The organism is Variovorax sp. Sphag1AA, assembly GCF_014192575.1.
Classification (GTDB): domain Bacteria; phylum Pseudomonadota; class Gammaproteobacteria; order Burkholderiales; family Burkholderiaceae_C; genus Variovorax.
This window is the reverse complement of sequence record NZ_JACHYC010000011.1, coordinates 1-57,671: the sequence shown is the minus strand read 5'-3', so window position 1 is coordinate 57,671 and position 57,671 is coordinate 1. Positions and strand designations below refer to the sequence as shown.

At 63.4% G+C, this 57,671-nt stretch carries 43 protein-coding genes and 2 pseudogenes (1 of these 45 running past the window's edge); 29 read left to right on the top strand and 16 right to left on the bottom strand.

Features of this window, described 5'->3' with window-relative positions; all coding sequences use genetic code 11:
- Positions 1 to 1,209 carry the 3' portion of an acetolactate synthase large subunit gene (locus FHW64_RS31800; RefSeq protein ID WP_184533051.1) on the top strand. Its footprint begins 366 nt before the window's first position, so only the last 1,209 of its 1,575 coding nucleotides appear in the window; its start codon lies off the left edge, out of view; the stop codon is at positions 1,207 to 1,209.
- Between the two features lie 63 nt (positions 1,210 to 1,272).
- Here the strand turns inward: FHW64_RS31800 and FHW64_RS31795 are convergent, their stop codons facing one another.
- Positions 1,273 to 2,214 (bottom strand): LysR substrate-binding domain-containing protein, encoded by a 942-nt coding sequence (locus FHW64_RS31795; RefSeq protein ID WP_221210573.1) that lies wholly within the window; start codon positions 2,212 to 2,214, stop codon positions 1,273 to 1,275.
- A 262-nt stretch (positions 2,215 to 2,476) separates the two neighbouring features.
- On the opposite strand from FHW64_RS31795, the gene FHW64_RS31790 reads away from it, so the two are divergent.
- The 4 genes from FHW64_RS31790 to FHW64_RS31775 all read left to right on the top strand — a co-directional run bounded on the left by FHW64_RS31790 (position 2,477) and on the right by FHW64_RS31775 (position 7,807).
- Positions 2,477 to 3,460, top strand: a complete 984-nt coding sequence (locus FHW64_RS31790; RefSeq protein WP_184533048.1) for a tripartite tricarboxylate transporter substrate binding protein — start codon at positions 2,477 to 2,479, stop codon at positions 3,458 to 3,460.
- Between the two features lie 12 nt (positions 3,461 to 3,472).
- Entirely contained in the window at positions 3,473 to 4,705 is a 1,233-nt protein-coding gene (locus FHW64_RS31785) for a CaiB/BaiF CoA-transferase family protein (RefSeq protein WP_184533046.1), read from the top strand.
- A 671-nt stretch (positions 4,706 to 5,376) separates the two neighbouring features.
- The gene (locus FHW64_RS31780; RefSeq protein WP_184533044.1) at positions 5,377 to 5,715 is read left to right on the top strand and encodes a hypothetical protein; all 339 of its coding nucleotides are present in this window, start codon (positions 5,377 to 5,379) and stop codon (positions 5,713 to 5,715) included.
- 1,528 nt (positions 5,716 to 7,243) lie between these two features.
- Positions 7,244 to 7,807 carry a fasciclin domain-containing protein gene (locus FHW64_RS31775; protein WP_184533043.1) on the top strand — a complete coding sequence of 188 codons (564 nt, stop codon included), beginning with the start codon at positions 7,244 to 7,246 and terminating at the stop codon, positions 7,805 to 7,807.
- Between the two features lie 319 nt (positions 7,808 to 8,126).
- Here the strand turns inward: FHW64_RS31775 and FHW64_RS31770 are convergent, their stop codons facing one another.
- Positions 8,127 to 9,353, bottom strand: coding sequence for a multidrug effflux MFS transporter (locus FHW64_RS31770; RefSeq protein ID WP_184533040.1), 1,227 nt, complete (start codon positions 9,351 to 9,353; stop codon positions 8,127 to 8,129).
- Between the two features lie 72 nt (positions 9,354 to 9,425).
- Here FHW64_RS31770 and FHW64_RS31765 point away from each other — a divergent pair, with 72 nt between their 5' ends.
- Entirely contained in the window at positions 9,426 to 10,379 is a 954-nt protein-coding gene (locus tag FHW64_RS31765; protein WP_184533038.1) for an AraC family transcriptional regulator, read from the top strand.
- A 57-nt stretch (positions 10,380 to 10,436) separates the two neighbouring features.
- Positions 10,437 to 10,559: a hypothetical protein gene (locus FHW64_RS34615; protein ID WP_260306516.1), complete on the top strand. Its 123-nt coding sequence runs from the start codon at positions 10,437 to 10,439 to the stop codon at positions 10,557 to 10,559.
- Positions 10,560 to 10,866: 307 nt separating this feature from the next.
- Here the strand turns inward: FHW64_RS34615 and FHW64_RS31760 are convergent, their stop codons facing one another.
- Positions 10,867 to 11,787 carry a LysR family transcriptional regulator gene (locus FHW64_RS31760; RefSeq protein ID WP_184533036.1) on the bottom strand — a complete coding sequence of 307 codons (921 nt, stop codon included), beginning with the start codon at positions 11,785 to 11,787 and terminating at the stop codon, positions 10,867 to 10,869.
- Between the two features lie 107 nt (positions 11,788 to 11,894).
- Here FHW64_RS31760 and FHW64_RS31755 point away from each other — a divergent pair, with 107 nt between their 5' ends.
- The 10 genes and pseudogenes from FHW64_RS31755 to FHW64_RS31710 all read left to right on the top strand — a co-directional run.
- A complete protein-coding gene (locus FHW64_RS31755; RefSeq protein ID WP_184533034.1) occupies positions 11,895 to 13,316 on the top strand; it encodes an amidohydrolase family protein in 1,422 nt (473 codons plus the stop codon).
- Positions 13,317 to 13,395: 79 nt separating this feature from the next.
- Positions 13,396 to 14,895: an ABC transporter substrate-binding protein gene (locus FHW64_RS31750; protein ID WP_184533026.1), complete on the top strand. Its 1,500-nt coding sequence runs from the start codon at positions 13,396 to 13,398 to the stop codon at positions 14,893 to 14,895.
- A gap of 43 nt (positions 14,896 to 14,938) precedes the next feature.
- Positions 14,939 to 16,300 (top strand): amidohydrolase family protein, encoded by a 1,362-nt coding sequence (locus FHW64_RS31745; RefSeq protein ID WP_184533024.1) that lies wholly within the window; start codon positions 14,939 to 14,941, stop codon positions 16,298 to 16,300.
- Positions 16,300 to 17,244 carry an ABC transporter permease gene (locus FHW64_RS31740; RefSeq protein WP_184533016.1) on the top strand — a complete coding sequence of 315 codons (945 nt, stop codon included), beginning with the start codon at positions 16,300 to 16,302 and terminating at the stop codon, positions 17,242 to 17,244. Before FHW64_RS31745 ends, FHW64_RS31740 begins: the two co-directional genes overlap by 1 nt.
- A 16-nt stretch (positions 17,245 to 17,260) precedes the next feature.
- Positions 17,261 to 19,201 carry a dipeptide/oligopeptide/nickel ABC transporter permease/ATP-binding protein gene (locus tag FHW64_RS31735; RefSeq protein ID WP_184533014.1) on the top strand — a complete coding sequence of 647 codons (1,941 nt, stop codon included), beginning with the start codon at positions 17,261 to 17,263 and terminating at the stop codon, positions 19,199 to 19,201.
- On the top strand, positions 19,198 to 20,229 hold the full coding sequence (locus tag FHW64_RS31730; RefSeq protein ID WP_184533012.1) for an ABC transporter ATP-binding protein: 1,032 nt from the start codon (positions 19,198 to 19,200) through the stop codon (positions 20,227 to 20,229). Before FHW64_RS31735 ends, FHW64_RS31730 begins: the two co-directional genes overlap by 4 nt.
- Positions 20,226 to 21,560 (top strand): amidohydrolase family protein, encoded by a 1,335-nt coding sequence (locus FHW64_RS31725; protein WP_184533010.1) that lies wholly within the window; start codon positions 20,226 to 20,228, stop codon positions 21,558 to 21,560. The genes FHW64_RS31730 and FHW64_RS31725 overlap by 4 nt, the downstream gene beginning before the upstream one ends.
- Positions 21,561 to 21,579: 19 nt before the next feature.
- Positions 21,580 to 23,001: an amidohydrolase family protein gene (locus tag FHW64_RS31720; RefSeq protein WP_184533003.1), complete on the top strand. Its 1,422-nt coding sequence runs from the start codon at positions 21,580 to 21,582 to the stop codon at positions 22,999 to 23,001.
- Complete coding sequence (locus tag FHW64_RS31715) at positions 22,998 to 23,990, top strand: tripartite tricarboxylate transporter substrate binding protein (RefSeq protein ID WP_184532995.1); 993 nt, start codon at positions 22,998 to 23,000, stop codon at positions 23,988 to 23,990. The genes FHW64_RS31720 and FHW64_RS31715 overlap by 4 nt, the downstream gene beginning before the upstream one ends.
- A 460-nt stretch (positions 23,991 to 24,450) precedes the next feature.
- Positions 24,451 to 24,819: pseudogene (locus FHW64_RS31710) on the top strand (IS30 family transposase); the annotation flags it as partial.
- 636 nt (positions 24,820 to 25,455) lie between these two features.
- Here FHW64_RS31710 and FHW64_RS31705 read toward each other — a convergent pair.
- The 3 genes from FHW64_RS31705 to FHW64_RS31695 form a co-directional block, all read right to left on the bottom strand.
- Positions 25,456 to 26,757, bottom strand: a complete 1,302-nt coding sequence (locus FHW64_RS31705) for a hypothetical protein (protein WP_184532993.1) — start codon at positions 26,755 to 26,757, stop codon at positions 25,456 to 25,458.
- A gap of 141 nt (positions 26,758 to 26,898) precedes the next feature.
- A complete protein-coding gene (locus FHW64_RS31700) occupies positions 26,899 to 27,831 on the bottom strand; it encodes a hypothetical protein (protein ID WP_184532991.1) in 933 nt (310 codons plus the stop codon).
- Positions 27,831 to 28,691, bottom strand: a complete 861-nt coding sequence (locus FHW64_RS31695; RefSeq protein WP_184532989.1) for a hypothetical protein — start codon at positions 28,689 to 28,691, stop codon at positions 27,831 to 27,833. The genes FHW64_RS31700 and FHW64_RS31695 overlap by 1 nt, the downstream gene beginning before the upstream one ends.
- A 1,054-nt stretch (positions 28,692 to 29,745) precedes the next feature.
- Between FHW64_RS31695 and FHW64_RS31690 the strand changes: the two are divergent.
- Both FHW64_RS31690 and FHW64_RS31685 read left to right on the top strand, forming a co-directional pair.
- Positions 29,746 to 30,620, top strand: a pseudogene (locus FHW64_RS31690) (tyrosine-type recombinase/integrase).
- Between the two features lie 10 nt (positions 30,621 to 30,630).
- Complete coding sequence (locus FHW64_RS31685) at positions 30,631 to 31,815, top strand: IS91 family transposase (protein WP_184532987.1); 1,185 nt, start codon at positions 30,631 to 30,633, stop codon at positions 31,813 to 31,815.
- A 635-nt stretch (positions 31,816 to 32,450) separates the two neighbouring features.
- Here FHW64_RS31685 and FHW64_RS31680 read toward each other — a convergent pair.
- From FHW64_RS31680 to FHW64_RS31665, 4 genes are all read right to left on the bottom strand, one after another.
- Positions 32,451 to 33,302 (bottom strand): trypsin-like serine protease, encoded by an 852-nt coding sequence (locus FHW64_RS31680; RefSeq protein WP_184532985.1) that lies wholly within the window; start codon positions 33,300 to 33,302, stop codon positions 32,451 to 32,453.
- A 206-nt stretch (positions 33,303 to 33,508) separates the two neighbouring features.
- A complete protein-coding gene (locus tag FHW64_RS31675) occupies positions 33,509 to 33,925 on the bottom strand; it encodes a hypothetical protein (RefSeq protein ID WP_184532983.1) in 417 nt (138 codons plus the stop codon).
- Between the two features lie 1,784 nt (positions 33,926 to 35,709).
- Complete coding sequence (locus FHW64_RS31670) at positions 35,710 to 39,549, bottom strand: M48 family metallopeptidase (RefSeq protein ID WP_184532981.1); 3,840 nt, start codon at positions 39,547 to 39,549, stop codon at positions 35,710 to 35,712.
- Positions 39,550 to 40,064: 515 nt separating this feature from the next.
- Complete coding sequence (locus FHW64_RS31665; protein ID WP_311733423.1) at positions 40,065 to 40,622, bottom strand: chemotaxis protein CheB; 558 nt, start codon at positions 40,620 to 40,622, stop codon at positions 40,065 to 40,067.
- A 312-nt stretch (positions 40,623 to 40,934) separates the two neighbouring features.
- Between FHW64_RS31665 and FHW64_RS31660 the strand changes: the two genes are divergently transcribed.
- From FHW64_RS31660 to FHW64_RS31650, 3 genes are all read left to right on the top strand, one after another.
- Positions 40,935 to 41,207, top strand: coding sequence for a hypothetical protein (locus FHW64_RS31660; protein ID WP_184532972.1), 273 nt, complete (start codon positions 40,935 to 40,937; stop codon positions 41,205 to 41,207).
- Between the two features lie 96 nt (positions 41,208 to 41,303).
- A complete protein-coding gene (locus tag FHW64_RS31655; protein ID WP_184532970.1) occupies positions 41,304 to 41,810 on the top strand; it encodes a universal stress protein in 507 nt (168 codons plus the stop codon).
- A 43-nt stretch (positions 41,811 to 41,853) separates the two neighbouring features.
- A complete protein-coding gene (locus FHW64_RS31650; protein ID WP_184532968.1) occupies positions 41,854 to 43,365 on the top strand; it encodes a thymidine phosphorylase family protein in 1,512 nt (503 codons plus the stop codon).
- 79 nt (positions 43,366 to 43,444) lie between these two features.
- Here FHW64_RS31650 and FHW64_RS31645 read toward each other — a convergent pair whose 3' ends face one another.
- Positions 43,445 to 44,095: a BON domain-containing protein gene (locus FHW64_RS31645; protein ID WP_184532966.1), complete on the bottom strand. Its 651-nt coding sequence runs from the start codon at positions 44,093 to 44,095 to the stop codon at positions 43,445 to 43,447.
- Between the two features lie 297 nt (positions 44,096 to 44,392).
- Here FHW64_RS31645 and FHW64_RS31640 point away from each other — a divergent pair, with 297 nt between their 5' ends.
- Positions 44,393 to 45,043: a BON domain-containing protein gene (locus FHW64_RS31640; protein ID WP_184532964.1), complete on the top strand. Its 651-nt coding sequence runs from the start codon at positions 44,393 to 44,395 to the stop codon at positions 45,041 to 45,043.
- Positions 45,044 to 45,062: 19 nt separating this feature from the next.
- Positions 45,063 to 46,475: a phenylacetate--CoA ligase family protein gene (locus tag FHW64_RS31635; protein WP_184532962.1), complete on the top strand. Its 1,413-nt coding sequence runs from the start codon at positions 45,063 to 45,065 to the stop codon at positions 46,473 to 46,475.
- Between the two features lie 122 nt (positions 46,476 to 46,597).
- Here FHW64_RS31635 and phbB read toward each other — a convergent pair whose 3' ends face one another.
- Entirely contained in the window at positions 46,598 to 47,317 is a 720-nt protein-coding gene (gene phbB, locus FHW64_RS31630; protein WP_184532960.1) for an acetoacetyl-CoA reductase, read from the bottom strand.
- Positions 47,318 to 47,629: 312 nt separating this feature from the next.
- Here phbB and FHW64_RS31625 point away from each other — a divergent pair, with 312 nt between their 5' ends.
- The 3 genes from FHW64_RS31625 (at position 47,630) to FHW64_RS31615 (ending at position 53,627) form a co-directional block, all read left to right on the top strand.
- Positions 47,630 to 50,116: a cation-translocating P-type ATPase gene (locus tag FHW64_RS31625; protein WP_184532958.1), complete on the top strand. Its 2,487-nt coding sequence runs from the start codon at positions 47,630 to 47,632 to the stop codon at positions 50,114 to 50,116.
- Positions 50,117 to 50,152: 36 nt separating this feature from the next.
- Positions 50,153 to 51,778 (top strand): chaperonin GroEL, encoded by a 1,626-nt coding sequence (gene groL / locus FHW64_RS31620; protein ID WP_184532956.1) that lies wholly within the window; start codon positions 50,153 to 50,155, stop codon positions 51,776 to 51,778.
- A gap of 103 nt (positions 51,779 to 51,881) precedes the next feature.
- Positions 51,882 to 53,627, top strand: a complete 1,746-nt coding sequence (locus FHW64_RS31615) for an alpha/beta fold hydrolase (protein ID WP_184532954.1) — start codon at positions 51,882 to 51,884, stop codon at positions 53,625 to 53,627.
- A 7-nt stretch (positions 53,628 to 53,634) separates the two neighbouring features.
- Here the strand turns inward: FHW64_RS31615 and FHW64_RS31610 are convergent, their stop codons facing one another.
- The 3 genes from FHW64_RS31610 to FHW64_RS31600 form a co-directional block, all read right to left on the bottom strand.
- Complete coding sequence (locus tag FHW64_RS31610) at positions 53,635 to 53,925, bottom strand: hypothetical protein (RefSeq protein ID WP_184532952.1); 291 nt, start codon at positions 53,923 to 53,925, stop codon at positions 53,635 to 53,637.
- Positions 53,926 to 53,949: 24 nt separating this feature from the next.
- On the bottom strand, positions 53,950 to 54,228 hold the full coding sequence (locus FHW64_RS31605; protein WP_184532950.1) for a hypothetical protein: 279 nt from the start codon (positions 54,226 to 54,228) through the stop codon (positions 53,950 to 53,952).
- 521 nt (positions 54,229 to 54,749) lie between these two features.
- The gene (locus FHW64_RS31600) at positions 54,750 to 55,322 is read right to left on the bottom strand and encodes a hypothetical protein (protein ID WP_184532947.1); all 573 of its coding nucleotides are present in this window, start codon (positions 55,320 to 55,322) and stop codon (positions 54,750 to 54,752) included.
- A gap of 476 nt (positions 55,323 to 55,798) precedes the next feature.
- On the opposite strand from FHW64_RS31600, the gene FHW64_RS31595 reads away from it, so the two are divergent.
- Complete coding sequence (locus FHW64_RS31595; RefSeq protein ID WP_184532945.1) at positions 55,799 to 56,242, top strand: cytochrome c; 444 nt, start codon at positions 55,799 to 55,801, stop codon at positions 56,240 to 56,242.
- 101 nt (positions 56,243 to 56,343) lie between these two features.
- The gene (locus FHW64_RS31590; RefSeq protein ID WP_184532943.1) at positions 56,344 to 56,520 is read left to right on the top strand and encodes a DUF3563 family protein; all 177 of its coding nucleotides are present in this window, start codon (positions 56,344 to 56,346) and stop codon (positions 56,518 to 56,520) included.
- Between the two features lie 52 nt (positions 56,521 to 56,572).
- Here the strand turns inward: FHW64_RS31590 and FHW64_RS31585 are convergent, their stop codons facing one another.
- Positions 56,573 to 57,529: an SMP-30/gluconolactonase/LRE family protein gene (locus tag FHW64_RS31585; protein ID WP_184532941.1), complete on the bottom strand. Its 957-nt coding sequence runs from the start codon at positions 57,527 to 57,529 to the stop codon at positions 56,573 to 56,575.
- Positions 57,530 to 57,671 lie beyond the last annotated feature (142 nt).

Here is a 57,671-nt window from a genome sequence, read left to right as displayed (position 1 = left end):
GCGGGCTACGCGGCCAAGGCCGTCTTCCATATGCAGCCTGGCGATGACCTCGCCGCGATCAGCCGCAATGCGGCGGCACTCGCCGTGACCGCGCCATGCGGGCCCGTCATCATTGTTGCCAATGCGGATGTGATGTGGTCGCTGCCCGGCGGCAAGCCCCGGGGTCTTGCGCAACCGGCGCATCGGAATGTCGACACGCCGGACCTTCCGCCGCAGCAGGCACTCGACTTCCTCCGTGGTGAGCGGTCGGCAGTTCTGCTTGGGGGAGACGCGCTCTGCGCCGAGGGCATTTCGCTCGCGGATTCACTCGCCCAGGCAACCGGAAGTGCGCTCCTTGTCGAAACCTTCAATGGACGGCACGAACGCGGAGAGGGTATTCCTCACGTTGATCGCCTGCCGTACTTCCGCGAAGCCGCGCTGGACAAGCTCGCGTCTGTCGATCGGCTTCTGCTCGTCGGCAGCCGGGCTCCAGTGGCGTTTTTCGGAAGCGTGGAGGGATCCAGTGTGTTGACGAGGCCGGATGCTCAGCTGCTCGCGACAGCGGAGACGCAGTCACCTCTGGCCATGCTGCGCCGCATGGTGGCGCTCCTGTCCAAGATCCCCGCTCCGCGGCTTGAAGAGCGAAAGGAGCTTGAAGCACCCGTGGGGCCGCTGACGCCGAAGGCCATATGGGCGGTGGTCAATCGCCTGATGCCCGAAGGTGCGATCGTCTCCGACGAGTCTGGCGTGACCTCCGTCGGCGCCGACGAGGCGATGCGCGGCGCAAGACGCCATGCCTGGCTCAACCTCACCGGGGGATCGATCGGGCAGGGCCTTCCCGCGGGCAGCGGCGCGGCCGTAGGTGCGCCTGATGCGCAGGTGCTGGTGTTCCATGGCGACGGCGGCGCGATGTACACCGTGCAGGCGCTCTGGACGCAGGCACGCGAGCGCTCGAAGGTGGTGAACGTCATCTTCCGCAATGACCGCTATGCGATCCTCGATTACGAGGTCAAGCGGCACGGATTGGGCGTGCTCGGCGAGAAGGGTGCATCCATGTTCTCGCTCGCTGATCCCTCTCTGGATTGGGTCTCGATGGCCCAGGCGATGGGAGTCAAGGCATCGAGCGTGGCCACGGCCGAGGAGTTCGCGGCCGCTTTCGAAGAAGCGCTGGCCACCGAAGGCCCCGTGCTCATAGAAGCCCGCGTCGGTTCCGGCAAGCGCAGCCGTTAGAACCTCCTGCCCCGGCGATGTCCGGGGCGACCCTGCGCAGCTTCGCAGGGCTCCCCCGCGCCCCTACAGCGCGTGCGATTGCGCGCAGAGATGATCCACCAGCAGCCGGGCGGTGACTGGCAGCGATGAGAAGTCGCGCGCCACTAGGTAGAGGGTGCGGGTCGCCCATTCGTCGCTGAGCGGCACTGCCGCGATGTCGCCGGTCGACTGCAGAAGCTCGTAGGCGCGATGCGGCATCACGCCGACGCCGAGACCGTTGTGGATCATGCGGCACATGGCGTCGAGGCCGGTCACCTGGATGCGCAGCTTGATGGTCATGCCCGCATCGGCTGCTGCGCGGCGCATCGCCAGGTACAGCGCGCTGTTGCTGTGCAATCCGACGTGGTCGTACTCGAGCGTGTCTGCGAATCGCACCGCGGGCAGCACGGCCAGCGGGTGCTTCTTCGGCACGACGAGCACGAGCCTGTCCGCGTGATACGCGCGGCTTTGCAGGCTGCCCATGTTCACCTGGGGGTTGCAGATGCCGATGTCTGCGTGCCCGTCCTGCACCGCATTGATGATGCTCGTGCTGACGTGCTCCTCCAGAGCTACCTTCACGCCAGGATGCGCTCGCAGGAAGCCTGCGATGTCCTCGGGAAGAAACTGGACGATGGCAGAAATGTTCGCGTGAACCCGCACATGCCCGCGCACGCCCAGCGTGTATTCGCTCAACTCCCCGCACATCTTGTCGAGATTGAAGAGCAGCGTGCGTGCGTGGTGGAGCATCGTCTGGCCCGCAGGCGTGGGCTCGACGCCACGTGCATGCCGGTACAGCAACGGCGTCTGAAGAAGCGATTCAAGATCGGAAAGCCGCTTGCTCACTGCCGACGCGGCAATGAACTCATGCTCTGCCGCACGGAGGATGGACCCCGTCTCGCACACCGAGACGAACAACTGCAGAGTGGTCAGGTCCAGCCGCCTCGGCAGATTGCGTTCGTCGGCGGCGATGGCTGTGGCTTTGTTCATTGCGATCGCGATTATTCGGGCGCTTCATGCGGGCAGTCATAGCTCTTGGAGATGGGTCTCTTTCCTCATCGGCAATAGGAATTCGCCACGCGAATCACTAGAGTCGCGAGCAGGGCTGATGCGTGGCAGGCAAAGGTGTCGATCGGGGCGGCGATCCCCGGCGAACCCGCTGACGAATACCCGAAGACGGGTATGTCGTCCAAGCCCGCGCAGCAAGAGACTGGTTCCCAGCAAGCACATCGCTTGCGCACTAGGAGACAAGGTGAACCGTCGTTCGATTTCGATTTCCGCTGCCCTGGCGGCGCTCATGCTCGGTCTCGCGAGCCCGAGCTGGGCTGCCTATCCGGATCGGCCCGTCAGGCTGATCGTTCCGTTCGCTCCCGGCGGGGGCACCGACATCGTCGGCCGGCAGGTGGCCGAGCGGCTGACCACGATGCTCAAGCAGCCCTTCGTGGTGGAGAACAAGCCGGGCGCGGGCGCCATGCTCGGTGCCGACTACGTTGCACAGGCTGCCCCGGATGGCTACACCCTGCTGATGGGCACCTCCGCGGAGCTCACCATCGGCCCGCGCCTCACGCCTTCGATTGCCCGCTACGACCCGGTGAAGGACTTCGCGCCTGTCGCGTTGATCGGCGTCTCACCCAATGTGCTGGTGGCTGCTTCCGGTTTCGCGCCGAAGACCATTCCCGAGATTATTTCCTACGGAAAAGCCAATCCGGATCGGCTTTCCTATGGCAGCGGCGGTACCGGAACGGGTCCGCATCTCGCAGGTGAATTGCTCAAGAGCATGGGCAAGTTGCCAATGACGCACATCCCCTACAAGGGGAGCGGTCCTGCGTTGACGGACGTACTGGCAGGGCAGACGCAACTCATGATGTCCACGGTCGCTCCGGCGCTTCCATTCATCAAGAGCGGCAAGCTTCACGCGATCGCCGTCACCTCCGGCAAGCGCTCTCCGTTGTTGCCGAACGTTCCGACCGTGGCTGAGCAGGGACTGGCCGGCTATGAAGCGGTGACCTGGTATGCCGTGGTCGCGCCTGCGGGTGTGCCTGCGGAAGTGCAGGAGCGATTGCGCAACGCGATCGCCCAGATCCTCCAGAGCAAGGAGTTCATCGACAAGCTAGCGGCTCTTGGCGTCGAGACACCGGAAGCGTCCGCGAGCGCCGGAAGTTTGAAGGAACGCATCCGGCGAGAGTTGGACCAGTGGGGCACCGTCATCCGCGACGCCGGCATTCGAGCTGAATAGGGGGACCAGGAAATGCAACAAACGAACGGATGGTCCGGATCGAGCAGGAACGACGGAGGCAACAAGCTGCTGGAAGGCATACGCATCGTCGACTGCTCGACGGTATTCGCGGGCCCTGCCGCTGCTGCGTACCTTTCGGATTTCGGCGCGCAGGTACTGAAAGTCGAGCACCCCGATGGGGACCAGGCAAGGCTGTTCGAACCGGTCCACAAGGACATCTCGCTCTGGTCGAAGCTGGTGAACCGGAACAAGGATAACGTCACGCTCGACCTGCATCACAGCGAAGGCCAGGAGATCTTCCGGAAGCTCGTCACCGAGGCGGACGTGGTTGTCGAGAACTTCCGGCCGGGCACCTTGAAGCGGTGGAACGTGGACTACCCGTCGCTGCTCAAGGTGAACCCGAAGCTCATCATGCTTCACGTGACGGCATTCGGCCAGACTGGTCCGTATTCGAGCCGCCCGGGGTACGGGACGCTCGCCGAGGCCATGAGCGGCATGGCGCACCTGATCGGCTATCCGGACAGACCGCCACTACTGCCGCCCTTGGCGCTCGGCGACAACATCGGAGCGATCGCCGGCGCGTTCGCCGTCGTGACGGCGCTGTTCCATCGGGAACGCACGGGGCAGGGCCAGGAGATAGATCTCGCACTCGTAGAGCCCCTGCTCGCTGTGCTCGGCATTCAGTCGCTGGTGCGAAGCGTGACCGGCGAGTCGATGCAGAGGCAGGGAAACCGTGTCAATCATCTGGCGCCGCGTGGCGCGTGGCAGACGCAGGATGGGCGATGGATCTCCGTCACGGTGGGCAACGACAGCACCTTCAGGAGCCTTGCAACTGCGATGGCCATGCCGGAGTTGCTGGCGGATGCAAGGTTCCTCACCAATCGTGATCGCCTGGCGAATGTCGAAGCCATCGAGGATGTCCTTGCCCGCTGGTTCGCACGCACGCGCTACGAAGATGCCATCGAAAGGCTCGAGGAGCACAAGGTCGCGCATGCTCCGCTCTATGACGCAGAGCAACTGCTGGAGGATCGACAGCTTCTCAGCCGGGAAGCGTTCGTTCGAGTGGACGATGATGAACTTGGTGAAGCAATGCTGCCGAATGTGCTCGCGCGCTTCTCGGCGGCGAAGGGCCAGGTTCGATTTGCGGGTCGCCCGAAGGGCTCGGACAACGAGCGCATCTACCGAGATGTTCTGGGCATGTCGGAAAGCGACCTGAAGCAACTGGGCGAAAGCGGTGTGATCTAGAACGTTCTTCAAGAATCGGGAAGCAACGATCGTGGATCTCATCTCCTCGCCTCCTCGAGGTGACATCGGCACAGGTGTATAACGGTCACCCGTGTCGATCGAGCCGAAGGACGTCTTGCTTTGCATCCCGCAGGCCTGCTAGCGTCTGATGCGAAAGAACCAGCGAGGTGGACCAGCGCGGCGCAGGACTTTGAGAGACCAAAGGCGGGCTGCCATACTGGAGCTGCCGGCTTGTGAGAAATCCGAGGCGAGGGGGGACGCTATCGAGAGATTCGCATCGGACGGACGCGGGCCACGCGCAGCTCTGACGAGCGCCTCGGGGCTGGACCGAGTCGAACGTCCACCTGCCAAACAAAGTTCAGCTGCGCCGAACCCGAAGCGGCAAGTATCACAAGATTGATCACCTTGTGTCTCCAGAACCCTCGCAATGCGGCGCTATAGAAATCCGCCTACATGTGGCCCCTCGAAGGTGTGGCAGGGATGATCGAGAAGGGATTCCTGATTGCCATTTGTTCTCCACGATAGGAGTTGCGTCGCATGCGACAAACACCCGAGGTCGTGAAGATCGAGCTCGGCCAACGCCGATGGTGGCAAGCAAACGCAACAAGTGCTGTTGAGCTCAAAGGATTCGCTCAAAATCGCCTTCCCATCCGCTGACCGGGAGACAGCCAATGATGAACCTCACCGAGCCTGCGGCTCCGCATCGACAGTTCTTTGCGCCGCAGCGACCTCGAAGTAGCGCGCGACAGGATCTGCTGCGGCGCCAGGTGGGGAAGCTCCTGGAGCGCCTGCAACGAATTGGCGTGAAGTGCGCGATCGCAGGTTCCTTCGCGCGTGAAGCGAAGCCGTTAGTCGCTGGGTCCGATGTGGAGGTACTGATCCTTGATGACGCAGGGCTGCGGGACTTCCGAATCTGGGAGATCGCCTGGGATGAAGTCTCGGAAGCCGACGTGAACCTGGTGTTCGCGCGCGACGTGACGCAGGGGGGCTTGCTGCGGCCAAAGGCCTGACCGCAGCGTTCGCTATCGCCTGCGGTTGCCGCGTTCGTGACAATACTGCGGAACGTGTTTGCGGAAACAGACAAGGAGGGGGCAGATGCTCACGTACGGCCAGTGCGGAGTGGCAAGTCGCGTAGGCAATGGGAGGCAGGATATCGAACGGCCGCTTCGCGATGCCTAGATGCCGCGTGGGCACGGTGCTGCCGTTCGCGCTAGTCCCCAAATTCTTGCTCGACTGAACTTCCGCAAACTGTCGATCATCGGCCGGTGAATCACTTCTCGGTGGCCGACTGCTTTCGCTGCGAGCCCGGCAGGGCGGTCCCACTTCGGTGCCCTGAGCCGACTTCCAAATTTATCTAGAACGGCCATTCCTTCAAATGGGAGCGTGCCACCTTCGTTGCCCGCTGGTAGCGCGCTAGGCGAAACCGCTCTATCCGCCCGCCCAACCGGGCGGACTAATCAACTGGTGATGCCACGCTCCTGCGGGAGGGAGGTAATCCCAGCACGAGTCTCGCAACTCACCATTCGCCAAGCCATGGGCATCGATTCGTCGTTCATGACGCCTCTGAGGAAGCGCTCCGCGTCGGCGCCCCCTTGTTCGGAGGTAGGTTCGGGCAAGCCGGACAGCTTCAAGTCAAATGGCACTTCCTCTATGACGCTAGGCTGGATTAACGCGGCGTCGAAGGCACCTTGCCGGATGGGCTCGAGCGCGCGCAGAAGCGCCGGCTGGCCTTCGTCATTGGGAGGAAGGTCCAGCTACGGCGTATCGGCAAACACCGATGCCAGACCAGGGCTGCTTCAACCTCCAAAATGTGAGCTGACGCCTTTTTCAGACGGCTCTGACATGCAATGCGAGCCGACAGGCGAAGGATCGCGTCATGCACACGGCCCTTATTCTGTCGCTCAGTGTTATCCCGATTGCCCTCGTCTGCGGCGGCATCGCTCTCGGAGCCTATATCGCCAGCCTTCATTCCGATCGCGCGGATTCGCAACGCGAACATGCCAGAGAGCTTGGTGTGCCCCAGTCGCGCGTGCAACGAGTCGAAAGGCCGCCCCGTCGAGCAACCTAGGCAGCGAGGCAGGTGCCGGCAATCCGGCCGCTCGCGATCGTCGAGGAAAGTGTGCTGAGCATTCAGATTCGATCTCGTTCCATTGCCGACCGTACGACCGCTTGCCGGATATCCGGTCACTCTTACGGACGCCACGGCTTGGTTGCAACTGGGCGCCAGGCCCGCCATTTACGCTAGCGTCAGGGTGCGGACCGAAGCGACGGTCGGTCGCGCCGCAGAATTTGCGGGGTAGCAGACGTTCGCAAACGTGAAGCGACGCCGCAGTTCGTGCCGAAGGCAAAGCCGCCCCAGGTGCTCAAGGGGTCGCTGGTCGAGAAGGCCCTCTAGCCTCGCGCGCGCGGGTACGCAGCGCGCGGCAGATTGGATTCATGCCCTTGCGGGCCATTGGACATTGGCATCCATTGCTCGAGGACCCTCGTAGTAGGAACACCTGCCACGCATCGGCAGGCATCTCTCGCAAGGAGTCATCCATGTCTTCGATCAACGCAACCCGTCTGCTGACTGCCATCGCCGCGTCGCTCACCTTCGCCTGCGCCGCTTCCGTTTCCCACGCTCAGGTCATGGTGGGCGGCGCGCCTATGCTTGCCAGCAAGGACATCATCGACAACGCTGTCAACTCCAAGGACCACACCACACTGGTCGCCGCCGTCAAAGCCGCGGGGCTGGTCGATACGCTGAAGGGCCCCGGCCCGTTCACCGTGTTCGCGCCGACCAATGCGGCATTCTCTGCACTGCCGGCAGGCACGGTCGATACGCTGCTCAAGACGGAGAACAAGCCCATGCTGACGACGATCCTCACCTACCACGTCGTGCCGGGCAAGTGGGACGCCGCGGCGCTGGGCAACATGATCATGGACGGCAAGGGCGAAGCGACGCTCAAGACCGTGGCTGGCGGCACGCTGAAGGCGACGGCCTCCGGCGGCAAGATCATGCTGATCGACGAGAAAGGCGGGATGGCAAATGTGACCATCGCCGATGTGTATCAGTCGAACGGAGTCATTCACGTCGTCGACAAGGTACTGATGCCGAAGTAGCGTCGCGTTGATGACGGCGATCGGACTGCGGTGTCTGCTTACGGCTCTGGCCCGCGAAGAGGGCCATCAGCGGCGTGGTCATCACTGTCGTGTCAACGTCATGACCAGGAGCATCGTCCGGCCTGAGCGGGCCGGTGTCCAAGCCAATCCTCATGGCGATGAGTCCCCGCAGGCACACACCGGACCTCGCGCTTTCTCCGAAGCGGTCGTTCGCGGCGACTTTAAGGCCGCCTGAGGCGACGCACCTGTGTGGCTTGCGCGCCTCGCGATCAATGAGTGATATTCCTCCCGCGACTCGTGCGATGGCGGGGCGCCGCGGCTAAGCCTCCAATTTGCGTAAAGCAGTAGCCGCCAGTACTGCCACGCCTACAGCACATGCCGCTATGCCCGCGATCATCGGCAAGGGCGAGCCGTCTGCAAAGGGCGCTACCAGGGACATCAGTACTGCCCCCCCGGCGAAGTTCAGCGTCCCGATCAATGCCGACGCGGAGCCAGCGCGCGAGGCGTGCTGATCCATCGCCAGGACGAACGCGGAGGGCACGATCAAACCGTTGAGACCGAAGCCGCCCATGAGCAGCAGCACCAGCAGCCACAGCTGATCCAAGCCCGCGACTTGCGCGGCGAGCAGTGACAACAGGACGGCCATCTGAAGCGCGGCCGCCCATCGCAGAGTGCGGCGCAGCCCCAGCTTGGCCGACAGAGGGCCATTGAGTTGTGAAACGAAGACCAAGGACACAGCGTTGAGCGAAAAGAGCAGTGCATAGCGCTGCGGCCCCACTCCATAGTGGCTCGCGAAAACGAAGGCCGAATTGGCGACGTAGATGAAGAAGCTTCCCACCGCCAGAGACGCTACGAGAGCAATACCGACGAAGTGTCTGTCGGCCAGCAAGGTGCGATAGCCAGCGAACGCGCCGCGCATGCCTGCTGGATTGCGAGCGGCCGGCGAACGAGTCTCTTGCAGCAGTCGCGAGACCATGAAAATGGCCAGGAGCGCCAGCGCGCCCACCGCCACGAAGACGCTCCGCCATCCCGCCGCAGCGGCGACGGCACTGCCGGCCAAAGGCGCCAGGATCGGTGACACGCTGTAGACCGTCAACAGCAGCGCCATCAGGCGTGCCGCCTCTGGCCCCGAATGCAGGTCACGTACAACTGCGCGTGGGATCACCATTGCGGCACAGGCCCCCAGGCCCTGTACGAAGCGCAAGGCAATCAATACGCCGATCGTCGGTGCCAGTGCGCACCCGAAGCTGGCTACCGAGAAGACTGCGAGACCGACGCATAGAGGCGCCTTGCGCCCGAAACGATCCGACAAGGGGCCCACTATGAGTTGCCCTGCACCCAGAGCGAGAAAGAAGCTCATGAGACTTGCTTGCGCTGCGTGTGGGGTTGCCTGAAGGGTCTTCGCAAGTGTTGGGAGGGCCGGCAAGTACATGTCGATGGCGAACGGGCCGATCGCTGTAAGGAGCCCGAGGACCAGAGCAAGCCGGGCAATGCCGGACGACGGTTCACGCCGGGAAGCGGGGGTGGGGGTTGAGGCTGCGGGCATGGCCCTATCGTCTCCCGCAATTCCGTCCTGATGAATAATTTGGCGTACTGATTGCCTATTCGATCGTACAGAATGGACCCTCTTTCCGATGTCCTATCGCTTCTGCGAGTTCGCAGCGGCCTCGTTTCACGCTTCGAAGGCCGAGGTGCCTGGGCCTTGGCGTTCCCAGAGTACGAATCTCATATCAAATTCGGGTGCGTCCTTTCGGGCAGCTTTCTGCTGCAGATCGAAGGCGCGGAACAACCATCGACATTGAAGGAGGGCGACTTCTACCTGCTAACCAACGGGCGGCCCTTCTCGACGTTCGCAAGCGCAGCCGATCTGCGGAGCCGCCGCAGGGATGGCCCCGAGACCTATCGCGCGCATCGCGCTGATGATGGTGTGGTGCGGTATGAGGGCCGCTTGACAGCTGGTCGAGCCATCTCGGAGGTTCGACTCGCAAGCGGGCGTTTCATGTTCGAAGGCGAAGCCACGCCATTGCTGCTACGGCATCTTCCGCCGCTGATCCATCTGCAGGCATCCGATGTCGCGACGCGGCCGCTGGCGGGTCTTTTGGCGCTGTTGCGCTGGGAGGTGGAAGAGCGAGGGCCGGGTGCCTCGATGGCGCAAGCGCATTTGGCGGGTCTCGTGCTGATTCAGGCCCTCAGGGCTCATCTTGCCGCAGCCGCTCAGCCCGAGGGCTGGCTACGCGCCATGGCGGATGCACGTGTTGGCGCGTCGCTAGCGGCGATGCATGACGACTTTGCACAGGCTTGGACGGTCGATCGTCTGGCTCAGGTAGCCCACATGTCACGGACTGCATTCGCCGTGCGCTTCAAGCGCCTGGTCGGGACGCCGCCGCTGGACTACTTGACGGGATGGCGCATGACGGTTGCTCGCGATGCTTTGCGGCGCGGAACTGACACCATCGCCCGAATTTCCGAGCGGGTCGGGTATCAATCGGAGACTTCCTTCAGCGCGGCATTCAAGCGAAATACCGGCAAAAGTCCTGGTTACCGAGCACATTCGGCTGCACAGTCGCCCTGAGAATTCGATTGTCTCGGGCACCTTCCTGACATCCGGCGTTTTCCATGAAGTGGCGCTGTGCATATCCGTAGAGCGCCGGCTCTCGGCTTCGCGGCCAACGCGGTGCATGGCGCCGCGGCGACCGCGATGCTCGACGAGCCGCTCCGATGGACGAAGACGCTCCAGGGGCTGCGAGCGTAGCCAACGTCTCAAGTGCCGATCCGACGCCGACTCCGATGTGATCGGTTTCGCGGAGCCGCCGCTACGAAATGGCGACTGCGCCCACCGCTACCGTCGTCCACGCCACAGATCTCGTCAATCTCGCGCGAACATCTCAACCAGCAAGGCCATGAGCCACTGGTGAAGCAAGGATGTCTCGTGTCGCTCGTGCCAGAACAGTGCAATGGTGCGCGCCGGCGGGAGATGGGTGGGCCCAATTGCACCAGTCCGTCCATGCGCAACCGCGCGACGCGAGGGAATCCAGGAGGCCAGCGCCCCGGCCTCCCTGCTATCCGTTGGAGAAGCCGAGGCGCCATTGACTATCGGTAGCAAAGCTCGTGGCGACGAAGTCTACGAATTCGCGGACCTTAGCCGACGGTTGCCGCGGTTGAGGGAACACTGCATAGAGTGTGCGCGATTCAGGTGTCCATTCAGGCAGAACCACCTGAAGATCGCCTGATGCGATGTCGTCGGCGACAAGGAACTTCGGCAGCAAGCCGATGCCCGCGCCTTCGAGCAACGACTCGCGGAGCACTTGGCTGTTGTTGCAACGGCAATCGCCAGTGACGCGAATGGTCCGGTCGCCGTTGGGCGCGATCAGGTGCCATTCGTCCGGTGACTGTCCGCGGTTGTAGATCAGGCAGTTGTGATGTTTCAGATCGGCCACTGTTGCAGGCTCCCCGTGTCGCCTGAGGTACGCAGGCGCGGCGATCATCGCGCGAGCCATACGCCCTATCGGACGGGCGCCTCGCATCGGCTCGCGCTCGTTGTTGCCGATGGCGATGGAAACGTCGACACCTTGCTCTGCCGGATCGATGAAGAAGTCGTTCAGCGTGAGTTCGAGCTTGACCTCGCGAAAGCGCGCGAGGAAGTCCGCGATCGTGCGGCCCAGATGCGCCGATCCAAGCGAGATCGGCGCGCGAACCCTGAGCAGACCGCGCGGCGTCGGATGGTGCTGGCCGGTGGCCTTCTCGGCCTCCTCGATGTCGTCGAGGATGCGCACGCACTTGGCGTAGTAGCTCGCCCCGGCTTCCGTGAGGCTGATGCGCCGCGTGGTGCGCGCCAAGAGCGGCGTTCCGATGTGCGTCTCCAGTGCAGCCACGTACTTGCTCACTGAGCCAGCCGACATCGTGAGTTCTTCGGCCGCCTCGCTGAAGCTGTGCCGCTCCACCACCTTGCGGAACACCGCCATGCAGGTCAGTCGATCCATATTTTTTCCGATCAGGAAAGTAATTCTTGAAGGAACGAATATTTATATCCCGAAAGGAAACTGTCACGATCAGTTGCAGAAGCTTGGACACGAAAGAAATAAGCCCCATGACGAGAACTCTGATCCAGCACGCCAATGTGCTGTCCATGGATCCGGCTGTCGGTGATTTCGAGGACGCCGACATCCTCGTCGAGAACGGGCGCATCGTCGCGGTGGGACCGAATCTCGCCGCCGGCGATGCAGAGTTGATCGACGGACGCGGCCGCATCGTCACGCCCGGGCTGGTCAATGCGCACATCCATACCTGGGAGTTCCAGCTTCGAGGCATTGGTGCTGACTGGGTTGGCTTCCGGGACTACGTGGCCAACATGCATGGAAACCTCGCGACGCGATATGGCGCGCAGGACGTGTACCTTGGCAACCTGCTCGGGGCGCTGAACCAGTTGCGCAACGGCACCACGACGATCGTCGATTGGTGCCACATCCTGCGCGACGCGGAGATGACCGATGTGGCGATCGATGCGCTGGAGGAGTCGGGCATCCGCGCCGTCTTCGCGCGCGGCACCGTCAAGCCGCCCGAGCGCCCCGGCGAGGTGCCGTACCACAAGAAGCCCTTCCCCCGCGAAGAGATCGTGCGCCTGCGCAAGGGCAGGTTCGCTTCGGACGATCGCCTGGTCACGCTGGCGATGGCGATCCTGGGGCCCGACTGGGGCGAGTACGACGTGGCCGCGCACGACATCCGCCTGGCGCGCGAGTTCGGCCTGATCAACTCGGCCCACACCTACGGACGCAAGGGCAAGCGCGTGGTGGAGGACGGCTACCCGCGTCTTGCCGCCGAAGGCCTGCTGGGTCCGGACCACAACATCGGGCACGGCAACTGCTTCGACGAGACCGAACTGAAGATCGTGCTTGATGCCGGTTGCACCATCACGGCCACCAACCTCACGGAGATGCTCAACTACGAGCAGCCGGCCATGCTCGGGCGCCTGGTCAAGCACGGGGCGATGCCATCGCTGGGCACCGACTGCGATCCGTACTTCAACAGCTCAATGCTGGCCGTGACGCGCCACGCCTTCCTGCACCAGCGCGAGCTGGACAACCGCAGCCTCTGGCACGAAGGCGCATGGCCGGCGAAGACGCAGCACTCCACGCTCACGCGCGATGCGCTGTACTGGGCAACGATGGGTGGTGCCAAGGCCTTCGGGCTGGACCGCAAGACCGGCTCGATCACGCCGGGCAAGCAGGCGGACCTGGTGATGTTCGACTGCCGCGGGATGAACATCTTCCCGGCGCTGCCCGGAGGCAACGCGGCGCACATCGTGGTGATGTACGCGGAGACCTCGGACATCGAGAACGTGATGGTGGCCGGGCGCTGGGCCAAGCGGGCAGGGCAGTTGACCTTCGATGCCAAGCGCCTGGAACGCTTGCAGGAAGAACTGATGTCTTCCCGCTTGCGCCTCTTCGAGCAGGGCAGCTACAAGTCCATCCCCGTGCAGCGCGGGCCGCAACCTGAGAAGTTCTTCGTGTGACCACCCGCCCGCGGGCCCGCGGCAACCGCGCCCGCTGTTCGCTTTCCAGCTCTCCCTTCAGCTTGATCAAGGAGTCGACATGAAAAGCCGGATTCACATGCCCAGGCGGCTGGCGAGCCTGCTGGCCGCGGGTGCACTTGCGGTCCTCGGCGGCCCCGCAGTGGCCGACCCCACAGGCACGCTTCGCTTCGGAAGTAACCAGGGTCTCGACGACTGGGAAACCTTGACCAAGCCCAACAGCATCTACACCTCGCTTGTGTACGAAGGCCTTGCCGAAGTGACGCCCGATGGCCTCTCCATCGCGCCGAAGCTCGCCACGAGCTGGAAGGAGTCGCCGCGCAAGCTCGAGCTCACGCTGCGGCCCAACGTGACGTTCCACGACGGGACGCCCTTCGATGCAGCAGCAGTGGTCAAGAACCTCGAACGCATCCGCGACACGCCGGGGCAATGGCGCGGCGTGTTCAGCGCGGTCGACAAGTTCGTCGTCGTGTCTCCAACACGCGTCGACATCACGCTCAAGATGCCTGCACCGAACCTGCTGCCGAACCTGGCTCGGCGGGGTGCCTACATGGTGTCGCCGAAGGCGCTCGACGACGGCTCCTACAAACTGACTCCGGTGGGCACCGGCCCATGGAAATACGAGCCCAAGGACACGGTGAAGGGCCTGCGCACCGTCGTGACCTCCTACGACAAGTACTACGCGCCCAAGACGGTGGGTCCGGCGCGCATCGAGGTCACGCACATCAACGACCCCGACAGCCTCTACAACGCGCTGCGGACAGGCCAGCTCGACATCGTCTGGACCAATCCGTCGATCGCGAAGCGCGCCGAGCGCGAGGGGCTCAAGACCACCTGGTTCCCCTCGGTCATGTGGCATCTGCAGATGATGGACACGGTCAAGGCGTTCAACAGCACCAAGCTGCGACAAGCCATCTGCCACGCGATCAATGCACAGGACTACATCGACGCCGCGCTCGGCGGCAACGGCAAGGTGCACACGCAGCGCCTGCGCGAAGGCATGAATGGCTTCAACCCGGCGGTGAAGGGCTATCCCTACGATCTCGCGAAAGCCAAACAGCTCATGGCTTCGCTGGGCAATCCGAAGATCCAGCTCACGCTGGCCACCTTCGACAACCAGCGCATCATCGCCGAGCTCTTCAAGAGCCAGATGGCGCAGATCGGCGTCGACGTGAAGCTGGAGACCATGACCTTCGGGCAGTTCTTCAGCACCTTCCGCAGCGGCAAGTACCCGGCGGCGATCCTGACCGATTCGCAGGACACCGGCGCCTATGACTACTACCTCTATCACTACGCGCCGGAGGGCGCCGGCAATCCGCTGAAGACGGTGTTCCCCGGCGTGGAAGCCGCGGTCAAGGAAGCCCTGGCGGCCGACGATGTCGAGGGCCAGAACGCGGGCTGGCAGAAGATGGCCAAGGCCATCGACGACGAGGCGCTGGACTGCGGCTTCTTCGACTACGCCGCCTACTGGGCCTACAACCCCAAGCGGGTGAACAACATCGTCTCCACGGTCGGCGACGTGGCCGTGTTCCGCTACATCGATGCCAAGGTGACGCCATAGGCCGGGCGACGTTCTTCAACGAGTCATTCCCACGGAGGTTCCCTTGACCCACGTCCGTCCGCGCGCCCTGCTGATCCAGAACGCCATGGTGCTCACCATGGACCCCGCCCTCGGCGATCTCGAAAAAGCCGATGTCCTTGTCGAAGGCACGCGCATCACTCAGGTCGGCGCGGCGCTCGCGGCACCGCCTGAAGCCGAGCGGATCGACGGCAGCGGCATGATCCTCATCCCCGGGCTGATCGACACCCACACCCACATGTGGCAGGGCCCGCTCAAGGGCCTCGGTGCAGGGCTGTGGGGTACGCCCGACTACCAGAAGCACGTATTCCCGCTGCGCGAGAAATTCGGCGCGGAAGACATGCACGATGCCTGCTTCGCCGCGGGCACCGAGATGCTGGACAGCGGCATCACGACCGTGCTGGACTTCTGCCACAACACGATGACGCCCGCCCACGCGGAGCAGTCGATCGCGGGCCACCGTAGGACGGGCCAGCGCGTGCTCTTCGCCTACGGCATGCTGGGCGAATTCAAGAGCCTCGCGGCCGACCATCCGTGGCGACTCGCGCAGGTGCGCGAACTGGCAAGCGAACTGAGGAGCGACCCCGACGGACTCGTGCGGCTCGGCCTGGCGGTCGGTTCGCTGGAGTACTCCGGCATGGAACTGGTGAAGACCGAGATCGAGCTCGGCCGCAGGCTGGGCCTGCCAATGTCCTTCCACCAGAACCCGCCCGCGCAGATCCGCCAGTTGGGCGAGGCGGGATTGCTGGGTAGCGACCTGGTGCCGGTGCATGCGAATCTTGCGGCCGACGATGAACTCGAGATGCTTGCCGCGTGCGGTGCAGGCATTTCCTTCACCGTCGAAGGCGAGTTCGGCGGCGGCCGCGCGATGAACATCATCGGGCGCGCGCATCGCGCGGGCGTCACGCCGAGCCTGGGGGTGGACATCCCTTCGCGCGTCGCCCTTGACCTGTTTGGCCAGATGCGCCTGACCTTCCATGTCATGCGTGCGGAAGAAGCGCTGGCCGAGCGCATCACCGGACGCTGGCCGCTTGCGCGGCGACCAGGCACGCCGCACATCCAGCCACGGCACATGCTGGAGTACGTCACCGTGAATGCGGCACGCGCGGTGGGCCGCGGCGACGAACTGGGACGCATCGCGCCGGGCTACCTGGCCGACCTCGTACTGCTGTCGACCGGGCCCTACAGCATGTCGCTGGGCGACCCTGCGGCGCATGTCGCGCTTCAAAGCACGCCGGCCGATGTCGACACCGTGATCGTGAACGGCGAAGTCCGCAAGCGTGCCGGACGGTTGACGGGCTTGACGCGTGCCGACGCAACCGGCGCGATTCACCGCGTGCGCGAGCGCGTTCTCTCGATCAAGCCGCACGACGCGGCGCACGCGTGATGAAGAAGCTCGTCGTCTCCCGCCTGCTGTCGGTGGCGCCGATCCTGCTTGCGGTGTCGCTGTTCACCTTCCTGCTCACCCGGCTGACGTCCACCGACCCGGTGACGCAGATCCTCGGTCCGGGTGCGTCTGCAGCGGATCGCGCCGAGTACGCGCACAAGCTCGGGCTCGACCTGCCGCTGGCGCAGCAGTTCTTCCACTGGATCGGTGCTGCGCTGCGCGGCGATCTCGGTGCATCGCTCTACACCGCGCTGCCGGTGGCGCCGACGCTGATCGACGGGGTGAGCGTGACGCTGTGCCTGGCGCTGGCGGGCATGCTGCTCGCGCTCCTCATGGGCATTCCTCTCGGCATCTGGGCGGCGGTCCGACATGGTTCCTGGGCCGACCGGCTGCTGTCCGTCATCGTCTCGCTCGGCCTGGCCGTGCCGAGCATCTGGCTGGCGCTGCTGCTGTCGCTGGCCTTCGCCGTCGAGCTGCAATGGTTCCAGGTCGTGGGCTACACACCGTTCTCTCAGGACCCGCTGGAGTGGGCACGGGGCCTGGTCCTTCCTGCCGTCGCGTTGTCGGTGCACACCGCATCTGTACTCGCGCGTCAGACGCGCAGCGCGATGATCGACGTGCTTCATTCGTCCTACGTGCATGCCCTGCGCGCGCGCGGGCTGCCGCCGCGGCTGATCATCGCGCGCTACGGGATCCGCAACGCATTGGGCCCTGTGCTCAGCGTGATGGCGATCCAGATGTCGGTGCTGGTCGGCGCGAGTGTCGCGGTGGAGCGCATCTTCGCCATTCCCGCGCTCGGCACGCTCTTGATCGACAGCGTGGTGCGCGGTGACTTCCCGGTTTTGCAAGGGACAGTGGTCGTCGTCGCGACCATCGTGCTGGTCGTCAATCTGGTCACGGACATCGGCTATGGGCTGGTCAATCCCAAGGTCCGCGCCCACTGAGTCGGGGGACGACGCGATGAGTGACGCCGCCGCGCTGCCCAGTCTTGCGCCCGTGCAGGCTGCCAACGACGACAACGCCCGCGCGCCGCGCCGATCGCGCTGGCGCCTGCTGTCGCAACCCTTCGCACTGCTGCCGGCCGCGTTCCTGCTGCTGGTGGTGATCTGCGCGATCGGCGCACCATGGCTCGCGCCCTACGACCCCTTCACGCCCAGCCTTCGCCATCGGCTGGAGCCGCCCGGCGCTGCCTTCTGGCTCGGCACCGACGACCTGGGTCGGGACATGCTCTCCCGCGTCATCTTCGGCGCGCGCACCGCGCTGCAGGCATCGCTACAGAGCGTGAGCATCGGCGTGCTGCTGGGCGTGAGCCTGGGCCTACTGGCGGGCTATGTCGGCGGCTGGCTCGACCGCATCGCGATGCGGTTGGCCGATGTGATGCAGTCGATCCCGGCGGTGCTGCTCGCGCTCGCGCTGATCAGCGTGCTGGGCAAGGGCCTGGGCAATGCAATGCTCGCGGTAGGTCTGATCTTCGCGGTGAGCTTCATGCGCATCACGCGTGCGGTGGTCCTCGCCGAGCGTGAGCGGCTGTACGTGGATGCGGCGCGCGTGCTCGGCCTTCGCCCTGGCGCGATCATGCTGCGGCAGATCCTGCCGAACATCTCCGGCCCGCTGATCGTGCAGGCATCGATCTCGCTGGGCACCGCTCTGCTGATCGAAGCCATGCTCAGCTTCCTCGGCGTCGGTGCGGAGAGCACGCAGATCAGCTGGGGCGCGATGCTGGAGACGGCCCGCCAGTTCCAGAGCGAACAGCCGCTGCTGCCCTTGGTGCCCGGCGTGGCGATCACGCTGACCGTGCTGTCGTTCAACCTGCTGGGTGATGCCCTGCGCGATGCGATGCTGCCGGGCGGCCCGACGCGCAAGGCGCCATCGCCGGTCATCGCTGCATCCGGGATCGCGGATGCAGCGATGGATGCGCCCCGAGCGACACCGCCGGATGCGCTGCTCGTTGTTCGCGGGCTGACCGTGCGAGCAGGCGCCCAGGGCACCGAATCCGAACTGGTCAGTGGGATTTCTCTGCACCTCAGGCGCGGGGAGGTGCTGGGCCTGGTCGGCGAATCGGGCTGCGGCAAGTCGATGACTGCGAACGCCATCCTCGACCTGCTCCCGGCCGGCGCCCATATTGCGGCGGGTTCGGTACGGCTCGGCGACACCGAACTCGTCGGACTGGGTGACGAGGCGCTGAGGCACATCCGTGGTGGGCGCATCGGCATGGTGTTCCAGGACCCGAACGCGGCGCTGTCGCCGGTCCACACGATCGGCGTGCAGCTCTGCGACATCATCCGCGCGCATCGCAGCCTGAGTCATACGCAAGCGCGCGCGAGGGCGGTGGAGCTGCTGACGCTCGTCGGTGTGCCCGACGCGACACGGCGAATGCAGGACTTTCCGCACCAGTTCTCCGGCGGCATGGCGCAGCGCGTGGTGATCGCCGGAGCGCTCGCCTGCGATCCCGAACTGCTGATCGCTGATGAGCCAACGACAGCCTTGGACGTGACGATCCAGGCGCAGGTCCTCGATCTGCTGGCTGAGCTTCGCGAGCGGCTGGGGATGTCGATCCTGCTCATCACGCACGACCTCGGCGTGGTGGCCGATCTCTGCGACCGGGTGGCGGTGATGTATGCCGGCCAGATCGTCGAGGAAGGCCCGGTGCGGGACACGCTCTCCGCGCCACGTCATCCCTACACCGCTGCGCTCCTGCATGCGATGCCGCGCGGCGAAGCCGGGGAGGGCGCCTTGTCCACTATCGCCGGACGCGTACCGCCCGCGTGGGCATGGCCGCACGGCTGCCGCTTCCATCCGCGATGCACGCATGCGACCGCCGCCTGCTCGGTCGGGCCCGTGCCGCTCGCCGATGGCGTGCGCTGCATCCGGATCGATGAACTTCGCGAGGTGCATGCATGAACGACCAGCCCTTGCTCTCGGTGGAGCATCTCTCGGTCGATTTCCGGCTGCGCGACGGCCTGTTCGGCAGCCGCACGCTGTCGGCCGTGCGCGATGTGAGCTTCACGATCGAGCGCGGCAAGACCTTCGGCCTTGTCGGCGAGTCGGGCTCAGGCAAAAGCACCATCGGCCGCGCGATCCTGCGGCTGGTGCAACCCTCGGCGGGCCGGATCGTGTTCGACGGGCAGGAGGTCACCGCGTTCGGCCGCGCCACGCCGCTGGCTTTCCGCCGCGACGTGCAGGTTGTTTTCCAGGACCCGATCTCCTCACTCAACCCGCGCCAGACGGTCGCGACGACACTCGGCCAGGCGATCGACCGGCATCGGCCGATGCCGGCACGCCAGCGCGCGCGGGAGATCGCGCAGCTGATCGACAACGTCGGCCTGGCGTCATACCAGGCGGGCCGCTATCCGCACGAGCTTTCGGGCGGGCAGAGGCAACGCGTCGCGATCGCACGTGCCCTGGCCGTGCAGCCGCGACTCATCGTGTGCGATGAACCCGTCAGTGCGCTGGATGTGAGCACGCAGGCACAGGTGATCAACCTGCTGGTGGATCTGCAGCGCGAGTTCGGCTTGTCCTATCTGTTCATCGCGCACAACCTGGACGTGGTTCGTCACGTCAGCCATCGGATCGGTGTGCTCTACCTCGGCCGACTTGTCGAGGTCGGTCCCGCGAACGTGGTGCACGAGCGGTCGAGCCATCCATACACACGCATGCTGATGGCCTCGACGCTGGTCGCGGACCCTGAGGTGCAGGCAATACGCAGCAGGGAGCGCCGTCAGGCGATCCGCGCAGAACTGCCCAGCCCGCTTGCACCGCCGCCGGGATGCGCATTCAACACGCGTTGCGTGTGGGCCGATACGGGTTGTCGCGCGCGGATGCCTCAGCTCGAAGACTCCGGCGACGGCGTGCAGGCTGCTTGCCTGCGACTGACGGCGGTGGCCGCCGGCGCTCCGAACCAGACACGCGAAGAAGAGGTGATCGCATGACGAAGTCTTCGACGCCGGGATTGTTGTTGCGCGGCGCGACGCTGCTGACTATGGATTCGGTCCTCGGCGACATCACAGATGGCGACCTTCGCATCGAAGCGGGCCGAATCACCGCCGTCGGCAAGTCGCTCGCCGCGAGGCCGGGTGATGAAGTGATCGACGCACACGGCATGCTCGCGCTGCCCGGCCTGATCGACACCCATACCCACATGTGGCAAGGCCCGCTCAAGGGACTCGGCGCTGCCATGTGGGGCATGGCCGACTACCACCAGCATATCTTCTCCCTGCGCGAGAAGCTGTCGGCGGAAGACATGCACGACGCGGCGTTCGCGACCGGCGTCGAGATGCTGGACAACGGCATCACCACGGTGCTCGACTTCTGCCACAACGTGATGTCGCAGGCGCATGCGGCGCGGTCGATCGATGCACACCGCAAGACCGGTCAGCGCGTGCTGTTCTGCTACGGCATGCTCGGCAACCTGCAGACGCTCGAAGCGGACCACGCATGGCGCCTCGCGCAGGTGCGTAGCCTTGGGGCCGACATGGATGCATCACCCGATGCGCTCGTGCGGCTGGGTATGGCACTGGGGTCGCTGGAGTACACGGGGCTTGAGATGTTCGAGGTGGAGGCGCGCATCGCGCGCGAGCTCGGCCTGCCGATGAGCTTTCATCAGAACGTGGCGGGTCAGGTGCACCAGCTCGAGGCAGCGGGCTTGCTGGGGCCGGACCTGCTACCGGTGCACTGCAACCCCGCGCTCGACGCGGAGTTGGCGTTGCTCGCATCGCATGGCTGCGGCATTTCCTTCACACCGGAGAGCGAAGTCGGCGATGGCCGGTCGACGCGCGTGATGGCGCGGGCGCATCGCGCGGGCGTCACGCCGAGCCTGGGCATCGACGTGCCGTCTCGTGTCGCTCTGGATCTGTTCTCACAGATGCGACTCACGTTCTGGCTGATTCGCAACGAGGAGGCCGAAGCGGAACGCGCGGCGGGCCGCTGGCCGCTTACGCGCTATCCGGGTGTGCCCTTCATCCAGCCGCGGCACCTGTTGGAGTACGTGACTGTCAATGCGGCGCGCGCCGTCGGGCTCGGCGATCAGCTCGGCCGCATCGCGCCCGGGTGCATCGCCGACGTGATCCTGCTGCGCCCGGGCGCCTACAGCCCGTCGCTGGGCGATCCGGCCGCCCATGTGGTGCTGCAGAGCACGACGGCCGATGTCGACACGGTGATCGTGGGAGGCCGCGTGCGCAAGCGCGAGGGCCACCTGCTGGATGTCGCGAGAAGCGATGCGGTGGCCGCGACTCGGCGCATGCGCGAGCGACTCTTTTCCTGACTCGAATCCAAGGAGCTTCATGTCTCAACTGCTGATCAAGAAGGCCTGCATCCTGTCGATGGATCCGGCCGTGGGCGATTTCGAGGACGCCGACATCCTCGTCGAGAACGAGCGCATCGTCGCGGTGGGACCGAATCTCGCCGCCGGCGATGCAGAGGTAATAGACGGGCGTGGCCGCATCGTCACGCCCGGGCTGGTCAATGCCCACATCCATACCTGGGAGTTCCAGCTTCGCGGTATCGGCGCCGACTGGGTGAGCAGTCGCGACTATCACGCCAACATGCACAAGAAGCTGGCGACCTACTACGAGCCGCGGGATGTGTACCTTGGCAACCTGCTCGGGGCGCTGAACCAGCTGCGCAACGGCACCACGACGATCGTCGATTGGTGCCACATCCTGCGCGACGCGGAGATGACCGACGTGGCCATCGACGCGCTGGAGGAATCGGGCATCCGCGCCGTCTTCGCGCGCGGCACCGTCAAGCCGCCCGAGCGCCCCGGCGAGGTGCCGTACCACAAGAAGCCCTTCCCCCGCGAAGAGATCGAGCGCCTGCGCAAGGGCAGGTTCGCTTCGGACGATCGCCTGGTCACGCTGGCGATGGCGATCCTGGGCCCCGACTGGGGCGAGTACGACGTGGCCGCGCACGACATCCGCCTCGCACGCGAATTCGGCCTGATCAACTCGGCCCACACCTACGGACGCAAGGGCAAGCGCGTGGTGGAGGACGGCTACCCGCGTCTTGCCGCCGAAGGCCTGCTGGGTCCGGACCACAACATCGGGCACGGCAACTGCTTCGACGAGACCGAACTGAAGATCGTGCTTGATGCCGGTTGCACCATCACGGCCACCAACCTCACGGAGATGCTCAACTACGAGCAGCCGGCCATGCTCGGGCGCCTGGTCAAGCACGGGGCGATGCCATCGCTGGGCACCGACTGCGATCCGTACTTCAACAGCTCGATGCTCGCCGTGACGCGCCACGCCTTCCTGCACCAACGCGAGTTGGACAACCGCAGCCTCTGGCACGAAGGCGCCTGGCCCGCGAAGACGCAGCACTCCACGCTCACGCGCGACGCGCTGTACTGGGCAACGATGGGTGGTGCCAAGGCCTTCGGGCTGGACCGCAAGACCGGCTCGATCACGCCAGGCAAGCAGGCGGACCTGGTGATGTTCGACTGCCGCGGGATGAACATCTTCCCGGCGCTGCCCGGAGGCAACGCGGCGCACATCGTGGTGATGTACGCGGAGACCTCGGACATCGAGAACGTGATGGTGGCCGGGCGCTGGGCCAAGCGGGCAGGGCAGTTGACCTTCGATGCCAAGCGCCTGGAACGCTTGCAGGAAGAACTGATGTCTTCCCGATTGCGCCTCTTCGAGCAGGGAAGCTACAACTGCGTTCCAGTTGAACGCGGACCCCAACCGGAGCACTTCGTCCTATGACCACTTTCATTCTTCGCCGCGCGATCCTTGGCGCCGCGCTTGTCCTGGGTGCCGCTTCTGCGCTGGGCCAGGCCGCGCCGACGGGGCCATGGCCCAACCGCCCGGTGAAGATCGTCCACGGATTCACGCCGGGTGGGCCGGTGGACGCGCTCGCACGGCTTCTGGCAGCTCAGTTTCCGGAGACCTTCGGCCAACAGGCCATCGTCGAGGGCAAGCCCGGCGCCGGCGGCACGATCGGCGCCAACTTCGTCGCGAAGGCCGAGCCCGACGGCTACACGCTGTTCCTGATGGCATCGGGCCATTCGGCAGCGCCCGGGCTCTACAAGTCATTGCCGTTCGATGCGGTGACGGACTTCACCATGATCTCGATGGTGGCGCGCAGCCCCTTCGCGATCATCGCCAACCCCGATGCCCCGTTCAAGACCGTGCAAGAGTTCATGCAGCAGGCCAAGGCACAGCCCGGCAAAATAGACTACGGATCGGGCGGCACCGGCAGCGGCATGCATCTCGCCGCGGTGCTGTTCCAGGCGCGCAGCGGCGTACAGCTAACCCACGTGCCTTACAAGGGCGGCAACGCGCCAGCGCTGGCGGTGATGGCGGGCGAGGTCCCGGTCATCTTCACGTCGCTGGCCGGCATGTCCGGCCATATCGAAAGCGGCAAGGTGCGGGCACTGGCGGTCACCTCCGGCACGCGCTTCGCTGCCATGCCCTCGATACCGACCGTCGCCGAAACCGTGCTGCCGGATTTCGACGTGAGTGCCTGGTACGCCCTGGCCGGGCCGAAGAATCTTCCGCCCGCCATCGTCTCGCGGCTCAACGAAATGGTGCAGACAACCCTTCGTCGTCCCGAGATCATGCAAACGCTGAAGCTCCAGGCAGCCGAGCCCTGGGCCACGAGTGCTGCCGAGGCACAGGCCTTTCTCAGGACCGACGTCGCACGCTGGACACGCGTGGTCCGCGAAGAGAACATCGCGCCGCCACCGAACTGAGCAACGATGCTCGCGCAGCAGGTGGCTGCGTGGGTAGTCGCCACCCAGTTTGAAGGTCTCCTGAACGTGGACGCCAGCCATCCGACGGAAAGTGATCGGTTCGTGGCGCGTCGTTGTCAGTCGGTTTTCGTGTACCCCGCGGGCTGAGTCCGTTGCGACCTTGCACGCGCTACGGCCGTGTGCTCCCAGAGCGAGCACATTTCATCCCTCTCGAGAAAGGCGTTGCGCTGAAGCGCTGCCCCCAAGGTGTCGCCTCGTGAGCGAGCCAAGGACTGAAGGTCGCAACCGGCTGTGGCCAGACGGAATACTGACGCGCTAGCGGTCTTCATGCGAACACTGCCTAGCTCACTCGGGGGTGGGGGAGGCAGAACAAGTGCGTATTACTTCGACGGGCGAACCTGTATCCCGCCCACCACGAAGTCGACGAGCGTGGACTTCATAACCTCCATGTCCGATGCGACGGCTTGCTGGCAAGGACACCGAGACGGTCGTCAATGCGCTGATCAAGAATGCCCGCAAGCTGCCGCAGGAGCTCTACAAGTCGCTGACCTGGGACCGAGGATCAGAGATGGCAGGCCACAAGCAATTCACCCTGGCGACCGACACCAAGGTCTATTTCTGCGATCCTCAGAATCCTTGGCAACGCGGAAGCAACGAGAACACGAACGGCCTTTTGAGGCAGTACCTTCCCAAGGGAATCGATGTCTCGACCTACTCACAAGCCCAGCTCAATGCGTTGGCGCGGAGGTTGAATGAGAGACCAAGGAAGACTCTCAACTTCCGAACACCTGCTGAAATGTTCAGCCAAACCGTTGCATCGACCGGTTGAATCCGCACCAACAGACAGAGGTGCGAGGGAAGTTTGTGCCTGAGTAGTGCCCGGAGAGAATAGGAGCGTCCCGACACGGACCGGCGCGCCAGGCGCGTCCGGACCGCAAGGGCCTTCGGCAGGGCGGCCTCCCTACCGGCCAGGTGAATCAACCCGACCATTGCGGTCGCATTTGGGCCAACCGATGGAATTTGAGTTCCTGTCCGATCACCAGGCGGTGGTCAAGCGCGTCACTGCCAAACTTGAGAGCTGCAAGCGCGCCGGCTGGGCCGTTGCCTAGACGACGCAAACAATGGACGTCTGGATGCGAGTCCTATGTAAATTGAAGATTATTTCTTCGATTTGTATTAGTATTTGACATAATTATTCTTGTCTAAACCGAATTCTGCAGCTTCTGGCATTCAGGGGTGGTGGTGTGTACAAAGCATTGCCTCACCGACCTGTGGTGGTGGGTGCTGCTTGTCATCGGTGGCTACGCGAATCTCGATAGCTATCGCAACGACTTCCAACGCCGCGCGCTTTGTAAAGAGCGTCCAAGTAGTTCGATGCGCTCGACAGTCGACGAGATTCTGCATTGCTAGCAGCCGCGGAAAGGTTCAACTTGAAAACACACCGTCAAGGGATCCAGCCCTATACCTAGCCCTTGCGCACTAGTCCCGTAAAGCCCGCGACAGTTAGCGCAGCAATGAGCCACCCCATCAAAGTGTGTACTGCAAGCCACCCCTTCAGAACCCCGGCAGGGACTGGCAAGACGTGGCACAAACATCTGCTGTGCTCATCGATGCGCCAACTATCCTTTTGGTGCAGATTCACCGATGGAATAAATGTGTCCAATGCAAAAATGAGCGGGCTGAACTCTGGATAGTTGGGAGGAGACTGGCAGTGCTCGAAGAACTGTGCCGCCGCCTCAGGTTTCGTCGGGACCATAAGTTCGTGGCCCCCGGCAGCGAGTGCCAACGCAAAGCCGGCGATGATCAAAGGGGTGAACAGGAGGGACCGCTGAGGTTGATATCCGTAGCGTAATGTCTGGCCATAGAACGAGTGCCACCAGCGGGCAGCGCCGCGGTAGGCACCCGCGGAGTGCAAGGCGTCCTCCTTGGCAATTGCAACCCGCCGCGCGTCGCGTTCGTGGCCGGCACGACGAAGCACCTGAGCCAATTGCTCGTGAGGCTGCGCATGAAAGGCTGGAGCGTGCCCATCCTTGCGAACGGCCGCTGCGACCAGAGGCGGCTGCAGATCCAGCCAGCGGAGGCGTATCGGTGCGTCCGGAGGATCTATCAGGCCGTAGACGAAGCCTAGGGCGTTTAGCCAGCCCTTCGTTGGCCATCCTCCCTCCGCGTCCTGGAAGCGCGCGACACTAGCATCGGACAGATCCAGCCCGCCCTTCTCTATGCGAAAGCCGGCGTCGAGGTATAAGGTCCCGCCAATGCGCGTGCCTTGCAGCGACAATGCCGTTCCCTGTGCATCAATCCGCGAGCTTCGCAAGTCGAGATCGTTGCCAATCACAGCCCGCTGCAGAAGGACGCTGCCTTGCGCGAAAAGGTCGTCATCCATATGTACCGAATTGCCGACGCGCAGCCCGGTCGCCTGGAGCGCATCGCGACCGCCTCCGAGCATCCATGCGCCACGCAGGCTTAGGTTGCCGTCAATGCTTGAGCCAAAAAGGCGCACTCCCCCACGCACGCGGAATCGCCGCATCTGGGCCGTCCTGCCGGGTTGAACATCTTGAGCAAACTCGCGGCGGAGCAAGACCGACCCCTGTGTCCGCACGCGTTCAATGCATAGCGCGTCGCCCCGCCTCGCCAAAATCCGACTGCCCTCGAATTCGATATTGCCGCCGACCGTGCCCCCAATGTAGACGACGCGGCCGAGAACAGTTAGGCGCGGCCCCAATGAAAGAGTGGCACCAATACTCGAGCCACTCAGATTCAGCGCCACCTCAGTCGGCTCGCAACGGATACAGGAACACCGCTGCGGGCACGATCGCCAAACTAGCAGCGCTTGTCTACGACCCTCGACGCGCGGGCGAAGCACCCGGGAGCGTCAGGCGGCAGGTAGGCTCCAAAGGCGCGCCAGGTGTCAGGCGCGCCGCAGCGAGATCTGTAGCACCTCGGCAGCTCGTTGAGCCGACATGGCCGTGGTCTTGAGGCTCCCGCTGCCATCGTCCTTGGATTCGCCTTCACAGTGGATCGCGGCCGCACGGCCGTCGCTCGTTAGCCAAAGCATGCCGCTGTCCCCGTGCACGGTCCCGGGCGGATCCACCATGAGCACGACGTCGCTGTAATCGGTGATCCCGTATTGGTCTACGCCGATCACGCTCGCGAAGCGGGTTCGATTGGGATCGGAGCCCATGACGCTCACCCCCACCAGTCTCTGATGCCGGAGCGACGCGAGATCGACCGTCGCCATAGGCTTCGCGGCTTGCCCTCTGGACCTCAGTGACTGATCGCTGAGGCTGAAGAGCCCACAGTCGATGTAGCCCCGGCTCCCGCCAATCTTGGCGCCGCCGGTTAGATGGAGCGTTTGGGTCGTGGTGCCAGCGAACTCGAAAGTGCCGGCGCCGCGATCGAACATCTGAATTTCCGCAGAGGTATTGGCATTTCGGTCGGGTCCCAGCATGCAATGCGCGCAGCTCAGGCCCCAGAGCCCAAACTGCGATTCAGCGAAAGCAGTCAACGTACCTTGGGTGAAGCCGTCACGGATGAAGGTGCCTTGGCTCAGGTTCTGGCGGCGCATGAATGGCCAGACCAAGACATCCGTCAGAATTGAAGTCCCGGACACCTGAAAGCGGGGCGGGATGCGTTCGTGTGGGGCAAGCTCGTTCCAAGGCACTTTTTCCCGAACCAAGTAGGTGATGCACGGCCTCGGAAGCACCTCACCCTTGGTGACCTTGACGCCAATCATTGACCCAACGATGTCGCATCGGCCGGCGATGCGCTCGTCGGCCTGCGCGCGGTGCTGCTGCAGCTGCAGCGTCACCCGTCGAGACTGGGAGCGCGAGACGCTCTTCATCACTGCACCCTGCGCAGCGTGACGCTGGCGCCGTTCTGGATGATTTCGTAGAGCTCGAAGTCAGCGGCCGCAGGTGCGTCCGGTGTGATCTTCGCGACGATCGCTTCCAACTTTGGCTTCCAGGCAGTAACGAGTTGCAGGGCCGTGGTTCTAGCACTCGGCGCGGCGGGTTCTGCCGGAAGCTTAGCAAAGGCCTTGGCGCTTTCGATGAGTTGATCGCCGAATGCCGGAATCAGGTTGGCGCTTTCAGGTTTGCCATTAGCCTCCAGGATCGAGGCCAGATTCTTCTTCACGGCCTCAACCACGGGCAGTTCGGTGTTGGCCTCAAGTCCGGCGAGGGCCTTCGTTGCTTTGTCGCTAGACATGTCACTCAACAGACTTTTCATGGCCTCCAAGGTTGCCGCATCCGGAATCTTGGCTGCCTGCTCGGTGCCCCCGGCTGGTGTGCGCCTGATCTGATCAGCTGTGGCGTAGTCCTTCGCGGCTGTTGCACGAGACGTAAGGAGCCCTGACACCGCGGTGATCAACTCTGGAATCTTCGTATCGGTAATCTGCCCAAACTGGGTCAGTTGTCCGTGATCAAGCGTGAGCTTTAAGTCCGACGAGCCGAAGCCGGAGCGCGGATTCGCGTAGATGACTTGGGACCGATCGGTGAGGTACTGGATGGACACCTCCACCGGCTTGTCCTTGTTCTGAGTGCGGCTGACCAAGACATAAGGCTTGGCCCCATAGATTGGAATGCCGGTCTTCTTGCTCAGATCTGCGTCCGAATAGAAATCCACTCCGGCGCAACCGGTCAGTAGAGCTCCTGCCAAGACGGCGGTCCATGTGGTTGCTTCGATCCCAAGAGCCTGAGTCATAGCGGCGCACTCCGTTGTTGGTTTGTGTTTTGCGGTGCGTCAGAATGCAGTTTGGCGCATCACGCACGCATCCCCAGTACTGAGGATGGATGCCGAAGTCCGATGCCTTGCGCCGTCCGCGCTTGCCACGGCAGGTTTCACATGGCCGCGCGAGCGCTCCAGGGTTCGGGCTTCGATCCAACAGGCAGCACCGCACGGTGGCTGCTACATGGTTGCCGCACAAGGCGAGCCAGACTAGATGCCAGCTAGGCAGCGTCCGCAGATCGCAGCCCGGAACAACTCCACGCGCTGGTCATCCGGGTCGCGCATGCACCATTCGCGCAATTGGTTCACCGTAAACAGGCTCATTGCACTGACCGGTCGGCCTGGACCTAGCGCCTCGATGCACGGCTGTGCGGTCGCAGCACGCGCGCGATTCGCTGTTCTCTCAGTCGTCGCCTCTACTTCAACCCTGGAAGGTCCCGCCAGTCACACTAACAGGCGCGGCATCATCATCTAGCTAGCTAGGTGATTTTGAGAAACGCATTTCGCGCGCTTTCGTGAGCGCACGTGCTCCGTCAAAGCTTGGCGCCTTCGGGCCGGAGCGCATGACGGACTGGATGTTGGTGCTTGAGTGGGCTGGAGCCCTCATCGGGCTCGCGTCGGCGTTCATCCTCGCGACGAACTCTCCGATTTCGCGCTTCGGATGAGTGGGCTTTCTGCTGGCCAACTTCCTGATGATCGGGTTTGCTTTGGCCGGGGAGCACTGGGGGTTGCTGACCCAGCAAGCCGGCTTCACCGCGACGAGCATCCTTGGGATATACCGGAGCGGCGTGTTGTGGCGACGTGCTTGATCGCTCACGTGCTTGGTCGACGCAAAAAGGCCGCCTGGACTTTGTTCCAGGCGGCAATCGAACTGCTGCGCGTCGTCAGGGAGCCGACGAGGGAAAACGCGTGGTGGACGAAACCGCTCTCGCGGTAGGCGCTTCGCGCATCCCATGGACATGCCGTGACCCGGTTGCCGCCACCGTTGGCGGCGAGGCAATACCGCCTCGCCATCAACGGAGCAGCCCTCATGGACACCATCACTTCGGCCGTCACCCCGCTGCGTCAACGCATGCTCGAGGACATGCGCATGCGCAAGTTTGAGCCTCGAACTCAGGAGGCCTACGTGCGCGCCGTTCGCAAGCTCGCGGCGTACCTTCACCGCCCCCCGACACGGCGACCGTGGACGAGTTGCGCGACTTCCAACTCCACTTGGTTGATTCGGGCACTTCACCTGTCACGCTCAACGCCACGCTGAGCGGCCTGCGATTCTTCTTCGATGTCACCGTGGGCCGTCAGGAGGTCATGGTCAGGATGCAACCGGTCAAGTTGCCCCGCAGCCTCCCGGTGGTGCTGAGTCCGCAGGAGGTCTCTCGGCTCATCGCCGCTGCGAGCAACGTCAAGCACCAGGTGGCCTTGTCGCTCGCCTACGGCACGGGCCTTCGAGCCAGTGAGGTCGTGCACCTGAAGGTCACCGACGTGGACAGCCAGCGCATGACGCTGCGAGTGGAACAGGGCAAGGGCCGCAAGGACCGCTACGCCATGCTCAGCCCGGTGCTGCTGCAGCGTCTTCGCACTTGGTGGCGTATCGCACATGCCCAGGGCCGTATGCTGCCCGGTGGCTGGCTGTTCCCGGGCATGAACCCCACCGATCCGCTCACCACTCGTCAGCTCAACCGCGCCATTCACGACGCTGCCGATGCCGCCGGCATCCACAAGCGCGTATCGATGCACACGCTGCGGCACTGCTTCGCCACCCACCTGCTGGAGAGCAAGGTCGACATCCGTGTGATCCAGGTTCTGCTGGGACACAAGCGCCTAGAGACAACCACCGTGTACACCCACGTGGCCAACGATCTGCTGCACGAAGTCTTGAGCCCGCTGGAGACGCTGCCGCCCTCTTGAGGCGACTGCCGTGGGCCGGCCTTCCCTGGAGGTCGCCGACATCTTCCGCCAACACGCGCCAGCGTGGCGCGATGCCCTGCGTGGTCATCTAAACCTGGCGCAGTTGAAGGTCATGTCGGCCATCGAACAGTGCCGCAGCGCGGCACTGGGTGGGCACGTCTTGCGCTGCGAGGGCTGCGGCGCCGATCAGATCGCCTACAACTCCTGCCGCAATCGCCACTGCCCCAAGTGCCAGAGCACCGCGGCGCAGCGCTGGCTTGAGGCGCGCCAGGCCGACCTGCTGCCGGTCGAGTACTACCACGTGGTGTTCACGCTGCCGGCACCCATCGCCGACATCGCGTACCAGAACAAGGCCGCGCTCTACGGACTGCTGTTCGACTTGGCCGCCGAGGTGTTGCTCACGATCGCCGGCGATCCGAAGCACCTGGGCGCCAGGATCGGCGCCACGCTGGTGCTGCACACCTGGGGCTCGGCGCTCACGCACCATCCTCATGTGCACGGCATCGTGCCGGGCGGTGGCCTGGCGTCCGATGGCACGCGGTGGGTCGCCTGCCGTCCGGGCTTCTTCCTGCCGGTTCGAGTGCTCTCGCGCTTGTTCCGGCGGCGCTTCCTCGAGGAGTTGCAGCGCCTGCATGCTGCCGGCAAGCTCAAGTTCTTCGGCGAGCTCGCGCATCTAGCCGATGCACGGGCGTTCAAGGCCTGGCTCGCGCCAATGCGGCAAGTCGAGTGGGTGGTCTACGCGAAGCGGCCCTTCGCCGGGCCGCAGGCCGTGCTGGCCTATCTGTCGCGCTACACCCACCGCGTGGCCATCTCCAACAGCCGCCTGCTCGGGATGGACGAGCGAGGCGTGATCTTCCGATGGAAGGACTACCGCGCCAAGGGCCGCACGCGCCACAAGGTCATGACGCTCTCACCTCAGGAGTTCATGCGCCGATTCCTCTTGCATGTGCTGCCCACGGGATTCCATCGCATCCGCCACTACGGCCTCCTGGCCAACGGCGCGCGCACGGCAAGTCTGGCCGCCGCGCGCGAGCTGCTGCATGTGCTGCCGGCGCAGTCGCCATGCACGGACAGCAACGAGCTCGATGCAGAGATGCATCCCGAGCACCCCACCTTCATCTGCCGGCACTGCGGCCACGCCATGACCATCGTGCAGGTCTTCATCCGTGGGCAAGCGATTCGTGCACCGCCATGACTGCAAGTCCATCCCTTGCATCCCTGAAGTCGACCAGCGAACGAGTCGACGGGCCGGCCGCGCGCCGTGTGCGGCCTTCGCCGCAGCGGCACCACGCCCCATCCTCGCCAGCGCGTGTCGCAGCCGCTGCGCGGGATCTGCGCCGCCCGTCAGAGCCGGCGCGCGACGCTAACGCGCCCACGTTGACGGTCCTGCATTCGTCACTATCGCCATAGCGCCGCGGTCCTGAACACCCACCGCGGTGTGCTCCGCGGTTTCCTCCCTCAAGGCTTGTGCGACACCTGCCCTTAGGTCGCGGCCGCTCTACCGCAGCGCGCATGCCGGGCAGATGTCTCACAACCCTTCATGTTTGCAGTCGAGGGCGGGATTATGACGAGCACTGCGCGTTGATCTTGGATCGCGGGCCAGCGAGCGTCCGCTATGGAGCGCAACCGATGTCCGGTAGGTATGCGCCCTAGGCGGGAATCGGGCTCTCCCGAAAGCGGACGGTCCCTGAAGGTCCGGTACAGAGTGCGACGTACAGCCGCTTCGGCCCTTTCCGGCCATTGGGCCCAGCGAAAAGCGGCCCCTCGGCCGCAGGCTCTGGCGCGCCCTCGGCTGACTTTTCGGCTACTGTCGTGGACCCCCGCCGTGCGCTAATAGCTCGGCTCGCCTACTCGCAACTGCGTTCCTTCCATCGAGAGCGCTGGGTCACGAATAAGCTCAACTATCTTCGAAACCGGCGTAACGATGCCGATTCCAACATTTACCCTTTCGCCATCTGCATTTTCGTCGTAGTGACCATGCATGACGCCGAAAAGATGAATTCCAGAGATAAAATCATAGTGCGCAAGGTCTGGATTGATTCGAATTTGTGAGGTACCCAAATTTGCAAAGACTGGCGAACCACTCAGTCCTCCAATCGACCGCGCTTCGATTAACGCAGCATCCATCTGCCCCATTGCTGTGCTCACCTTTTCTTCCGCCATCGCCGCAATGTTTCCAGTTCGCACAATCGGTAGATTTCTCTGAGTACCAGTATGGTGCTTAAATAGTCCAATGATGGACACCCCAGTCCCCACCCCGATATTGTGCTTCTGAAAAACCTCCTCCTCCGGTGTTTCATCCAGAATCCACGGCGTAACCTCGAATCGCTCTTGGTCGATGTCCGCGGGGACCGCGGCCAAGTCTACTTCGGGTCGCTCATGAAAATGAAAGGCGGATACTGGCACTTTAAATTCCTCGCAATTTCCGTCTTTAGTGTTGACTCTCACAGCCAAGTGCTCTACACCCAGCTTCCTCACTTCCTCCACAACATGCCGTGCAGTGACGAAATAGGCCGTGGCGCCACTAAATTGTTTGCGCGCGGCGTTGTCAATTTCTGTACGCGGCGCCTCCCTCGGAACTCGCCAAATAAAAAACCCCGTGCCGCCGAGCCTGGCCCTACCTTCTACGGTCGGCGCTGCTACATAGGCGACGCAAAGCCTTACTAAACTGGATATTCTCATCAATCTCTCTTTTTCCCGGCGACCTCCCGCTTCAACGCGAGGATGGCGAATCTGCTCTTAGGGGAAGGCGCCTTGCATAGGTGGCGGGCTAATTGCGCTGCATGGCCACGGTCCGCTGCTGGCCGCATTCTGGCGGAGGTCGCCAGCGCCGTCCGGCGCCCAAAGCGGAAATAGCCAAGCCTCGATATCAAACGCTCAACGTCGAATTAGGCATCATCCGCAGGGATTGGGTGCGCGCCCCAGCCGTTAAACCGAATCACGCGCTTAGTTACACGCCGACCTTCACCGCTGGCTCCCACGGAGATTGCCTCGCCATCCGTCTTTAGACCGAGGTGACCCTTGCCAGAGCCGTCGTAGTATTCCTCGATAACAACTTCATGCGACGCAGCAATGCGTTCCGCGATGGCAAGTTCTTGAGCTACGCGCGCTTGGTGGGCTTGGAATTCCATTACGATTCTCTGTTTCTTGGCTTCCTCCTCAAGGGTTGCCAATCCCTTAGATTCGGCAGCTCTGACTTCGTCCTGAGAAGATGAGAGAGCCGAATATGCAGCTTTCATATAGCCAGGAACAAAAAAATCCAAAGCAACTTTCCCTGCAATTGAGGCAATCTTTGCTGTATCCACCAATTAAACTCTCCTGAAAATGGCTTACGCCTGAGTTAGTCCGCGCCGCGACGTGGCGTCGGCTCGGATGAATTTTTGGCTTGCACGCGATCGGCGTGGATGGTCTGCTGCTGGCCGAGTGAAGCCTGTTGCCGTCATCGAAGGTTCGGGCCCATTGCACTCACTCGACCTTCTCGGAAGCGGTCCGCTCAACACAACCAATCAAGCTGTCATGTCAAGGAAGCTTTAGATGGTTTTCTACGTCGCGGACACTTACCCAGACGCCAGTCAATTCGACCGGGGATAGGCCTCTCGCCTGAGCTTGTTGGTTAGACGTTTCCTTTTCCAAGTTCGATATCGGACAATTGGATGCAGCACTCGCGATATTGCATCTCGAACCTTCCGCGCTGCCGCTGCTATCGCCTGCTCGTCCAACTGACGCGATATGACGTCCATGTCGGATAGCATTTCTCTCGCCTTGCAGCTCAGTCGATAGGATTCGAACAGATGTGCCGTAGCCTGTTTATTCAGGAAGGCTTTCGCCGCAATTATCTGTTCGACAAATCCAATGAACCTCCTAAAGCCCAAATAAACCGCTGGGGCGACTAGGAGTGAAACCAAACTAAACCAGGCAAGGGTAGCGTCTCCAATTACACATTTTTCACCCCAAATCGCAGCTTGATATAGGGTGCCTCCAGCCGACGCTACAATTGACACTGCTAGCAATTGGGGGACGAGATAAACACGTTTGAGAATTCGAACGCCCTTAAAGGTGCGTGAGACCCAGTTCTCGAGATGCTGTCGTTCATCAGCATCCAGTGACCAGGTCGCATCAATCTTCTTAAATTCGGTCGCCACCACATTAGTGATACTGGACTGAGAGTTCGACACCTGACCCGAAAGTACAGCAAACACTGCATTTGCACCGAACGCCAGGTCGAGAAGGCTTGTGGAATTGCTACAGAGCGCCAACGATTTTTAACTTTAAAGTTCGCAATTCGACACCTCGATGAGCACTCGAATGCGAAGGCAAGGGATGGCCTTGCGCATCTAGTGCGCGCGGGCGTCTATTCTGAAGGGCCGGCCTTTTGTACGAAGCAGCGTCCAGTTGCACCCGACGGGCCCGTAACCATCAGTGGATAGAGAATGTATCCAAATGATTCTCTCGTGGGGCTTTGGCGCGAAAAGCCTTCCAAGTTCATAGGAGTTTGTGGCGCACCCGCCACTCGCACAGCGTGCCAAGGGGAGCGGCCTAGCGAGTAGCTGCTGCTGGCCGACTCCTGCCCGGCGCATCAGCGCTGCGGACAGCGCCTTCCCTTTTCTTCCCGCCTGTAAAGGCCACCATCCCGAGAACAAGAGATCAGGAGCTTCCCCGTGAATCCAAATGCCTCCAAAGCAGACGACGCGCCTTTGGCGCGTTCGGCGGCATCCCCGGCTAGCTGACCACCGCCAGTGACAAAAGCGGTTCGGCTTGCTTCGATTTGGTTGCACGTCGCCTGGGTCGAGCACTGACATGCTGCGCAAAGTTCTGTCCCCTGCTCATTCACTGCACCGCAAGCCAGGCAGGACCATCGGTAGTTCGGCATAGTTCGATCTTGCTACGAATCGAGATGCGGTATGCATTGACGCAAGGGGTCTAAGAAGAAATCGAACTTGCCTTCGAGCCCGGCGACTATGAGATCGCTCGGGGCGATCGCTGGACGGCGGTCGCGCTGTAGACGAGCGAGACCGTTTGCCCTTCATGAACTGTCGATGAGTTCACTGTCTGCACGGGCAGTCGAATGTGAGCGTTGAGTGTGCGGATTTCAGCCGAAATACGGGCGCTCCGCTGGGAACATCGCCCGTTTGACGAAACTTCGCCAAGAGGGTGGCGCCTTGGAACCCAGCACCACAAGGCCGGCACAGTAAGCTTGCGCCCGCTGTTCAGGTGTCAATCCGGCGAGAGCGGCCTCGGCCCGAACCAGATCCTTGCGGCCCTGAAGCTCGTCCACGAAAGCCTTCAGCTTCGCAGCGTCATCCGGCGCCACTTGCGCGAGCTGAGTGAGCGCTTTGTCGGTGGAACGCCCATGCCTGATGCCCAAGCCCAGGATGGACCAGTTCGATGCCAGCTCCATCGCCGTACTCTTATCGTAGATCTCCAGCGCCCGTGCGACCTGCTGCTCGTTCGCACCATTCGACGCCCCAACGAGCAGGATCAGATTCGTCTGCGACCGAGCCGCGCCTGTCGCAAGTGCGAAGGCCTTGCCTAGGCGCCCCTGAATCAGATCGACGTAGCCCTGGGCTGGATTGCCTTGCGGAATGTTGAGACCCGTCTGTAAGGCCTGCTGCATCTTGAGGTAGTCCGACTTGGCAACCAGGTCGTCGATGGCGGCCGTCTCCCCTTTCTCGATGCGCCGCAAGCGCGCCAGGTCGACAGCGACAGCGTTGGCAAGGTACGGCGCCCGATTGCCGGCGCGCTCCAGAGCCTGCCGCGCCTCGGTCCAGGCCTGCTCACTGGCCCAGGTATGCCCCGCAGCGTAGGCGAACCACGCGCTCTCCGGATACGCGACAGCGCCCTTTTTGAAGGCCTGATTCTTCGACTGCGTGTCGTCCATGCAACGCACCACCAGATAGGCCAGGTCGCCGCTGCCCGCGTTCTTTTGCGCGAGTTCGCGTTGTTGCGCGCAGACCTGAGGACGCTCCTGCGACATGGCCGCCAAGTCCTGTTGCATGCGCAGCGAAACCACCTCCAAAGGCGAACGTTCCACGCGCTTCTGCAGAATCGTGCGAACCTGCTCGGGCGGCAGGTCCCGCATCGCCAACATCAGCCACTCGAGCAGTGTGGCCGACTTTGTAGATTCCCACTCGCTGTGCACCGCGAGCATCGCTCGGCGATCACCGTCGGTCGACATCATGTCCAGGATGCCGGCCACGGATTGCGGTGCTGGTGCGCTCACCACCGAGCGCGTTCCGCCGCCCCCTTTGGTGCGAATGCTCTGCGGCGGCGGCTCCAGAAGCGCGTCGGCCTGTTGGACGGACCAGCGCGGCGCACCCAATGGTCTCTCTGGCGCGGCAACGGCACCACCGTAGACGGCAGTCCACGAAACGAAGGGACTGGCACCCGCGACGTTGTAGAGATAGTTCGCACCGATGAACTCGGGGTTGGCGCTGAAGGACTCGATCTCCTGCCCCTCGGTGGTGTACGCACGAACCTCGACCGCCTTGTCTGCCTCGAGGTTGAAGCCGCGCTTCGCCCCGGGCGCGAGCAGCACATCCTGGCCGCCGATCTGGATCTTCACGTTGCGATCCAGTCCGTTGTAAGCCAGCACCGTGGCATTTCCGAGGGAAGAATTGCTCAACCCCATCAGGCCGGTCACGATGCCGCCTGCCACCAGCAGGCGTGCGCCGCCAGCCCACCAGCCGTCCGCGGTCTGGAAGCGCGACCAAGCGTCGAGCCGCATCTGGCGCGGTCGCTCCTGCCCCGCGATCAGGGTCGCGTAGTGCGAAGGAACGACGGGCCCCGCAGGCGAGGCACCCAACGTCGTCCCCGACCTCATGGCGTCGTCCAGGCGGGCTTCGATGTCCAGAAGACAGTCGAGCGCGCTGCGGCGCAATCGCCCCAAGGCACGTGCCATCGGATTGGCCCAGCTGTCGACAACACGCAGCCAGTCATTGAGGTTCTCGCGCGTCGGATGTCCGAAATTGAACTCACCCACGGCTTCTGCCCAAGTCTCACCGCCCAGCGCCGCCTGCGTCTGCTCTCCGAGCTGCAGCTGGGTCGCCTGGCTGGCGATGGCGGCCATGGCGCTGAAGAGGGCCCCGGCGTCTGCCAGCACGCGCTTTGCCTCCGTCTCGTTCACCTTGCGCTTGGCGGTCACCATGCTGAAGGTGTTGGCGAGCAGGACGCGCAGATCGGCGAGGTCTGCTTCCACGTGCTCGGCATAGTGCAGGAGTCGCACCTGTGCCATCCAACCCTCGGCCCATGCAGGGCCCGCAGCCTGCGCCAACGTCTGGTACACGCTGCGGCAGCGGCGGTCGTGCTCGTCCAGCGCCTGCTCCGCCGCCGCGATATCGCGCTCGACCTCCCCGATCGCGTCGGCTACGTCGCTCTTCCTGAGCACGCGGCCGCGATGCTCGAGGCGCGGACCTTCACTCTTCGCGACCCCGTCGCGTACCGCCATCAACGAAGCACGTTCGTGACGCAGGGCATCCAGGCGCTCCAACTGCGCAGAGAGCGTCGAGGGGTACAGCTCTGCACGTGCTGCAATCGCCTCCGTCAAGTTCATCACGTCGAAGAGCTCGGCCGGGTCGTTGCACGTGCGCGTCACGAAACGCGCGAGGTACACGCCCCGGTAAAGTCGCTGATAAGAGCGGCGGTCATACTCCGCATCGAGAGCGGCCAGCGCTTCCTCGCGCGTATCGAGCGCCGGCGGCGGTTCGACATGGCTGATCAGCTTCGCGCACAGGCTTTCGCGCAGCGCCAGCGGCTGATCGAACAGCGCCCACGCCGGCTCATCGCTCATCTCCGCCTGAAGGAAGACCCGCTTGGCGTTCTGCTCACGCTCGTGGCTGGCCGGGTGCGTCGCCCACATGCGCGAGATCGACACCCGATCGCGGCGGAAGACGCGGTGTGCGGCCTCACCTCCGGCAGGTGCGCTGGGCGGAACTCCGTATTCTGGATCGTCGTAGATGACACGCAGCTTGCGCAGCACGCCAGTCTGGATATCCAGAAGATCGGGCGCGGCGTAACCCCGAGGCAGCCGCAGATTGGCAAACTCGAGCGCGCGATCCCATGCGGCGTCCGCGGCCTGAAGCTTGTACAGCGCATCGATCAGCGCGTCGCTGCCCGCGAGGCTCACCGAGACACGGTCCGCCTGGAACTCCATCTCGCGCGACAACGCACGGTCGGCCAGCACCACCAGCCGGAACATGCTGTCGGTCACCGAACGGATCGCCCATACCAAAAGCGAAAACAGCCAGCCGATCCAGGCGATGCGAACGTCCGTGCGCGAAAGCCCTTGAAGAAAGCGGTCTAGGCCATCGCGCTTGGCCACGATGTGGGCTGCGATCTGCTGCGCCAAGTAGACCCACCGGCCGACCGCCATGCTCCGCTGCGCAAAATGGCCGAACTCGTGTGCCAGCACCGCCTTGAACTCGGAGACGCTCAACATGTTCACCAAGGGCAGGCCAATCTCCAGATGCTTCTTCGAGGGCAGGATGAAGTTGAGCAACGAGAGGTCGTAGAACACCGCTGCGTTGACCCGCAACGACAAGTACACCTTCGCCGGCCTCGGCGCGCGCGCTTCGTCCGCAAGACGGTACAGAAAGGCAAAAAGCTTCGGCTGCTCGGCCGCGGTGATTTCGGTCAGGCCGGCCAGCTCTCCGCGGCGCACGAAAACCAGTGCCTTCAACATGAAAACGGCCAGGAAACCTGCGCCGACCCCGGCGCCCAGCAGCATCAGCCCATCGCCGGAGCCCAGCGCCATGGCGCGCAACAGCACGAATGCCTTCCAGGCCAGCCAGCCGGAGAAGGCCAGGTAGGCCAATACGAACGCCAGCAGCGCGAACGTCGCCAGCCAGGCGTGGCGCCTGTAGGCCGGTGTCGCCTTGGTCAGTTGATCACCGCCGGCGGCAGGCCCCGCCGGATAAAGCGTATCCGTCGTCATACACCCTTCTCCTCATAACGCGCATGCGCGCGATGCCCCTCGCGTGCCCGGTTTGCGCACCGTCAAACGCGATCGTTCGACGGCGTGCCCCGAAACATGTAATAAATCTTTACCGACTTGGAGATCATATCTGGCGCATTTGGCAACCGATGTGCGGTCTGGGTTGGGCGTGTCGAAGAGGCAGTCGCTGGCCGGTGCGGCTTGCCTACCGCTCTCGAGTGAATTCCGAGGCGCGGCCCAATGACCGCAATCGGCCGTGCTGCACTCAACCCAAGGGTATGAGCGATCGTCCGCAATGGGCGCACACAGAAGTAGTTCCCCCCGCCCTGCCAGTCGACCGCTCTCGCTGCACTGCCGGCTTCGCCAAGACGGCCTCGCTCGGCTGCACTGTGCTCCTTTGCTGTCCTTCAACCGCCACGCTTGAGCTGGAGATCCGCAGCGAAAGCAGCCGACCGGAAGAGCAGGGCGGATCAGGCGCTTCGTTGCCCCAAGCGGACGTCGAGCCCCTTGGCGTCCTAGCACGAACGGGGTGTCGACGCCTGCACGATTCGCACGAGCAACGGCGCGATTTCGTCAACCATAACGACGTAGTTTGGGTGATCACCCAGAACGGCACTGGACGGCATCTGGGGTCGTCGAGAGTCACTGGGACTCTGGACGATTCGAACGCCACCACGCGCGGCTATTTGATTGAGGCCTCGGGTGCCGTCATGGCCCTCGCCACTGAGCACCACCCCGATGACCTTCTTGCCATAGATCGCTGCAGCCGACTCGAGTGCGAGATCGGCGGGATCTGCGGCGTCCCGGGTCAGTTCTGATAACCCGAGAGTTCCATCGGCCTCGATACGAATGCACTTGTGCACGGGTGCGACATAAGAAGTGGATGCCGCCGGCAACAAGCCTTCGCGAGCGATAGTCATGCGAGGGCCCTTCGCGTACTTGAGAGTTCGACTGAATTCTTGGCCAAGCTCTTCACGCGATAGAGCCAGAATGACCGGAGCCGGGAAGTCTATTGGCAGACTACCGAGTATGGTGGATGCGGCTCTCGCTGAACCTTTACCACCTCCGATCACAACTAGCCAGTGAATCACGGTCGAACCTCCATCTTCATCGCTTCAACTGCATCTGGACCACTGCACCGGTAGCCTCGGAGACGAACCTCTGAATCCCGCAGCGCAGGTGGCTTCGAATATCGAGAATAGGAGGCCTTCATTGCCTAGTTCTTGATATGCGTCAAGTTGGCTGCCGCTCTGGTCACGTGCACGCGGCCGCGGCGCGCCAAGAAGTCGAGATGCGGGAGCATGAGGCCATCACGACCTTGCGCGAGGTCAAGGTTTTTCGCCGCGCCATCAGTATGGTTGGGGGCGCTTTTTGAAAGGATCGCCGTGAAGACCCTCTGGATCTATGTCCACGCATCCATCGCATCGCTTGCGTGGCTCTTCATTCTTGTGGCGCTTTCGTTTGCACTGCTGGATGCAAGTGCTGGTATCCGGGAGGACCCGGTCTTTTCTGTGATCAGCATTGTCCTGGCACTGGGGCACTTGAGTGGCGGGCTCTATCTGGTGCATTGCATTCGCGAGGAGATTCGCGAGGCCAGGCATGGGGCCGGAAGCGGCAATCCACCCCAGCGCGAACGACGCGTGCCCGCTTCATCTTGAGTTCGGAGCGCGTCGCTCGGCTGACTTGCGCTGCATCAATGCGGTTCCGAATGCGGCGCGAATACTTGGGGTCCTTGATCTACTTGAGGAGACGCCATGTACCAACGCATTCTGGTGCCCATCGATGGGAGTGTCATATCCAATTGCGGTCTTTCCGAAGCGATCCGCATCGCGAAGATGACGCAGGGACGGCTTCGTTTGTTCCACGTCATTGATGACCTGTCATTCGCGCTTGCCCTTGGGAGCAATTCGGGCATTTCGAACGATCTGATCGCCTCGTTGCGGGGCGACGCCATGAAGATTCTGGACAAAGCCAAGGCGGTCGCGTGTGCGGCGGGTGTCCAAGTCGAGACGCGTCTGTGCGACGCCTTCAGAGGCGAAGTTCAGGACAAGGTTGCCGAGGAAGCGCGCGAATGGGGAGCGGACCTGATCGTTCTGAGCACGCATGGAAGGCGTGGCGCGAGCCGTTTGCTGCTGGGAAGCGGAGCTGAACGCATCTTGCGCGTAGCGCCCGTTCCGATCCTGCTGGTCCGCGCGCCGGATACCACGCTCTCCGATGAGGTGTCGCGCGCCACCACGTCAGCCCTTGCCGCCGCCGAATGACTCGTCAGGCGTGAGGAACTGGGTTGAGAAGGGGATAGGTTCCATGGCCTTCGATCGGCTGCCGGTTCGCCGCGCGGGCATCGACACGTACCAGCAGCCAGTTGTCTACATGCGAAGCGATTGCCATGTCTGCCGGGCGGAAGGATTCGAGGCGCAAACACAGGTCGAGGTCATCGACAAGGGCCGGCATCTCCTGGCGATCCTCAACCATGTGAGCAGTGACTGGCTCTCTCGTGATGAGATTGCTTTGTCGGATGCGGCCTGGACCATGCTCGATGCCACGGAAGGCGACCTCGTCGAAGTAAGGCATCCCCCGGTGCTTGAGTCGCTGGCACATCTGCGCGGCAAGGTGCATGGGCGCCCCTTCACCTATGCAGCCTTGCGCGCGTTGATGGAGGACGTGAGCCAGGGGCGTGTGCCGGACATCCATCTCGCATCACTCATCACGCTGTGCGCCGGCAACGGGCTCGACGTAGAGGAAACGGTGGCGCTTACGCGCGCGATGGTCGACGTGGGCGAGCGTGTCGCATGGGGCCAGACGCCCGTCATGGACAAGCACTGCATCGGGGGACTACCGGGCAACAGGACCACGCTACTGGTGGTGCCGATCGTTGCAGCATGCGGCGTGACGATGCCGAAAACCTCGTCGCGCGCGATCACTTCCGCGGCTGGAACCGCGGACACCATGGAGGTCCTTGCGCCCGTTGACCTCGATCTATCCACCATGCGGCGGGTTGTGCAACGAGAGCGCGGCTGCATCGTCTGGGGCGGAAACACCCGCATCAGCCCGGCGGACGACATCCTCATCCGCGTGGAGCGACCTCTCAGTCTCGACAGTCAGGGCCTGCTGATCGCATCGATTCTCTCGAAGAAGGTTGCTGTCGGCTCTCAGCGCGTGCTGATCGACCTTCCGGTCGGACCGCTGACCAAGGTTCGCAGCGCCAGCGCCGCCGAAGCTCTGTCGAAGGGGCTCGTCGCCGTTGGCGCCGCCATGGGCCTGCAGGTCCGTACGGTGATGACCGATGGCACTCGGCCGGTTGGACGGGGGATCGGCCCGGCGCTGGAAGCGGCCGATGTCATGGCGGTGCTCGAGGGCGCGCCTGGCGCACCGCATGACCTGCGCGAGCGCGCGCTGATGTTGGCCGGCCTCGTTCTGGAAATGGCCGGCAGAACACCCGAGGGCACCGGGACTGAGATGGCGCGGCAGGTGCTCGACGAGGGGCGGGCACTCGCCAAGTTCATCGCCATCTGTGAAGCGCAGGGTGGCTTGCGCATGCCGCCCAAGGCCTCGCACACGTATGTGATCGCCGCGCACGCGAGCGGTTCTATTTCTTCGATCGACACGAGGCTGGTGGCGCGAGCAGCCAAGTTGGCAGGCGCACCGCGCGATCCAACCGCCGGAGCAGTTCTTCATGCGCAGGTAGGTGACCAGATCGAACTGGGCCAACCATTGATGACGCTTCATGCCCAGAGCGAGGGAGCGCTGCAATACGCGCTCAACTTCATGCGGACCCAGCTACCGGCGATTCAACTCGCGGCGGCGACTGGTCCCTGACTCGAGCATCGCGAATCGCATCGAGGCCCTCGCTGCACAGGTGCGGGACTGTCGCCACATTTCACACGGCCGTACCTTCTCAATCGACTGTCAGGTCGTTGACCACTGAGTGAACGCCGGGTGCAGACCAGGCAGCGCCCTGCACTGCATCGAGTTCCGCCCACGAGTGGACCTTGCCCCTGAGATGAACCTCGGAGCCGACTACGGTGACCTGGATGCGATCGGCCTCTCGGTTCGCTTGTCGCGAAAGAGCATCGTGAAGGCGTTTCTCGACGTCGGTCGCCTTCACCTTCGGGATGATCTTGATCGCGTTTGTGACGCCGGTGACGCCCATGAGATTACGGACCGACCGCTCGGCGGCTCGACGCTGATAGTCCCATTCGACCTCTCCGTTGAGAGTGACCCAGCCTCCTTCGACCATCGGCTTGATCTTTCCGGTTGGAACAAGCACCGACCATTCCAGTCCACGCTCAGCCGCCATCGCAATGTCCGCGTCCGAGCGCGTATCGGACGCGGGAAGTTTCACGGTCATTTCCACCGCGAGCGCCTTTACGCCCTTCACGCGACGGGCTGCGGCTTCCGCAGCGTACTTCTCAGCGTGACTGGCGACATGTCCAGTCAGGGTAACAACGCCATCCGCAGCGATCACCCCGATGTGTGCCGGGTTGACTGCCGGGTCCCAGTCCAGTTCAGCCTGGACATCGTTTCTGAGCTGTGCATCGGATCGCATATGAACTTCCTTTCAGGCAAGTGAGCCGTTGAAGCGGTCGGCTGGAACACAAAGCCGACCTTCGGTTCGACTCTAGGCAGTCTTGAAGCTCATGGGCTTGCGCTGCGTCAATCGAGGTGAGCGATTTCCGCCCAGCATGCCTTGATCCATCCCGAACAATCCTTTGACGCAGATAGTCGGAGTTGCGATGAATCAAACCGGAGGACAGCACAGGTCCATAGCATTTCGTGGACGTGCGGCGCTCGCGCGCTTTGCGTGCCTCCTATCGAAGGACAGATGATTTCTGAAAGGTTGATCATGAAGACTGATGCGCAACTGAAGAAGGACGTGGAAAGCGAACTTCAATGGGACCCGGCAGTCAACCCGGCACACATCGGGGTGATGGTTGAGAACGGCGTGGTGACCGTGACGGGACACCTCGCGACCTACCGCGAGAAGTTCCTTGTGGAACGTGCCGTCCAGCGCGTGCAAGGTGTCAAAGCACTGGCGATGGAGCTCGACGTCAAGCTTGCCCCGAGCCACAAGCGAAGCGATTCCGAGATTGCTGCCGCCGCGGAAGATGCGCTGACGTGGGACGCTCAGGTGCCCGCTGGCATCAGCCTGAAGGTCGAGCAAGGCTGGATCACGCTCAAGGGCGATGTGGAGTGGGACTACCAGCGCAACGCGGCCGCCCGAGCCGTGCGGTCACTCACAGGCGTCACAGGGGTCAGCAACAACGTCGTGCTCAAGCAGCGGCCCGCTCATGCCAACGTCATGGCAAAGATTCGCGATGCATTGGTCCGCCAGGCGGAGAAGGAGGCGCAGCATATCGATGTTCTTATCGAAGGATCCGAAGCAAGATTGCGGGGCACGGTCCACTCCTGGGCAGAGCGGTCGGCGGCGCAGGGTGCCGCTTGGTCCGCTGTGGGTGTGACAAAGGTTTTCAACGAGTTGAAGGTCTCCGACTGAGTCCGCCTTCGAGGCTGCCGTGTCGTTCGTCATGCCTCCGCCAATAGATCTCTACCTTTGGGGATCGATCGCGACGGACGTCGCTATGGCGTCGCACGCCGACGCGGGGGCCTTGGAGCAACGGCGGAGGCAACGTCTGCGGCGTCTGGTTGCATCGGCCAAGGAGCGCTCGCCCTTGTATCGGCGCATGTTGCGCCACACGGATTTGGACAAGGCCTGCCTGGAAGACCTGCCGGTCATGAGGAAGGCCGATCTGATGAATCACTTCGACCAGTGGGTCACGGATCCTGCCATTCGCCTCGACGACCTGCGCCGCTTTGTCTCGGACCCGCATCGTATTGCCGAGTCCTACATGAGGCGCTACCTGATATGGGAGAGCTCCGGCAGCAGCGGCGAGCCGGCGATCTTTGTCCAGGATGCCCTCGCTCTGGCCGTGTTCGACGCGCTCGATGCAATCCGCCGGCCTATGCTGAGGCCCATGCGACGGCTGTTCGATCCGTGGGGATGGAGTGAGCGGATGGCTTTCGTCGGGGCCACGAACGGTCATTTCGCAAGCACGGTCTCCATCGAGCGGCTACGGCGGCTCAATCCGCTGTTTGCGCAACGTCTGCGCTGCATCTCCTTCATGCAGCCCCTGGAGGACATCGTTCGGGAGATCGACGCCATGGTGCCGTCCGTGATCGCGACTTACCCCAGCGCGGCAGCGCTGCTGGCGGAAGAACGGACGCAGGGACGTATGAACACAGCGCCCCGCGAAGTCTGGACCGGCGGCGAGAACCTGTCTCCGGCAAACCGCGAATCCATCGGGCGGGCGTTCGGCTGCGCACTGGCGAACAGCTATGGGGCTTCGGAGTTTCTTTCGCTCGCCTTCGAGTGTGAAAAGGGTGCCATGCACCTCAACAGCGATTGGGCGATTCTCGAGTCGGTGGACAAGCGGGGACAGGCGGTGCCCTTTGGCGAAGCTGGCGCGACGGTACTCCTCACGAATCTCGCCAATCACGTTCAGCCGATCATCCGATACGACCTGGGCGACCGCGTGACCCTGCATGCGCATAGGTGCAGATGCGGCTCACATCTGCCGTTGATCGAGATAGAGGGCCGCTGCGAGGAGACGCTTCGCCTGGGTAACGAGCGCAGCTCCGTCTGCGTGCTTCCTCTTGCGTTGAGTACTGCGATCGAAGAAGGATCCGGGCTTTTCGATTTCCAGCTTGTGCAGAAGGGCCCGTGCGACCTGATCCTGAACACCGCGTCGAAAAGCGCCGAGGCCGAGGAGCTGCTTCAAAAGGCCCAATGTGCCCTCGCTGATTTCCTGCGATCTCAGGGTGCGGCAGGTGTTCGAATTGCGTGCCAAGCGGGCGAGCCCCGACAGGTCGGTCGCAGCGGCAAGGTCTCGCGGGTGGTCAGAGACCTCACCGGCGGCTTCACAAAATAGCGATCACGCCCTCGTGCAGCACGATGCCAGTGAGCTGGCCGACGCCCTGGCTGCGCGCATGCTCGATCAACTCCTCAAGATTGGTCACGCGCGCCTGCCGCGTGGGCACCGAGCGGCTCGCGCTAAGGCATGTACTTGCCTCCGTTGATTGACAACGTGATGCCGGTGATGAAACCCGCGTCTTCGGAAGCGAGAAACACGACTGCGCGCGCGATCTCGGCCGGTGTCGCGAGCCGACCCACCGGGACGGTCTTGAGAATGGTGGCGAGCACATCGGGTGGCACCGCGCCGACCATGGCGGTGTCGGTGTATCCCGGCGCGATCACGTTGACCGTGATGTTGCGTGAGGCGCTTTCGAGCGCGAGCGACTTGCTGAACCCGATCAATGCCGCCTTGGTTGCCGCATAGTTGGACTGCCCGACCTGCCCGGACAGGCCGTTGACTGAACCCATGCTGACGATGCGCCCGAAGCGGCGCTCGCGCATGCCTTCGATGACCGCGCGGCACATGTTGAAGCAGCCGCCGAGGTTGATGTCGATCACTTCGCGCCATTGTTCGTCGGACATCTTGTGCAGCATGGCGTCCCGCGTGATGCCGGCATTGTTGACCAGGACGTCGACCGGCCCTGTTTGCGCCTCCACGCGCGCCACGCCCTCGCGGCACGCCCCAAAGTCAGCAACGTTCCATGCGAAGACAGGTATGCCGGTCTGTTTGGAGAAGCGGTTTGCGGCGTCGCTATTGGAGCCGTAGGTGGCGGCCACACGATAGCCGGCGTCCTGCAACGCCTGCGCCGTGGCCGCTCCGATGCCGGCCGTGCCGCCGGTGACGAGTGCGACGCGCATGTCAGCTCTTCCTTTCAAGGATTAAGGTGCGGGCGAGCGAGCCCGACCCGGTGACTCTAGGCAATGGGACCATCGGCCGGCTTGCGCTGGATCAACGGCGCGCTTTGGCGGCGCTGATGCGGCGGGGGTGGATTCCGCTTGATGCATGTCAAGCGCGGCCTGCCGCCGGTCGGCCAGAGTAACCGCGGGCTCGCTGCATTGGCGCGTTCATTTCTGGAGTGCAACCATGAACCTCAAATCCCTTTGCCGACGCGAGGTCGTCGGCGTATCCGCCCGCGTCGGCTATCCGGCGTTCGGCGCCGTGGCTTCGAAGTGACAGATGGTCTGACCAGCCAGGAAGCGCGCGAGCGACTCGCGCGTGATGGTCCGAACGACATCGAGCCGTCACGGCGCAGCGGTTTCGCTGCGTTGGTCAGGAACGTGGCGCACGAGCCGATGTTTCTGCTTCTGCTTGCGGCCGCGGCGCTCTACCTCTTGATTGGAGAGTTGTCCGAAGGCCTGCTGCTTGGTGGCTTCGCGGTCGTTACTGTCGGCTTGGTCATCGTTCAGCAACGGCGGGGGGATCGCGCGCTTGACGCACTGCGTGCATTGGCTGTGCCATATGTGCGAGTGCTGCGCGACAACCAATGGGTGCGCGTTCCCGCGGCGGAAGTCGTGGCGGGCGATGCGATGCTCATCGGCGAAGGCGAGCGTATTGCGGCGGATGTGCAGTTGCGCGAATGCACGGCGCTTGAATGCGATGAATCGCTGCTCACAGGGGAGTCCGTGAGTGTGCCCAAGCAGGTTGGGGACGCCGCCTATGCCGGGACATTGGTCGTGGCCGGACATGGCGTTGCGCAAGTGCAAGCGACCGGCTTGCGCACCCGCATGGGAGCCATCGGCGCCTCCCTGGAACGCATCGACCTCGCGCCGACGCCGTTGCAACAGACACTCGCGCGCGTCACCCGATGGCTGGCGGTGCTCGCCTTCATCCTGAGTGTGCTTCTGGCGGTCTGGCTGGGTATTGGTTCAAGGAATTGGCTGCAGGGTGCCTTGGCCGGCATCGCGTTCGGTATGTCGATGCTGCCCGAGGAGATTCCGATGGTGCTCACCGTGTTTCTCGCTTTTGGCGCGTGGCGGATGGCATCGGTCAAGGTTCTCGCACGGCGTCCGGCCGCGATCGAGGCACTTGGCGCGGCCACCGTGCTGTGCGTGGACAAGACCGGCACGCTCACCGAGAACAGGATGAAGCTGGTGGGCATCGTATTGCCGGGATCGCCCGCCGCGCATGATCCCATCGACGATGCATTGCCGGTACGCACGGCACTGTTGTGCGCGATGCTGGCCTCTCGCCGCGGAACGCTCGACCCGATCGATCGCGCGATCCTCGGTACAGGCGAGGGACTTTTGCATCAGCATTGGGCGCTGGCGCGCGAGTACCCGATGACACCCAAACTCCCCGCGATGGCGCAAGCCTGGTTGCGAGCGGATGGCACGGTCGAGGTGGCGGCCAAGGGCGCGCCGGAGGCGATCGCCTCGATCTGCAGGCTGTCGGCAGACGAGGGCTCGCGGCTTCACCGGCAGGTGGAAGAGCTCGCCAACCGCGGCTTGCGCATACTGGCGGTCGCACGCGCGATCGCGCCGCGATCCGAGGCGCTACCGAGTCTTCATGAACTCGATTTCTCGCTGCTGGGGCTGCTTGCCTTCGAGGACCCGTTGCGCGCGGACGTGCCGGATGCCGTGGCGACGGCGCGCAAGGGGGGCATCGAGGTTGCAATGATCACGGGCGATCACGCCGCCACAGCCCGCGCGATCGCTCGGCAAGCTGGTATCGATACATCCGCGGGTGTGATGACCGGAGATGCGCTCGAAGCGCTCGATGACCAGGCGCTGGCCCGTGTGACGCGCAGGGTCCGCGTGTTCGCCCGCGTCACGCCGCTTCAGAAGTTACGCCTCGTGAAGGCATTCCAGGCGAACGGCGAGACGGTCGCGATGACCGGCGACGGCGTCAACGACGCGCCCTCGCTCAAAGCGGCGCATGTCGGCATTGCGATGGGCGTGCGTGGCACTGATGTTGCGCGTGAGGCGGCCGGGCTGGTGCTGCTGGATGAAGACTTCACGCGCATTGTCGATGGCGTGCGTCTGGGACGTCGCATCGACGACAACTTGCGAAAGGCCATCTTCTACATCGTCGCCATTCATGTTCCTATCGCCGGACTCGCCTTCGTGCCGGTGATGCTGGGAATGCCGGTGCTGATGCTGCCGATCCACGTGGTCCTCACTGAGATGGTGATCGATCCGCTGTGCTCGTTCGCATTCGAAGGCGTGCCAGAGGCGCAGAGCCTGATGAGCCGCCGTCCCCGTCCGCGCGACGCACACGCGTTCCGCTGGCAATCGCTTCGGGGTGGGCTGGTTGCCGGGTTGCTGTTGCTTCTTTCGGTGCTCGGCGTTTGGGGAATCGCTCTCGCCAACGGTGGTACCGCCGATGAGGCGCGGACACTTGCCGTTTGCGCGCTCACGGTGGGCAATCTCTCACTCGTATGGATGTTGGCTCGGCCGCAAGGGGCGCGCAGTGCATTCGCGAGTTGGCCTCTCGTCATCGTGACGGCGGTGTCGGTGATGGTGATGACAGCGGGCGTACTGCTGCCGGGTGCCCGCGAGCTGCTGCGTTTCGCGCCGGTGAATGGACCAGGCCTGCTGGCGGCCATGGCACTGGGCATTGCCGCCGCGGTCGGAGGTGGCCTTGTGGCTGTTCGGACCCAGCGTATGGATCTTCCAGGCGAGAACTCGTTGGTTGACTTGGCGCAAGCCCGACATTGACAAGACGGCCAATCATCCGGGCAGGAGGTCTTCAAGATGTCTGCCAAGAAGCTGCTGTTCCGGGAAGAAGCCCGCGACAAGATCCGCCGTGGAGTTGATACGCTGGCCGAGGCCGTGAAGGTCACGTTGGGTCCGAGAGGCCGCACCGTGGTGCTTGACCGTGAGTTCGGTGCGCCCCAGATCGTCAATTCAGGGGTGGTTGTCGCGAAATCGATCGAGCTCGAAGACCGCTTCGAGAACATGGGTGCGCAGCTGATGCGCGAAGTTGCCGCGCGCACGAGCGAGATGGCGGGTGACGGCACCACCACAGCCACTGTGCTGGCCCACGGCCTGGTGCAGGAAGGCCTGAAGTATTTGGCGGCCGGCATGAATCCGATGGAACTGAAGCACGGCATCGAGCAGGCCGTCGAGATCGTCGTGACCGAGCTCAAGAAGATGGCGCAACCCTGCGCCACATCGCAGGAGATCGCCCATGTCGCAGCGATCTCCGCGAACAACGACCGCTCCATCGGCGAACTGGTCGCAAGGGCCATGGACAAGGTGGGACGCGATGGGGCGGTGTCGATCGAGGATGGATCGGGCATCGCGAGCGAGCTCGAGACCGTCGAAGGGCTGCAGTTCGATCGCGGCTATCTGTCGGCCTACTTCATCAACAACCCGGAGCGGCAGACCTGCGTGCTGGAAGACGTCGCCGTGCTGCTGTACGACCAGAAGCTGTCCGGCCTGCAGGAACTCGTGCCGTTGCTCGAATCGGCCGCGAAGGCCGGAATGCCCTTGCTTGTCGTCGCCGAGGAAGTCGAGGCCGATGCGCTGGCGACCCTGGTCGTCAACGCCATTCGCGGCGTGATCAAGACTTGCGCCGTCAAGGCACCGGGCTTCGGTGACCGCCGCAAGGCAATGTTGCAGGACATTGCCCTCGTTACGGGGGGACAGGTGCTATCCGCGGAGCTGGGCGTATCGCTCGAAAAGGCCACGCTGGAGCATCTCGGACGAGCGCGTCGCGTGGTGGTCGACAAGGAGAACACCACCATCGTCGGCGGTGCCGGCGAGGCATCGGCCATCCGCGAACGCATCGCGACGCTGAAGAAAGAGCGCGAAAAGCTCGGCAGCGACTACGACCGCCAGAAGCTGGACGAGCGCATCGCCAAGCTGTCGGGCGGCGTGGCCGTGATCAAGGTCGGTGCGGCCACTGAGACGGAGCTGAAGGAGCGGAAGTTGCGTGTCGAGGACGCTCTGCATGCCACTCGCGCCGCGATCGAGGAGGGCATCGTCCCAGGGGGCGGGGTGGCCCTGCTGCGCGCCCGGAAGGCGCTCGTGGGCGTGACGCTGCCCACGCTCGATGAAGACTCGGGCCTGAAGATCGTGATCCGCGCGCTGGAAGAGCCGATGCGCCGCATCGTTCTCAATGCCGCGCAGGAACCCTCCATCGTGCTGGACCGGGTCGACGCGGCCGATCGGCCGAGTTTTGGCTACAACGCAGCCCGTCGTGAATACGGCGACATGCTGGATATGGGTGTCATCGATCCGGCCAAGGTCACGCGCCTGGCGTTGCAGAACGCCTGCTCTATCGCAAGCCTGATCCTCACGATCGACTGCATGGTGGCGGATGTGCCCAGGAAAGAGCAGCCACAGCAGGCTGCGCCTTCAGCCGATATGTTCTGAGGGGGCGCGAGTTTGCAAGATTCGCCGTGCATCCGTTCGCCAAATGCCTTCAGCCTTGACGTGCCGCAAACACGGCGGTTTGAGGCCCGGCGAGGATCGAGCGATGGAACATTCATACGTTTGCCCGGCCGGTCATGGGCCGGCTGCCATGGATCTACCGCTCAAGCAGTGGATCGCGCGGCTTGCCAACGGGATCTCGCCCGCATCGCTTGCGCAGGCGCAATCCGACTGGCTGGCGCACTTGATGGTGTCGCCCACAAAGCAGACGGAGCTTTCGGCCAGTGCGCTTCGGAGATCACTTGCGTGGTGGTTGGCCCTTGTGTCGAGCGAGAAGGACGCCGAGGCAGACGAGGCGATGGCCGTCCAGGACAAACGGTTCGCGCGGCCGGAATGGAAGCAGCCTCCCTTCGACGCGTTGGCTCGGGCGTTTCTGTCGACCCAGCAGTGGTGGGAGGAGGCCTGCCGAGGCGTGCGCGGTGTTTCGAAACACCACGAAGACCAGGTGGCCTTCGTTGCGCGCCAATGGCTTGACATGGTGTCGCCGTCCAACTTCGTCGCTACAAATCCGGAGGTGCTGAAACAGACCCTGTTGACGGGCGGCGCGAACCTGGCCAATGGTTGGATCAACTGGGTTCGCGATGCGGCTGCGGTCGCGGGCGATGCCAAGCCACGCGGTGTGGAGGCATTCCTGCCGGGCAAAGCCGTGGCCCTGACCCCGGGCAAGGTCGTCATGCGCAACGAACTGGCAGAGCTGATCCAGTATGAGCCGACAACCGCCACCGTTCTGCGCGAGCCGGTGTTCATCGTTCCGGCCTGGATCATGAAGTTCTACATCCTCGACCTTACGCCCGAGGATTCACTGGTGAAGTACCTGGTGGACAACGGGCATACGGTCTTCATCGTCTCGTGGCGCAACCCCCGCAGCGGTCAGGCCGGTCTGGGAATGGAGGACTACGTTCGCCATGGCGTGTTCGAATCGCTCGACACCATTCGTTCGTTGTATCCGGAGTCGGATGTCCACGCGGCAGGCTACTGCCTCGGCGGCACGCTGCTGGCCATTTCGGCGGCGTTGCCCGAATGCCCTCATGCCATCCGGACGCTGACGCTGTTCGCTGCGCAAACCGACTTCTCCGAGCCGGGAGAGCTGGGACTCTTCATGGACGAGAGCCAGATTTCCTTTCTCGAGGACCTCATGACCGAGAACGGCTACCTGGATGGCAGGCGGATGGCAGGGGCCTTTCAACTCATCAACTCGAAAGACCTCGTATGGTCCAAGCTGGTACATGAGTATCTGATGGGCGCCACCACGCCGATGACTGCGCTACGCGCATGGAATGCCGATGCCACCCGCATGCCCGCGCGGATGCACGCGGAATACCTGCGGCATCTTTACCTGCGCAACGATCTGGCGGAGGGGCGCTATCGGTGCACTTCGCATGAACCGGTCGACTTGTCGCGAATCGGCGTTCCCATGTTCGTGGTCGCGACCGAGAACGACCATGTATCGCCATGGAAGTCGGTCTACAGGATTCACCGGCTCGTTGATTCGCCCATCGACTTCCTGCTGACCTCCGGCGGACACAACGTGGGCATCGTGAACCCTCCGGCCGGGCCGGCGGCACATACGGCTGCGTCGTACCGCAAGGCCCACCATGCCGCACGCAAGGCGCCCGCAGAGCCAGACGAGTGGTTCGCCAGTGCGCAGTATTCGCACGGTTCCTGGTGGCCGGCGTGGACCCACTGGCTGCGAAAGCACTCCAGCGGCGAGATCGCGACACTGCCCGTGCAAGGCGTTGCGGTGAATGGCAAAGAGATTCCCGCACCGGGCTCGTACGTAAAAGAGTCGTAGGAGAGAGTCAATCTGCGTGATCGGTCGAGAACATCGCCGGTAGCGAGAAATCCTGAGTCTCGAGGATCAACGAGCGATGCGGGTCGCGACGATGCAGATGCAGGGCCATTTGCTCGATCACATCGAAGTGCTCTTTGCAGGCCTGTACGAGGCTTTCACCACCGCCGGTAGCGCCGAAGAGATCGCGCAGCGTGTCTTCCGAGATCTCTGCGATCACTCGGTGGCCAGTAGGGCCGTCGGGGTAGATTGGGAACAAGACGCTGGCTCGATCAAAGCAGTAGATCGCATCGGCTTCCATTTCACGCGCCTCAAGGGAAATTGACTAGGACTCTGTCGTAGGTGCCAGGGGGGCTGCCGCCAGAGAAGGCAGCGTGTGCAGGTGATCGCGGGTCAGAGGGTGTGTTCCACCGGGCAGGGCGGCAGCCCAGCTTTGCCACGCATCGTGGTACATGGACGTGAGCGCTTCTATCCACTCCGCCACCGCGCGGACCTGCGCCTGCTGGAACTCCTGGGCACAGTCCTGGAAGAGGTGCTGCCATCCGAGGGACGAAAGGACAAAGGCATCCTCGACTCGCGTTGCAGCCGATTCCGATTGATTCATGGCAAAAACTCCTTTCGCTAGTCAATTGGGATGCAATGCGCTCCTGATTCGAATGCTAGGCGTGCTTGGCGCAATGCTCATTGATCTGCCGCAACTTGTTAGCGGATTCCGCCCCATGGGGATGGGGCGCGAGATCCCTGCGAACGCCTTCTCGCCCCCTGCCAGCCAAGCGCATGCACGCGACGCGCCAGTGGTTCGACCATGGAGAAATCGATAGCAGCGTGGGTGGCCGTTTAGAGCGTGAACCGGAGTCGCAGGCACCTTCGGGCGCGACGGTGCGCGGCTTGCTCGTACCGCTGCTGTTGGCCACCATCTCCTCTGCCAGTACCTGCTCGTTGTCGAACATGTCTTCGACGGTGCGCGCCGCGGCGCAGGGGACTTCATGACCAAAGAGAGATTGGCCAATGGCTGACGCCCCGGAGCTGCGAGCCCTCAAAGCGGCGATTGACGCTGATTCTCCGAGGGAAGCCGCAGCTCAATGAGAGGCGAGGCTGATGCTGCCGTCGGGCCCGAGGATCTGCTTATCGCCGCGAATCGTCCCTTACCGTAGGCGTTGACCCGTTCGCGTCGTAGCCCTTCTTCGTGATCTCGTAGACCTCGCCGCGATCACCGCGGGTGGCGAGCAAACCACGGTCGACGAGTTCCTGCAACGCAGCCTCCCAGGTGGCCACCGCGCGGTGATCGGCCTTGTCGGTCAACAGGCTCTCGCCGTTCGTGTGCAGGTCAACGCTGGCGCCGAATTTCTCGTACAGCACGAGTCCGGCCGGATCGGCTGAAGCACCCTTGAGCAGTATCCGCGCCTCTTTCGATAGCGGCGGGAGAACTACCCCCGTCGGCGCCGGTGCCGGGGCCGGGGCCGATGTCGGTGCCATGGATGGCGGTTTGGAGTCCGACTCGCGAAGGACCGCAACACCGAACCCGAGGACGCCGGCGAAGAGCAACACGAAGATGCCAACACGGACCTTCACCGTCGCCTTGGCAAAGAAGACGTACGCCAGGATGGACAGCGCGACAACCAGCAGTGCCAGGATGCCCAGCCGGCTCTGCGCCGCCGCCTTGATGATGTCGGGGAGACTCTTGAACAACTGGTCCATGGTCCCTCGCCTTGCAGTCGTGGTTGCCGTGTCTGCGAAGGATCATGCAGCGCCCCGGCTCCGGACGGAGGCCGATAGGCGCAGGGTTGAGGGATTCGTGTGCATGGGCCGACTGCCCACTGTATCTGGCGCACGGCGGGATCGCCACAGGTAATTGAAGAGTGGGCTGACTGAGGCGGCCTTGAGCTGCCGGTCGGCACTAGGTCTCAATCGCTAGCTGCTTGGCCTGAAGCGGGAGCGATCACATCGAGAGCGGCGATCTGGCGATCGCTAGTCTTCGAAGCCCCACAGGGCCGCCATGAGGGGTATGCGCTGCAAGAGCTCGGTCGAGGGGACGGTGTCTTCGGGCGAGGAGGGCCGTGTTGCGGAATAGACCTGGCTTCATGGGTATTGAACCGATCGTGCGTTTTTGGGGATGAACGTTCTGCTCTAGCGGGGTCTCGTCCCGCGGGTGCACGAACCAAAAGGATCTACGAATGAAAGCCTCCATCCCCCTCGTCCTGGTTGCCGCTTGCAGCTTTTCCGTATCGGCCGGCGCGCAGTTTGCCAAGACCGAAGATGCCATCAAGTACCGTCAGAGCGCGATGTTCATTCAGAGCCAGCACGTCGCACGCCTGGGTGCCATGGCCAGCGGCAGGGCACCCTACGACGCGACGGCCGCAGTGGCAAACGCGGAAGTTGTGGCCGAAATATCGAAACTTCCCTGGGCCGGATTCGGGCCTGGCACGGAAGGCGGAAAGGCCAAGCCGGAGATCTGGCAGGAGCAGGCGAAATTCAAAGAGCTGAGCGAGAGATTGATGTCCGACACGGAAAAGCTCCTGGGCGCCGCGAAAGCCGGCAATCTCGACGCGCTGAAAGCCGCCATGGGGCCCCTGGGCGAGACCTGCAAGACCTGCCACGACACGTTCAGGAAGAAGTAGCTCGCTCACACAAAGTGGGCCTTGATGCGTACGCCCTTGTCCAGGCTCAGGATCGGGACCCCTGCGCGATATAAGGGTTAACCCTTATAATCGACGTCACCATGAAGAAAATCTTGCAAAGCGCCATGGCCGCGCTTAAGAGCCAGTTTCCCGCCCAGCCCAACTTCGAAGACACCTACCTCGCCGGCGCGGTCGACATCTATGACCTCGAACGCCGCATGAAGCATCTCGACCAGCGGACCGCTCAGCGTCCGTTCCACCTGCAGCACTCCATCTGAGTGCGTCGGCCGATCGGCCGTAGCGACCAGAAAGCCTCGCAGCGCTTCAGCATCACGTCGAGCGCGAGGGCTGGAGGCGGGAGGAAGCCAACTGCCGTCGCGCTCGCGTCGACTGCAATCCCTGTCTCACAAAGCGGGCGGGAAGTCCCGGCACATCGATGCGCATTTGCAGAACGCAACCGGACCAAGGCATTGCCGCAAGCTCGTCTGGCGACCGCTTCTCTCTCGCGGTTGTGATGTAGAGGGTGCGCAGGTCGGCACCCCCGAAACAGGGCATGGTCGGGCAACGCACGGGTAGGTGGATGGTGCGCAGCAACTCGCCTTGCGGGGAATAGCGCAGCACCCGGCCCCCCTCGAACATCGCGACCCAATAGCAGCCCTCCGAATCCACGGCAGCGCCATCGGGCCGACCGTCGTACCCTGAAAGCCGATGTGCTTCCGGCGGCTCGAACCGGGCGAAGACGCGACGATTTGAGGGCTCGCCGCGCTCGGGGTCGTAGTCCCAGGCAGCGATGGTGTGGGCCTTTGTGTCAGCCCAGTACATGGTGCGGCCGTCCGGACTCCATGCAAGTCCGTTGCTGGTCGTGATGTGGCCAGCGACACGCTGAAGCCCTTGTGCATCGAGCCGGTACAGCGATGCGTGGGGTGCATCGCGCGGTTCATAGATCGTTCCAACCCAGAAGCGGCCCTGCGGGTCGGTCTTGCCGTCGTTGAAGCGCTCGACAGCGATGTCGTAGGGTGCCTTGGCAATCACGGTCTGGCTGCCGGTCGTCGGATCCAGGCGCAGCAGGCCGTCCCGTTGCGCGACGATCAGCGTACCGTCGTCGCAGGCGGCGCAGCAGCCAAGATCGTGCGCGAAGACCCAGCTCGCATGCGTCTGGTTGTCGGGGTCATAGCGATGCAGGGTGCGGCTCGGGATGTCGCACCAATACAGCACTTTCTCTCGTGGATGCCACAGTGGTGATTCGCCGAGCAGGCTGGGTTCGACGGGTAGGCGTTCGATGTCCATCGTGCTTGGAGGCGAAGTGCCTCATTCACGCGAGCTCGTGACGCCGCGGCATGTCCGCCCCGCGGCGGGAGCAGGTGATCGCGGCCGCGCGCGCGGCGAATGTGAGGAGTGCATCAAGCCGCGCCGCATCGAGCCCACCCAG

Coding starts and splice junctions, on each gene's coding strand:
- FHW64_RS31795 (WP_221210573.1), bottom strand. CDS start 2,214: ATGAACAAAGCCACAGCCATCGCCGCCGACGAACGCAATCTGCCGAGG.
- FHW64_RS31785 (WP_184533046.1), top strand. CDS start 3,473: ATGCAACAAACGAACGGATGGTCCGGATCGAGCAGGAACGACGGAGGC.
- FHW64_RS31780 (WP_184533044.1), top strand. CDS start 5,377: ATGATGAACCTCACCGAGCCTGCGGCTCCGCATCGACAGTTCTTTGCG.
- FHW64_RS31775 (WP_184533043.1), top strand. CDS start 7,244: ATGTCTTCGATCAACGCAACCCGTCTGCTGACTGCCATCGCCGCGTCG.
- FHW64_RS31770 (WP_184533040.1), bottom strand. CDS start 9,353: ATGCCCGCAGCCTCAACCCCCACCCCCGCTTCCCGGCGTGAACCGTCG.
- FHW64_RS31765 (WP_184533038.1), top strand. CDS start 9,426: ATGGACCCTCTTTCCGATGTCCTATCGCTTCTGCGAGTTCGCAGCGGC.
- FHW64_RS31760 (WP_184533036.1), bottom strand. CDS start 11,787: ATGGATCGACTGACCTGCATGGCGGTGTTCCGCAAGGTGGTGGAGCGG.
- FHW64_RS31755 (WP_184533034.1), top strand. CDS start 11,895: ATGACGAGAACTCTGATCCAGCACGCCAATGTGCTGTCCATGGATCCG.
- FHW64_RS31750 (WP_184533026.1), top strand. CDS start 13,396: ATGAAAAGCCGGATTCACATGCCCAGGCGGCTGGCGAGCCTGCTGGCC.
- FHW64_RS31740 (WP_184533016.1), top strand. CDS start 16,300: ATGAAGAAGCTCGTCGTCTCCCGCCTGCTGTCGGTGGCGCCGATCCTG.
- FHW64_RS31735 (WP_184533014.1), top strand. CDS start 17,261: ATGAGTGACGCCGCCGCGCTGCCCAGTCTTGCGCCCGTGCAGGCTGCC.
- FHW64_RS31730 (WP_184533012.1), top strand. CDS start 19,198: ATGAACGACCAGCCCTTGCTCTCGGTGGAGCATCTCTCGGTCGATTTC.
- FHW64_RS31725 (WP_184533010.1), top strand. CDS start 20,226: ATGACGAAGTCTTCGACGCCGGGATTGTTGTTGCGCGGCGCGACGCTG.
- FHW64_RS31720 (WP_184533003.1), top strand. CDS start 21,580: ATGTCTCAACTGCTGATCAAGAAGGCCTGCATCCTGTCGATGGATCCG.
- FHW64_RS31715 (WP_184532995.1), top strand. CDS start 22,998: ATGACCACTTTCATTCTTCGCCGCGCGATCCTTGGCGCCGCGCTTGTC.
- FHW64_RS31700 (WP_184532991.1), bottom strand. CDS start 27,831: ATGAAGAGCGTCTCGCGCTCCCAGTCTCGACGGGTGACGCTGCAGCTG.
- FHW64_RS31695 (WP_184532989.1), bottom strand. CDS start 28,691: ATGACTCAGGCTCTTGGGATCGAAGCAACCACATGGACCGCCGTCTTG.
- FHW64_RS31680 (WP_184532985.1), bottom strand. CDS start 33,302: ATGAGAATATCCAGTTTAGTAAGGCTTTGCGTCGCCTATGTAGCAGCG.
- FHW64_RS31670 (WP_184532981.1), bottom strand. CDS start 39,549: ATGACGACGGATACGCTTTATCCGGCGGGGCCTGCCGCCGGCGGTGAT.
- FHW64_RS31655 (WP_184532970.1), top strand. CDS start 41,304: ATGTACCAACGCATTCTGGTGCCCATCGATGGGAGTGTCATATCCAAT.
- FHW64_RS31650 (WP_184532968.1), top strand. CDS start 41,854: ATGGCCTTCGATCGGCTGCCGGTTCGCCGCGCGGGCATCGACACGTAC.
- FHW64_RS31645 (WP_184532966.1), bottom strand. CDS start 44,095: ATGCGATCCGATGCACAGCTCAGAAACGATGTCCAGGCTGAACTGGAC.
- FHW64_RS31640 (WP_184532964.1), top strand. CDS start 44,393: ATGAAGACTGATGCGCAACTGAAGAAGGACGTGGAAAGCGAACTTCAA.
- phbB (WP_184532960.1), bottom strand. CDS start 47,317: ATGCGCGTCGCACTCGTCACCGGCGGCACGGCCGGCATCGGAGCGGCC.
- groL (WP_184532956.1), top strand. CDS start 50,153: ATGTCTGCCAAGAAGCTGCTGTTCCGGGAAGAAGCCCGCGACAAGATC.
- FHW64_RS31615 (WP_184532954.1), top strand. CDS start 51,882: ATGGAACATTCATACGTTTGCCCGGCCGGTCATGGGCCGGCTGCCATG.
- FHW64_RS31610 (WP_184532952.1), bottom strand. CDS start 53,925: ATGGAAGCCGATGCGATCTACTGCTTTGATCGAGCCAGCGTCTTGTTC.
- FHW64_RS31605 (WP_184532950.1), bottom strand. CDS start 54,228: ATGAATCAATCGGAATCGGCTGCAACGCGAGTCGAGGATGCCTTTGTC.
- FHW64_RS31600 (WP_184532947.1), bottom strand. CDS start 55,322: ATGGACCAGTTGTTCAAGAGTCTCCCCGACATCATCAAGGCGGCGGCG.
- FHW64_RS31595 (WP_184532945.1), top strand. CDS start 55,799: ATGAAAGCCTCCATCCCCCTCGTCCTGGTTGCCGCTTGCAGCTTTTCC.
- FHW64_RS31590 (WP_184532943.1), top strand. CDS start 56,344: ATGAAGAAAATCTTGCAAAGCGCCATGGCCGCGCTTAAGAGCCAGTTT.
- FHW64_RS31585 (WP_184532941.1), bottom strand. CDS start 57,529: ATGGACATCGAACGCCTACCCGTCGAACCCAGCCTGCTCGGCGAATCA.